Origin of the sequence: Rhodococcus zopfii NBRC 100606 = JCM 9919 (assembly GCF_001895025.1) — a bacterium.
Lineage (GTDB): Bacteria > Actinomycetota > Actinomycetes > Mycobacteriales > Mycobacteriaceae > Rhodococcus > Rhodococcus zopfii.
The window spans coordinates 115344-171616 of record NZ_BCXI01000003.1 but is presented as its reverse complement, the minus strand read 5'-3'; the positions used below and the strand labels follow the sequence as shown (position 1 = coordinate 171616).

The window sequence follows — 56273 nt, the reverse complement described above, 5'->3', positions numbered from 1 at the left end:
CGGGTCGTGGCGGCACGAGCACGTCTTCGAACAGGTCGGCCGCGACCGCACCCGCATCGTCGACCGGGTCGAGACTCCGATTCCGGAAAAGCTACTGGTGCAGACCTTTCGGTACCGGCACCGGCAGCTCGCCGACGACCTCGACGCTCACCGCTGGTCCCACGCGCAGGGTGTGCGGCCGGTGACGGTCGCGGTCAGCGGCGCCTCCGGGCTGATCGGCAGCGCACTGACCGCCTTCCTGACCACCGGCGGATATCGGGTGATCCGGCTCGTGCGCCGACCCGCCCGCGACCGTCACGAGCGGTACTGGGATCCCCGGATGCCGGCCGACGATCTGCTCGAAGGTGTCGACGCCGTCGTGCATCTGGCGGGTGCGTCGATCGCCGGCCGCTTCACCGACAGCCACAAGGCGGCGATCCGCGACAGCCGTATCGAACCGACCCGCCTGCTCGCCGAATGCGCCGCGAACACCCCGAACGGACCGGCCTCGTTCGTCTGTGCGTCCGCGATCGGCCTGTACGGCTATTCCCGCGGTGACGAGACGCTCGATGAGACCGCCTCCCGCGGTTCGGGTTTCCTCGCCGACGTGGTCGCCGACTGGGAGGCCTCGACGAAACCCGCGGACGCCGGCGGCCTGCGGGTGGTCCACGTTCGCACCGGAATCGTGCAGACCTCGCGCGGCGGCACCCTGCAACTGATGCGACCGCTGTTCGCCGCCGGGCTCGGCGGCCGGCTCGGCGACGGCCGGCAGTGGCTGTCGTGGATCGACCTCGAGGATCTGGTCGACGTCTATCACCGGGCACTCGCCGACCCGGCCCTGTCCGGGCCCGTGAATGCCGTCGCGCCCGAGCCGGTCCGCAACGACGAATACACGCGGGTCCTGGCGAGCGTGCTGCACCGACCGGCACTGCTGCCGGTGCCGTCGTTCGGTCCGAAACTGCTTCTCGGCGACCAGGGTGCCCGCGAGCTCGCCCTCGCCGACCAGCACGTGGTGCCGCGCCGGCTGGTCGACGCCGGGCACACCTTCCGCCGTCCCCACCTCGAGGCGAGCCTGCGGCATCAGCTCGGGCACATCCTCGAACCGACATGACGGCACCGTTGCGCATACTGGTCACCGGGGCGACCGGATACATCGGCGGTCGCCTCGCTCCTCGTCTCGTCGCCGCCGGTCACCGGGTGCGGGTGCTGGCCCGCAGCCCCGACAAGCTGCGCGACGTCCCGTGGGCGGGCGACGTGGAGGTGGTGCGGGGCGATCTCGACGACCCGGACTCGGTGGACGCCGCGTGCCGCGACATCGACGTCGTCTACTACCTCGTCCACTCGATGAGCGGGAAGGGCGAATTCGTCGAGGCCGAGCAGCGGTCGGCCGAACATGTCGCCGCCGCGGCACGCCGTGCGGGTGTCGGACGGATCGTGTATCTCGGTGGCCTGCATCCGAATTCCGAACGGCTGTCGCCGCACCTGAGGTCGCGGGAGCAGGTCGGCCGGATCCTGCTCGATTCCGGGGTGCCGACGCTGGTGCTGCAGGCGGGCGTCGTGATCGGGTCGGGTTCGGCGTCGTTCGAGATGATCCGCCACCTGGGCAACCGCCTCCCGGTGATGACCACACCCCGATGGGTGAACAACCGGATCCAGCCGATCGCGGTGCGCGACGTGCTGCACTATCTCGTCGCGGCCGCGGACGCACCGCTCCGCCGCAGCCGCACGTTCGACATCGGTGGTCCGGACGTGCTGCGTTACGGAGAGATGCTGCAGGACTACGCGGAGGTCGCCGGATTGCTGCGACGGCGCATCGTGGTGCTGCCGGTGCTCACCCCGCGACTGGCCGGATTGTGGATCGGCCTGGTCACCCCGATTCCCCCGTCGTTGGGGCGGGCATTGATCGAATCGTTGAGCACCGACGCGATCGTCACGGAGCACGACATCGATGCGGTGATCCCGCCCCCGCCGGGCGGCACCACCGGATACCGGGACGCGGTCGCGTTGGCGTTGCGTCGGATCGACCGCGGCGAAGTGGAGACCACCTGGGCGAACGCCTCACCGGTCGGTGCCCCCGCCGATCCGCTGCCGTCCGATCCGGACTGGGCCGGCGAGGTGGTGTTCACCGACGAACGCAGCCTGGACTGCGACTGTCCCGCCGGGGAGGTGTGGCCGATCGTCGAGAGCATCGGCGGCGAGAACCGCTGGTACTCCTTCCCGTTGGCGTGGACGATCCGCGGATGGCTGGATCGGTTCGCCGGCGGCGTGGGCCTGGCACGCGGCCGGCGCAACGCGACCACACTGCACACCGGCGACGCCCTGGACTTCTGGCGCGTCGAGCGGATCGACCGCTTCGAACTGCTGCGGCTGCGCGCCGAGATGCTCGCCCCCGGTGGCGCGTGGCTCGAATGGCGCCTCGAACCGCTCGGCCCGGACCGGACCCGGCTGCACCAGCGGGCGATCTTCTTTCCCAAGGGCCTTGCGGGCAGGCTGTATTGGTATGCGCTGCTGCCGTTCCACGGGATCATCTTCAAAGGGATGCTCGAGAACATCGCGGGGGTGGCGCGCCGTGCGGCGGCCGTGGGCGAATGAGGCCGGCACCGGGGTCGCGTCCGATGGTGCGATCCCGGTGCCGGCTTCATCGTCCGCTACACCGTGCAGAGCGGTCTGATCTCCTGCAGTCCTTCCGTGGTCGGGGACGTCAGCATCAGGCACGAGTTGTAACCGGCACCCTCGACGACCGTGCGGATCTGCTGCCACGCAGCGTCGTCCACCACCGGCGAACGCGAGAGCACGAACCCGGACACGCGGCTCGGGTCACCGACGAGCGCCCAGGAGTAATCGTCGGCGAGGTAGGTGACGATGTAGTTGCTCGGACCGTCGAGTGAATCCTGGAACGGCACACCCGGGAAGGACACGTGCAGCGATGCGGTGTCGTTGACCCGGGCGTTGCCGACGATCCCGCGCCGTTCACCGGTGATCGTCGTGCACGAATTTTCCACGCGCACATTGCGTTCGTCTAACAGTGTGTAGTTCGCGGTGGTGTCGCGAACACAGTCGATGTTGTACGGTGCCGGGTTGGCGGCGAGCTGGTACCAGTCGCCGACGTACCGGGTCACGTCGAGCTGGGGAACGGGAGTCAGCGGTGCGGCCTGGGCGGGCGCCGCGACGAGGGCCGAACCCGCCGCGGCGATTACCGTCGCGGCGAGTCCGAGCAACGCTCGTTTCACGAGATCTCCTTCCGTCGGTCCGGGCAGCGGGTCACTGCGGAGGCAGCAGCACACCGTCGATGAGGTAGACGGTGGCGTTCTCGGTCTCGATTCCACCGCAGATCAGGTTGGCGTCGTTGAACTTCCAGTTCTCACCCGATCCGGTGACCGTCACGGCAGCGCCCTGGACCGTGGTCTGGTCACCGGCGATGTCCGCGGGCGCGATCTGGCCCGGCACCACGTGGTAGGTCAGGATGTCGGTGAGCAGCGCCGAGTCGGTCTTCAGGGTCTCGATCGTCGCCGGATCGACCTTCGCGAACGCGTCGTCGACCGGCGCGAAGACGGTGAACTCGCCGCCGTTGAGCGTCTCCACGAGGTTCACGTCCGGGTTGAGCTGCCCGGACACCGCCGCGTTCAGCGTGGTCAGGACCGGAATGTCCCCGACGGCGGTTGCGACCGGCTGCTGCGCGATTGCTTCGAGTGAACCGGGTCCGGTCGGCACCTGCTCCGCGTAGGCGGCGCAACCCGGCCCCACCGGAGCGGACGCCGCGGTCTGCGCGGTGGTCATCGATTCCGTCGTCGTCATCGCGGACGCCGCCGACGTTGCGGGCGATTCCGCAGTCGTGTCGGAATCGTCCGACGAGCAGGCCGCCAGACCCATTACTGCTGCCGCGCCGATGCCGATCAGCGCCATGCTCTTTCGCGTTCGAATTGCCATCGTTCGTCTTCCTTCCGTGGCGAGGGCCCGAGGGCTCCGTCGATCGGGTGTGTCAACGGTCATTCGCCGCCGGTCCCGGGGAGGATGGGTCGGATCGAGAGAATTTTTTCGCGGTCACTTCCAGGGCAGATTTTACGGGGACCCATCCACCGTGTCTGCGGCTTCGAATGGCGGGCATGGAGATTCCTTCGACCCGGGGCCGCCCCCAGGTACTGGTGCTGCCCGGCGGCAAACCGGTGAGTACCGCAGCGGCCCGGTGGTGGCACCTCTCGCAGCTGCGTACGGCGCTGCTCACCGAGTCTCTGCGGCTGCGGCTGTCCGGCACCGGCATCACCGTCCGCCAGGTCCGGTACACGGTGCGGGGCTGGAACGGGGACGTCCGTAGCCCGGTGCAGGACGGTCTGCGTGCCCTCGACGAGATCCGCCGGCGCCGGCCCGACGCGCCCATCGGTCTCGTCGGGCATTCGATGGGTGGGCGTGCCGTCGCCCATCTCGCGGCGCAACCGCAGGTCGAGGCGGTGGTGGCGCTGGCACCGTGGTGGCCGGAGGGCGACGCGGCGCTGATTCCCCCGGGCCGTCGGCTCCTGGTCGCGCACGGCACCGCGGACCGGTGGACCGATCCGTCGGTCTCCGAGTCCCAAACCGAGGCCGCCCGCCGACGCGGCGTGGATGCGACGTGGCAGCCGTTCCCCGGCGCCGGCCACTTCCTGCTGACCCGGCCCGGTCGCTGGCACGAACTGACCGCCGACTTCCTGTCCGAGGCCCTGGCCCCTGCCACCCACTCCCCTGGAGGCTCCCGTGAACACTGATCGGTCCCGTTCCGTCGCCGTGATCGGCAGCGGCGTCGCCGGCCTCACCGCGGCCCACGTGCTCGCCCGCCGGCATCGCGTCATACTGTTCGAAGCGGACACACGTCTCGGCGGCCACGCCCACACCCACGACGTCGACCTCGGCAACGGTGTCCGGGTACCCGTCGACACCGGATTCATCGTGCACAACGACCGCACCTATCCGACGCTGCTGCGTCTGTTCGACGAATTGGGCGTCGCGACGCAGGAAACCGACATGTCGATGTCCATCCGGTCCGACGCGACCGGACTCGAATACGCGGGCGCGAAAGGTCTGCGCGGCCTGTTCCCGGAACCACGCTCGCTGGCCCGGCCGCGTTACCTGCGCATGCTCGGCGAAGTCGTCCGGTTCCACCGCACCGCTCGCGCCCTGCTCGCCGAATCGGGCGAACCCGGCGACATCACCCTCGCGGAGTTCCTCGCCCGGCACCGGTTCTCCCGCTACTTCGAGGAGCACTTCATGACCCCGCTGGTCGCGGCGGTCTGGTCGTGCGACCCGGTGCAGGCCACCCGCTATCCGGCCCGCTATCTGTTCACCTTCCTCGAACACCACGGCATGCTCACCGTCTTCGGATCGCCGACGTGGCGCACCGTGACGGGCGGCTCGGCCCGCTACGTCGAGAAGGTCGTGGACCGCCTCGACGAAGTACTCACCGGCACCCCCGTGCATCACGTCGAACGCACCGATGACGGTGTGCGCCTCGTCGCCGGAAACGGCCACGTCCGCACCTTCGACGCGGCGGTGATCGCAACCCATCCCCGGCAGGCCCTGGCGATGCTCGCCCGGCCCACCGCACTCGAACAACAGGTCCTCGGTGCGATGCCGTACTCGGTCAACCACGCCCAACTGCACACCGACGAGTCGCTGCTGCCCCGCACCGAAGGCGCCCGGGCATCGTGGAACTACCTGATTCCCCGCGACCGGGACGGCAGCGACTCGGTGGTGGTCACCTACGACATGAGCCGGCTCATGCGGATCTCCACCGTCACCGATCGGCGTTTCCTCGTCACGCTCGGGGGCGCGCACCGCGTCGACCCGCGGTCGGTGATCGCCGAGATGACCTACGAACACCCGCTGTACACACCGGAATCGGTGGCGGCGCAGCAGCGGCTCCCGGAACTCGGGAGCGACACACTGGTTTTCGCCGGCGCCTATCACGGCTGGGGTTTCCACGAGGACGGCGCACGCTCCGGCGTCGAGGCTGCACGGCGCCTGGACGTCGAATGGGACAGTGTCCCAGTCCGTTCCACCGAGACCGATGCCCCCGACCGCCTCGCGGGGATCGATACCGAGGTGTTCGCGCGATGACCACTCCTTCGCTCTACCGGACCCGGATCCGGCACACCCGCCGTACCCCGATCCGGCACGGTTTCGAATACCGCAGCTACAGCTGGTTCGTCGACCTCGACGACCTGCCGCGGCTCCCGCTCTGGTTGCGGCCCTTCGCCCGCTTCGACCCGGCCGACCATTTCGACGATCCGCAACCGCGGGCGACGCTGCGCGACGGACTCGACGCCTACCTTGCCGAGCACGGCATCGATCTGCGGGCCGGCCGGGTCACCGCCCTGCTCAACGCGCGCGTGCTCGGCTACGTGTTCAACCCGCTGAGCCTGTTCTGGTGCTACGACGACGCGGGTGCGCTCGTGTGCGTGGTCGCCGAGGTGCACAACACGTACGGCGGCCGGCACTGCTATCTGCTGCGGCCCGACACCGCGGGTCGCGCCGAGGTCGACAAGGCGTTCTACGTCTCCCCGTTCAACCCCGTCGACGGCCACTACAGCCTGTCCGTCCCGGAACCAGGGAAGGAACTGAACGTGGCGATCATCCTGCACCGGGACGGCTCGGTGCCGTTCGTCGCGACGATGCGGGGCCGCGCCCGACCGGCGACCGTCGCCACCGTCGCGGCCACGCAACTCACACAACCCCTTGCGCCGCTGATGGTCTCGGCCCGAATCCGCAGGCAGGGTATCGCCCTGTGGCTGCGCCGGCTTCCGCTCGTCCCCCGGCCCACCGGCCGCCGTCTCCAGGAGGCAACCTCATGACCGCACCTGAACTCGACGACACCGAGCTCGACGACACCGGGCTCGACGACACCGGGCTCGACGACACCGGACTCGCGGTGGACGCGCAGCGCTGGCCCGACATCGCCGACGTCCGCACCGACCGGCGCGCCCGGGTGGCCGGCGCGGTCGCCGACCGGCTGTTCCGCCGTGCCGCGGCCCGCCTTGACGTGCGGGTGGAGTACCCCGACGGCACCGTGATCGGCGCCGCACCCCGGGGCCGGATCCTGCCGCGCATGATCGTCCGCCGACCCGGGGAGTTCGCCCGGCGGCTCGGTACCGCCGGGCTCATCGGATTCGGCGAGGCCTACATGGCCGGCGACTGGACGACTCCCGACCCGGTCGCGGTGCTCACCCCCTTCGCCGCCGGCGTCGGCGAGCTGATCCCGCGGCCGCTGCAGCGACTACGCCGAGTGGTTGTCACGGGACAGCCTGCCTCGGAACGCAACTCGGAGAGCAATACCCGGTCGAACATCTCCCGCCACTACGATCTGTCCAACGACCTGTTCGAATCGTTCCTCGACGAGACCCTGACCTATTCGAGCGCCCTGTTCGACGAATTCCCGGCCCGCCCGGACGAACTGGCCCGCGCACAGCGGCGCAAGATCGATCGGCTGCTCGACGCCGCGCGTGTCGGTCCCGGCACACGGCTTCTCGAAATCGGCACGGGCTGGGGCGAACTGAGCCTGCGCGCGGCGCAGCGCGGCGCACAGGTCCGCTCGGTGACGCTGTCGAGCGAACAGCAGGAACTCGCGCGCCTCCGCATCGCCGCGGCCGGGCTCACGGATGCGGTGCAGATCGACCTGCTCGACTACCGTGCGATCGACGGCGAGTACGACGCGATCGTGTCGGTGGAGATGATCGAAGCCGTCGGATACGACTACTGGCCCACCTATTTCAGCGCCCTCGACCGGCTGCTCCGCCCCGGCGGACGCATCGCCTTGCAGGCGATCACCATGCCGCACGAACGGATGCTGGCGACACGCGACACCTACACCTGGATCCACAAATACGTCTTCCCCGGCGGCCTGCTGCCGTCCACCGACGCAATCGACTCGATCACCCGGGAACACACGTCGCTACGCACCGTCGACCGCCTCCGTTTCGGTGATCACTACGCCGAAACGCTCCGGTTGTGGCGGGAACGGTTCACCGCGAACAGCGACCGGGTCACGGCGCTCGGCTTCGACGCGACCTTCCGCCGCATGTGGGAGTTCTATCTCGCCTACTCGGAGGCCGGTTTCCGATCCGGCTACCTCGATGTCCAGCACATCGTCCTCGCGAAGGAGGCCCGGCCGTGAGCACCTGGGGCAGTTTCCTCACCGTCTCGCTGGTGAGCCTTGCCGGGCTCGCTGTCCTGCAGGCCGTCACGTTCGCCGTCGGGCACCGGATCGGGCGGTACAACGTCGTGGACGTGGCGTGGGGTGCCGGTTTCGTGTTCGTCGCCGCGGTCGCGGCGGCGCTCGGCAGCGGCGATCCGGTCCGTCGTGTACTGCTGCTCGTGCTCGTCGCTGTGTGGGGTCTGCGACTCACGTGGCACATGCACCTCGCGTCGGCGGGCAAGGGCGAGGATCCGCGGTACACGGATCTGCAGAACCGGTCCGGGGGCGCGTCCGTCGGCACCGTGGTGCGGAAGATCTTCGTCACCCAGGGAGCCGCACAGTGGTTCGTGTCCCTGCCGATCCAGGTGTCCGCGGTCGCCGGCCCCACCCGCGGCCTCGGCACGGTGGCATTGATCGCCGGGGTGATGCTGTGGGTCCTCGGCTTCGCGTTCGAAGCGGTCGGTGACCGTCAGCTGCGCAGGTTCAAGGCCGACCCCGCCAACAGGGGCCGGATCATGGATCGCGGGCTGTGGGCATGGACGCGGCACCCGAACTATTTCGGGGACGCCACGGTGTGGTGGGGCCTGTGGCTGATCGCGGCGAGTGCGTGGCCCGGTGCGCTCACCGTCGCCTCGCCCGCGATCATGACGTACTTCCTGGTGTACGCCACCGGTGCGCGGCTGCTGGAGCGATCGATGTCGCAGCGCCCCGGATATCCCGAGTATCAGCAGCGCACCTCGTACTTCCTTCCGCGGCCACCTCGCCGCGCGCACGACGGAGCTGATCATCATGTTCGCCCTCGCGCCACCGGCTGACCCCGCACGCGTCCGTCCCCGGAGCGAGTTGAGCTGCCCGATTCGCCCAGCTAGGCTGTCCCGCGATGAGCGGACACGGCCGATGACCGACGTCGGCGGCGGCACCGACACACTCGACGGACTCCTCGCGAAGGTCGCGAAGGAGGACAAGGCGGCGTTCACCGAGTTCTACGATCTGACGCGCGCCCGCGCCTACGGCATGGTGCTGCGGGTACTGCGCGATCCGGGGTACAGCGAGGAAACGCTGCAGGAGGTCTATCTGCAGGTGTGGCGTACCGCGTCCGGATTCGATCCCGCTCAGGGTTCGGCGCTGTCGTGGCTGATCACACTGGCCCACCGACGGGCGGTCGACCGGGTCCGTTCCGAACAGTCCGGTGCCGACCGCGAGGCCCGCTACGGCGCCGTGTCCACGGAGGCCGCCTTCGACGCGGTGAGCGAGGAAGTGGTCCGCCGCGAGGACACGCAGCAGGTCGCGGACTGTCTCGGCACGCTCACCGATCTGCAGCGGCAGTCGGTGGAGCTCGCGTATTACAACGGCCTGACCTACCGGGAGGTGTCGGAACGACTGTCCGCCACTCTCCCGACCGTCAAATCGAGAATCAGGGACGGATTGCTCCGTCTTCGGAATTGCCTCGGGGGTGAGCAGCGATGACGAACAGCACCCACGCCGAGTTCGGCGGTGACGTCCTTCTCGACTTCGCCGCGGTCTACGCCCTCGACGCGGTCTCGGATGCCGAACGCCGCGAGATCGACGCGCGCGTCGCCGCCGCGAGCCCCGAGGTGGCCGCCGAGTTCGAGCGCGAGGTCCGTGAGATCCGGGAAGCGATGGCGCAGGTTTCCCGCGTCGGCGCCGTGGAACCACCCGATCGGGTCCGGCAGAGTCTGCTCGAAACCATCGGCACCGCAGGCACTTCCGAATCGGATACGGCACCACCGGCGCCGATCTCGCTCGCACAGCACCGCAACCGGCGACGGAATTTCCTGCTGGCTGCCGCGGCTGCGGTGGTCGTGGTCGTCGGGGGCATCGGTATCGGCTCCCAGATCCGGCACGAGGTCGCGCCGCCGACTTCCACCCAGGTGTTCGCGGCCGACGACGTGCGCACCACGTCGGGTGCGATCGAGGGCGGCGGCACCGCGACGGTCGTCTACTCGAAGGAGGTCGACGCCGGGGTGCTGGTGATGAACAACGTGACCCCGCCGAGCGAGGGCACCGTCTACCAGATGTGGCTGATCGGGCCCGAGGGCGCGACCTCCGCGGGCACCATGACCCCCGCCGACGTCGCACCGTCGACGACGGCGGTGCTCGACGACATCTCCGGTGCGACCGCGCTGGGCTTCAGCGTCGAACCGACCGGCGGATCCACACAGCCGTCGAGCATCTTCGCCGAACTGCCGCTGAGCTGAACCGGAGCTATCCGCGCGGCCGGTAGACATCCGCGCGCGGCATGCACCGCGCGGCTGTCCGGGTCGTCGCCGGCTGCGGGAACGTTACGACGGGCGGGTGCCGGCGACGACGGTGGCGTCGTGCGCGTTCGAAACCCGAACCGTCGCTTCGAAACCGGCTTCGGCAAGGATCGCGAGGGCGGTGTCCACCTGGGATTCCCCGATTTCCATCAGCAGCCGCCCGCCCGGCGCGAGCCAGCCGGGTGCGGCGGCCGTCAACCGGCGGTGCACGTCGAGGCCGTCGCCGCCACCGTCCAGGGCGACCAGGGGCTCGTGCAGCCGCGCCTCGGGCGGCATGAACGCGACGGCGTGGGACGGCACATAGGGCGCGTTCGCCACGAGCACGTCGACGCGGCCCGCGATCGAGCCGGGCAGTGGCGCGTACAGGTCGCCGGCGAACACGCGACCGCCCAACGGCCCGATATTGCGGCGCGCGCACCGCACCGCGACCGGGTCGACGTCGGCGGCATACAGTTCGATCCCCGCGATCTCCTGTCCCAGCACCGTCCCGACCGCACCCGAACCACAGCACATGTCGACGACGACGGCACCCGGCACCAGCCCTTCGGCGGCGCAGCGGGCCAGGAACTCGGTCCGGCGACGCGGCACGAACACGCCCGGCTCGACGACGATGCGCAGGCCGCAGAATTCGGCCCACCCCAGGACGTGCTCGAGCGGCACGCCGTCGACGCGACGGCCGACCAGTTCCGACAGTTCCCGCTCACTGCAGGCCGCGGCCGCGAGCAGGGCGGCCTCTTCCTCGGCGAACACGCAACCCGCCGCGCGCAGCTCGGCGACCAGAGCGGTACGGGACCGACCAGGGGACGACGGTGAGGCGGCCACGCCACACCCTAACCCCGGCACGGGGGCAGCACCCGTCCGAATCCGGGTCTGCTCCGAATAACCGGCGGCCACGCGAGCGCGGCAGGATAGAACCACGGCGAAGGGCCACCGACCTCAGGAGGAAGCGCTTGACCACCACGACGACACCACCGAAACGTCCGACGCGGCGTTTGCGCTGGCTGCTGCCCGCTCTGCTGCTGCTCGTGTGGCTCGCGATCGCCGGGGGCGGCGGCCCGTTCGCCGGGAAACTCAGCGAGGTCGCGCAGAACGGCAACAGCGCGTTCCTGCCCGCCTCGGCCGAATCCACCCGCGCGGACCAGTTGTACGCGGAGTTCACCGACACGAACGCTGTGCCTGCCATCGTCGTCGCCGAACGTGAATCCGGGATCACCCCCGACGACCTGGCGTTCCTCGCCGCCGAATCGGTCGGTCCGCCGCCGATTCCGTCCCAGGACGGGCAGGCCGCCCAGCTGATCGTGCCGATCGACAGCAACAGCGAGGTCGGCGAGACGGTCGAGGAGCTGCGTGACCGGTTGGCGTCCCCGCCGGACGGGCTGACCGTGCACGTCACCGGCCCGGCCGGGCAGATCGCCGATCTGTCCGCCGCGTTCGCCGGAATCGACGGATTGCTGTTGCTCGTCGCGGGGGGCGTGGTCCTGCTGATCCTGTTCGCGGTGTACCGCAGCCCGATCCTGCCGTTCGTCGTGATCATCTCGGCGGTGTTCGCGCTGGCGCTTGCCAGCCTCGCGGTGTATCTGCTCGCCGACGCCGGCGCGATCGCCCTCAACGGGCAGAGCCAGGGCATCCTGTTCATCCTCGTGTTCGGTGCCGCCACCGACTACGCCCTGCTGCTCGTGGCGCGATACCGCGAGGAACTACGTGCGGTGGAGGACAAGTACGAGGCGATGCGCACCGCGTGGCGTTCGACGCTCGAGCCGATCGCCGCCTCCGCCGCGACGGTGATCGCGGGTGTGCTGTGCCTGCTGTTGTCGGACCTGAACTCGAACCGCGGTCTCGGACCGGTTGCCGCGATCGGCATCGCCGCCTCGTTCGTCGCGTCGATGACGTTCCTGCCGGCCGCGCTGGTGCTGCTCGGCCGTTCCGCGTTCTGGCCGACCCGCCCGCAGGCCGATCCCGATGCCGACCGCGGGGATCTCGCGTCGGCGCACCGGTTCTGGAGTTCGATCGCGCGGAAGGTCGGTGCCAATCCCCGTCCGATCTGGATGGTGTGCAGCATCGTCCTCGTCGGGTTCGCGCTGCTGCTGCCGCAGTTCAAGGCCGGCGGCGTCGCATCGTCGGATGTCTTCCTGCTCCAGACGGATTCGTCGTCCGGTCAGCAGATCCTCGGCAAGCACTTCGATGCCGGCACCGGTTCGCCCACGGTCGTCGTCGCCCGTGAGGGCGCACTCGCCGCGGTCACCTCGGCCGCTCGCGTCGAGGGTGTCACCACCGTCACGCCGGTGACCGGTCCCGACGGTGCCCCGACCGTCGTCGACGGCCGGATCGCGGTGCAGGCCACTCTCTCCGACCCCGCCGATTCGCTCGAGGCCGAACGCACCGTCGAACGCATCCGCGACTCCGTGCACGCGGTTCCGGAGGCCGAGGCCCTCGTCGGCGGTCCCACCGCGGTCGATCTGGACACGAAGAACACCGCGACCCGCGACCGCACCGTCATCATTCCGGTGGTCACCGCGGTGGTGCTGCTGATCCTGATCCTGCTGCTGCGGGCGATCGTCGCACCGGTCCTGCTGATGCTCACCGTGATCGTCTCGTACGCGGCAACCCTCGGGGTGGCGTCGCTGCTGTTCAACCACGTGTTCGGCTTCCCGGGCGCGGACCCGGTGGTGCCGCTGTTCGGGTTCGTGTTCCTGGTGGCACTCGGCATCGACTACAACATCTTCCTCATGACCCGCGTCCGCGAGGAGAGCGCGCGGGTCGGTACCCGGGAGGGCACCCTGCGCGCGCTGACGGTGACCGGCGGCGTCATCACGTCGGCGGGCGTCGTCCTGGCCGCCACGTTCTCGGCGCTCGCGGTCATTCCGCTGCTGTTCCTCGGGCAGCTCGCCTTCATCGTCGCGTTCGGTGTCCTCCTCGATGCGTTGCTCGTGCGATCGCTGCTGGTACCGGCGTTGACCATCGACATCGGCAAGCGGATCTGGTGGCCCAGCAAGCTCGCGTCGCGTGACGGAGCGGACTCCGGCGAAGCCGCACCCGATCACGAACCGGTCACCAAACCGTTAGATTCGTGAAGGTGAATACGCGTTCGCCGGGTCCGGAAGGGCCCGGCGACCGTCACGCGACGACCGCAGGAGGACATGTGCTCGACACCGAGGGTGGCTTCGACCGGTCCGAAGCAGCCGTGGTGTCCCTGCTCCTGATCGAGGACGATCCCGGCGACGCTCTCCTCGTCGAGGAGATGGCCTCGGACGCGGTGATCGACTTCGGAATCGTCTGGGCGCGTTCACTCGACGAGGCCCGCACCCGGCTCGGTGAAATCCGGCCCGATTGCATCGTGCTGGATCTGAACCTTCCCGACGCCCACGGCCTCGACGCACTCGGGGCCGTGCAGAGGTACGCGTCCGGTGTGCCGGTGATCGTGATGACGGGCCTGGCCGAGGAACAGGCCGGGCTCACCGCGGTGGCGGAGGGCGCCCAGGACTACCTGGTCAAGGGCGTGGTCGACGCGGAACTGCTCACCCGGTCGGTGCGCTATGCGATCGAACGCAAACGAGCCGAACACGCGGCCGCCGCGCTGCAGGCGAGCGAACAGCGCTCCCGCGAGAACGCCCGCCTCGAACGCGGTCTGCTTCCGGTTCCGTTGCTGCGCAGCGACAGCATCGATGTGGTGACCCGATACCGGACCGGCCGGGCCGGGGGTCTGCTGGGCGGCGACTTCTACGATGTCGTCGAATCCGGCGACGGCAGCGTCCACGTGCTGATCGGCGATGTCTGCGGGCACGGCGCCGACGAGGCGGCACTCGGCGTCGGATTGAGAATTGCCTGGCGCACCATGGTTCTCGGGGGCGTCGACGCGGAGACGGCGATGAGCACGCTGGAACAGCTGCTCGTCGCCGAACGTCCCCGGTCCCACATCTTCGCCACCGTGACCAGCGTGGTCCTGTCCGCCGACCACCGCTCGATCGAGGTCGTACGCGCCGGGCATCCGGGGATACTGCTCCGCACACCGAGCGACATCCGGTGGCTCGAGGTGCCCGGTGGTCCGGCGCTCGGCCTGCGCAAACAGAGCGGCACGTGGCAGAAGACCACCCTCGCGGTCGAGGAACGGACCGCACTCGTGCTGTTCACCGACGGTCTGTTCGAGGCACGGGTCGACGAACTGGACCGGCTGGGCGAGGACGGCCTGCTCGCATATGCCCGCTCCCTCGGCAGTGCCTGTAGCGGAGAGAAATTCGTCGATTCCCTCATCACCCATGTGGAGTCGCTCGCGGCACCGCACGGCGGGTTGAGCGACGATGTCGCGGTCCTGCACGTGCAGTGGGCCGACGAGAACGGCCGCTCGTGACGACCCCGGATCCCCGGATCCCCGCGGGCACCAGACTGACCGTCCAGGCGTGGTTCAACCTGATCCTGGCGATCATGACGCTGCTCGTCATCACCGGCGCCGCCGCGGGCGCCATGACGCTCGGCGCGAACTCTCGCGTCACCGACGACCTGACGGACCGTCTCATGCCGGCCCGCTCGGCTGCCCAGGAACTGCAGTCCGGGCTGGTCAACCAGGAAACCGCCGTGCTCGGATACGCGCTCACCGGGGAAGCGTCGTTCCTCGCCCCCTTCCGGGACGGTCTGCAGATCCAGCAGCGGTCCGAGGACCGGCTCCGGGAACTGCTCGCGGACCGGCCGGACCTGCTCGCCGACCTCGACGCCCTCGACCGGGCGGCGCAGGCCTGGCGCGTCGGCTTCGCGGACCCGTTGCTCGCCGGCCCGGCACCCGATCCGGCGTTCTACGACCGCGGCACGGACCTGTTCGACGGGGTCCGCGCGGGTTTCGATCAGCAGAACCTGCACCTGACCGAGGCGGTGGACGACGCACGGTCGCAGATCGATCACATGCGTTCGATCCGCAACGTCGTGTACACGGCCCTGGCTCTCGTACTGGTGATCGCGGCAGGCATCTTCGCTGTACTCGTGCGTTTTGCGGTCACCGAGCCGCTGGCACGGCTGGCCGCGTCCTCACGACGGGTTGCGCAGGGCGAATTCGCGCATCGGGTCGACGCCGGCCGCGGGCCCGCCGACATCCGTTCCCTCGCCACCGACATCGAGGGGATGCGCCGCCGCATCGTCGCCGAGCTGGACGTCGTCCGCGATCGGCAACGGCAGCTCGAGGACCGGACCGACCAACTCGATGCGACGGCGGAGGAGTTGCGGAGGTCCAACGCCGACCTCGAGCAGTTCGCCTACGTCGCGTCCCACGATCTGCAGGAGCCGCTGCGCAAGGTGGCCTCGTTCTGCCAGTTGCTCGAGAAACGCTACGGCGACGAACTCGACGATCGCGGCCGCCAGTACATCGATTTCGCCGTCGACGGCGCGCGCCGGATGCAGGCGCTGATCAGCGATCTGCTGGCCTTCTCCCGGGTCGGCCGGGTCGGTGACGGTTTCGAGAGATTGCCCCTGGACCGCCCGCTCGACAAGGCCCTGTCGAACCTCGCCGCCGTCGTCGAGGACACGGGCGCCCGGATCGATCGGCCCGAGCGGCTGCCGGAGGTCAACGGGGATCCGACGCTGCTGTCGATGCTCTGGCAGAACCTCGTTGGCAATGCGCTCAAGTTCAGCCGCCCCGACACCGAACCGCGGGTTGCCATCACCGCGGAACAGGACGACGGCATGTGGCGGATATGTGTGCAGGACAACGGGATCGGTGTTCCGGAGGAGTTCGCCGAGAAGATCTTCGTCATCTTCCAGCGACTTCACGCCCGCGAGGAGTACTCGGGTACCGGGATCGGACTCGCTCTGTGCAAGAAGATCGTCGAGTACCACGGCGGCGACATCCGGCTCGACCCGGACTCCCGCACCGGTGCCCGCTTCTGTTTCACCCTGCCGATCGCCGAGCCGGTCGCGGAGGACCCACCCGCCACCGATCCCCTGCAGCAGTCCACCCCCGCAGCCGATCTCCCCGGAGGAACGAACCCATGAGCCCTGTAGGCCACCCCATCGACGTCCTGCTCGTCGAGGACGATCCCGGAGACATCCTGATGACCCAGGAGGCCTTCGAATTCAACAAGGTCGGAAACACCCTGCATGTGGTGCGCGACGGGGAGCAGGCACTCGAGTTCCTGTACCGGAGAGGCGAATTCGCAGACGCTGTCCGGCCCGACCTGATCCTGCTGGACCTGAACCTGCCCAAGTACGACGGCAGGCAGGTCCTCGAGAAGATCAAGTCCGACCCGGACCTCGCGGACATCCCGGTCGTCATCCTCACCACTTCGGCTGCCGAGGAAGACATCGTGAGGAGTTATAAACTCCACGCCAATGCCTACGTCACGAAGCCGGTCGATCTGGACCAGTTCATCACGGCGGTGCGGCAGATCGACAACTTCTTCGTCCAGGTCGTGCGGCTGCCCGGACACTGACGGACAAGGCATCATGACCGAAATTCTTACCGACCCTGCCCGATTCGACACCTCCGTGGATCCCGCGAATCTTCGCGATCTCGGCGGAATCGACGTCCCCGGCGGCACCGTCCGCACCGGTGTGGCGCTGCGCAGCGACGATTTGTCCTCCATGAGCCCGGCCTTCGCCGAGAAGCTGCTCGGGCAAGGCTTGCGCTCGGTGATCGATCTGCGTTCGTATGCCGAAGTGTCACAGACGGGCCGAGGTCCCCTCTCTGCCTTCGATCTGACCTATCACCATGTACCGCTGCTCGACACGGCTGCGTCGCCGGCGCATCTGGCACGGCGGTTCGGTCCCATGACACCGGAGCAGGTCGGCGCCTGGTACGTCGAGGTGATCGAGAGCGCGGCGCCGCGGCTGGCCTTGTGCCTCAACATCATTGCAATGAGTGACGGAGCGACGGCGTTCCACTGCTCGGCCGGTAAGGACCGCACCGGAATCCTGGCGTCGCTCCTGCTGTCGACGGTCGGCGCGCCGGCGGCCGACATCATCCGCGACTACGCGGTGACCGAGTCGAATCTCGGCGCCGTGGGCGACCGGATGCGTCGTATCCTCGGCGGCGACGCGGCCGACGAGAGCGACCACGGCACCTCCGCCACCAACGCATTGATGGGCGCCGTGCCGGACAGCATGGCCACCATGCTGCAATTGCTGGACGCGCGTTACGACAGCCCGTTGGCGCCGCTGTACGCCGCCGGCCTCGACACCTCGACGGTGGCGCGGCTGCGTCGGCGTCTGCTCGGCACCGGTTAGCGCACCGCGCAGTCGGGCCCGGCGTTACAGGTCCAGACCGGACTGCGCGAAGTGGTTGATGCGTTCCTCCCGGGTCCGCGACAGGTGCGCGGTCACCTCGGTGCGGGCGAGCACGCTGTCGCGGACGGTGATCGCCTCGAGGATCCGCTCGTGCTCGGCCTTGGTGCACTCCAGGTCCTCGATCCCGCGGGTACCGCGATCGAACAGCCGCAGCTGTGCGGACAAGCGTTGCAGCAGTGTGGAAATGGTGTGGTTGTGCGCCGCCGCCCACAGTTCGCGATGGAAGCGCGTGTTCATCTCGAGGATCACCCGGGTCTCCGTCGAGGTGCACATCTGCTCGTGGATCTTGCGCAGCCGCGCGAGTTCGAGTTCGGTGCGACGTTCCGCGGCATCGGCAGCGGCGACGCCTTCGAGCGCGATCCGGGCCTCGTAGATCTCCAGGACATCCGCCGGCCCGCCGACGCGCACTTGGTAGCCGCGAGGCCCGCGCTCGACCAGGGCATCCTGGTCGAGCCGGGCAAGTGCCTCGCGGACCGGGGTGCGCGAAACCCCGTAGCGGGCGGTCAGCGCGGCTTCCGACAGCGCCGCGCCGGGCTCGAATCCCCCGTGGACCAGATCCGAACGCAGGCGTTCGTAGACGCTGCCGGCATCGTCCCGGAGTTCGGAGGGATCCGGCTCACTCTTGCTGGCGCGTACCACGTTCGTCCTCTCTCGTGCTGAATCGGCGGGCTTCGACCGTCACCCGTCCACGATCTCCAGCGGATTGCCGGGGTCGGCGTTCCACTCCGACAGCGAACCGTCGTATACCTCCACAGTGGTGATGCCCACCACAGACAGTGCCAGAGCCAGCCCGGCGGCATTGATCCCGCCCCCGCAGTACCCGATCACGGTGCGACCCGCGGCGCGCCCGGGCAATCGGTCGAGTTCGGCCACCGCCGCCCGGACGCGATGAGCGTCGATGTGGCCCGTGGGATCGAGCAGATCCGGGTACGGCACGTTCACGCTGCCCGGAATGTGCCCGGCGCGCCCGGCCACCGTGGCACGCCCCTCGAACACGTCGCGGCCCAGCGCACACACCAGACCGGCCGGACCGTCCCCGTTCATCGCCGCCCGGACCGCATCCGTGTCGGCGAAATACCCGTCCCGGACCGTGGCACGGAAGTCGCCTGCCCGCGGCGAGACGACCACACCGGTCTCCACCTCGCCGCCGGCGTCGACCCAGGCCCGCAGCCCGCCGTCGAGCACACCGACGTCGTCGTGCCCGAAGGACCGCAGCAGCCACCACACGCGTGCGGCCCAGGCTCCTCCGCGACGGTCGTAGACCACCACCGTCGAGTCCGCGCCTATTCCGAGCGCACGCGCCGCGGCCTCGAACGCGCCGGCGTCCGGCCGGGTGAAGGGGAACGGCGCCTGTGGATCCGAGAAGTCCGCAATCAGATCCGCGTGGCGGGATCCGGGAATGCGCCCGTCATCGACGAAACCGGCACGCCCGCTGACGTAGCGACCGTCCGTCGTTCTGTCGACCGTCGCATCCAGCACGACCAGTCGGCGCGCGCCGAGATGTGAACGGAGCCGAGCCGCGTCGACCAACGGTGATGCGGTCACGACGCGATGCGTGCACGACGACGCCACTCCCCGGCCTCCGGCCTCGGCACGCCCAGGTTCTCGCGCAGCGTCGATCCTTCGTACTCGGTGCGGAAGAGCCCGCGCCGCTGCAGTTCGGGGACGACCGCGCCGGTGAAGTCCTCGAAGGCCACCGGAGTGTGGGTGGGGCAGACCGTGAAACCATCCGCTGCACCGCGGGTGAACCACTCCTCCATGCGGTCTGCGATCTGGCCGACGGTACCGACCAGGTTGCCTTCGGTGCGGGCGCCGTACCACTTGCCGAGTTCCCGGACGGTGAAGCCTTCCCGTTCGGCGACCTCCACCACCTCCCGGTAGTGGCCGTCGACGCCCTGCACGTCCAGCGGCGGCAGCGGCTTGTCCAGGTCGTACTGCGACAGGTCGACGTCGAGGTGGTACGCGAGCCGGGACAGGCCGGCCTCGGCAGGCACCAGATCCTCGAATTCGAGGCGCCGGGCGTGCGCGTTGCCGGCGGTCGTGCCGATGATCGGGGTGACCGCGGGCAGAATTCTGATGTGGTTCGGGTCGCGGCCGGCTTCTTCCGCACGCCGGCGGACGTCCCGGCGGAACGCGATGGCGGACTCGAGCGATTCGTGGCTGCAGAAGATGACGTCCGCCCAGCGAGACGCGAAATCCCTTCCGGCGGGAGATGACCCCGCCTGGATGATCACCGGATAGCCCTGCGGACCGCGCGGCACCTGCAGCGGACCCTGGACCGCGAAGTACTCGCCGCGATGATCGATCGGCGCCACCGATTCGGGGCGGGCGAACTGGGCCGACTCCTTGTCGACGACCAGTGCGTCGTCGGCCCAGCTGTCCCACAGTTTCGCGGCCACCTGGAGGAACTCCTCGGCCTTGCCGTAGCGCGCGTCCCGCGGCGCCAGCCGCTCCTCACCGAAGTTGCGGGCCTCGGCGTCCTGGAAGCTGGTCACCACGTTCCATGCCGCACGCCCCTCGGTGAGATGGTCGAGACTCGCGAAGGTGCGGGCGGTGTTGAACGGCTGCTGGAATCCGGTCGACGCGGTGGCCGCCAGCCCGAGGTGCCGGGTCGCGGCCGCGATGACGCTGATCACCGGGATCGGGTCGAGCCGCGGCACACCGACGCCGTACCGGACGTTGTCGGCGATGCTGTCCCCCAGGCTTCGGGGGACCGACAGGCTGTCCGCGAAGAACATCAGGTCGAATCGGCCGGCTTCCAGCGTCCGTGCGATGTTCTGGTAGTAGGACATCGAGAACCAGCCGGGCTCGGCCCGCGGATGCCGCCATCCACCGACTCCACCCGGGCCGGCATTCATGAACGCAGCCAGGTGCATGTGGTCGCCGACGGAGGTTGCGGGGTTGTTCACGTCAAATCCTTTGTACAAGATCGGTATCGGTGCTCGGTGACGGTACGGAGGTCAGGTGGTCGAGAACGCTCCCAGAGCCCGGAGCAGCTCTCCGGTCAGTCCGGTTCCGGCGATCGTCTCGGCACTGCGCGGGCCGCGGCCGGGGACCGGGATGTCCTCGGCGATGGCGCCGTCGGCGAGCACCACCACCCGATCGGCCAGCCGCACAGCCTCGTCGACGTCGTGGGTGACCATGACGACGGTCCAGCCGTGGTCCTGCCACAGCCGGCCGACCAGATTCTGCATGTCGAGCCGGGTCAGTGCGTCGAGGGCGCCGAACGGCTCGTCGAGCAGCAGGATCTCCGGTCGGCGAACGAGCGCCCGGGCCAACGAGACTCGCTGTGCCTGACCACCGGACAGCGTCAACGGCCACACCTCGGCCTTGTCGGCGAGTCCGACCTCGGCCAGCGCCCGCTCGACGATATCCCTGCGGCCGGTGCGGGGCAGGCCGAACCCGACGTTGTCCCGCACCGACAACCACGGGAACAGTCGCGATTCCTGGAAGGCGACCGCGAGACGGTCGGTCGCGGTCACCTCACCGGTGGTCGCCGCGTCCAGGCCGGCAATGATCCGCAGCAGCGTGGACTTGCCCGAGCCGGACCGTCCCACCAGCGAGATGAACTGTCCCGAAGGAACATCCAGCGAGAGGGCGTCGAGCACCCGGTGCGTTCCGAAGTCCTTCGTCACCGAGTCCAGTCGTATGTCGCTCATGGGTACTACTCGGCCAGGTTCACGACGTAGTTGCCGATCTCGGGCGCCTCGTCGATGAATCCGAACTCCACGTACTGCTCGGCGAGCGCGTTGAGGTCCGCGACCGCGGCGGCGTCCAACGGCAGGATCTGCGGCGTCGAGAAGCCGGAGACGACCTCGACAACCTCGTCACCGGCACCGAACTCCGTGTACGCATCGGTGATGATCGACGGATCGGCTTGTGCCCGCTGGGATTCTCGGACCAGTCCGCGGTACACCGCGGCCAGCGCCTCCGGATGTTCCGTGGCGAACTCGCGACTCGCGATGTGGATCGACCAGTTGTAGGAACCGATCTGGTCACCGGTGACGAGCAGCTTCGCTCCCGGAGTGGCGACGGCGTTGGCCAGATTCTGGTCGAACGAGGCGAGGGCGTCGATCTGTCCGCTGCCGAATGCCGCGGCGAAGTCGCCCGGGGCCAGCGAGACCAGCTCCACCCGGGAGACGTCCAGGCCGGCGTTCGCGAAGGCCTGGTGGACCAGATAGTCGCCCGTGGCGCCCGGGTTGTCGATGCCGATCTTCTTGCCGTAGAGGTCTTCGAGCGAGTCGATACCGGTTCCGGGCGCGGCCACGATGCCCTGGCTGTCGCCGGTGTACTTCTCCAGGGCGAAGGCCACCCACTCACTGTCGTTGGCAGCAAGATTCACGAAATATCCGGTCCCGGTGGAGGAGGCATCCGCGTTGCCGGAGGTGACCGTGTTGTACGCCTCGATCGGATCGAGCGGCCCGATGTGCTCGGCCGTCGCGCCGACCTTTGCCAGCTCGTCCTCGAGAACGCCGGTGGTCCGGACGGTGGTCAGATAGTTCGCCGTCGGCAGGTATGCCGAACGGAACACCACCGTATCGTCGTCGGCGCCGGAATCGCTGCTGCAGCCGGTCAATCCGATGGCGACGGTCGCAAGCGCGACGATGGTGGTGAGGAGACGGGACTTGTTCTTCATGGGCTCTTTTCCGCTTTCGGGGAGGTTCAGGTTGGGGCGGCCGGCGCGAGCGCGGTTGCCCCCTTACGCTCAGTTGCCCTGGTAGGACCCGCGCCACCGCAGGAAGTGCCGCTCGAGGCAGCGCACGATCCAGTCGGTGAACAGGCCGAGGAAGGCGTAGATCGCGATGCACAGCACCACCTGGTCGGTGCGGACGAAGCGTTGCGCCTGGGTCAGAACGAATCCGATACCCGCACTGGCATTCACGGTTTCCGCGGTAACCAGGGCGATCCACGCAACCGCCAGCGAGAAGCGCAGGCCGGTGAACACCGACGGCAGGGCGCCGAGAAACAGGATCCGGGTCGCGATCAGGAATTTGGGGACGCGATAGACGGTGCCGACCTCGACCAGTTTGCGATCCACCCCGCGGACACCGGCAAAGGTGTTGAGATAGATCGGCACCAGGACGCCGACGCTGATCAGCAGTACCTTCATCGTCTCGCCGACGCCGAACGCGATGATGAACAGGGGCGTCAGGGCGTTGAACGGAATGGCGCGCAGCATCTGTACCGGCTTGTCGACCGCCGCCTCGCCCACCAGGAAGTAGCCGCTGAGCAGTCCGAGCACCACACCGACCAGCAGGCCGATGACGACGCCGGCGAGAACCCGGCCCAGGCTCACGAGCACGGCTTCGCCGAGAATGCCCTTCTCGGTCAGTTCCCACGCCGCTTCGACGACCTTGTCCGGGCCGGGCAGCGCCCGGGAATCGACCAGACCGGTCGCGGTCCCCAACCACCAGAACGCGAAGATCGCCACGGTGCTGAGCCACGACGCCCAGGCCGGGATGCGGGGTGGGCGTCGCACGCCCGACGTGCCGGTGGGCCTGCCGACGACCGGCACAGTGGCGGCAGTCGTCATGCGACGCCCAGCAAGGACAACTCGTCGACGAGCGCGACGGCGAAGGAACCGGTGCCGCGGGTCCGGGAGGCCGCGCGCTCGGCTGCGGTTGCGAGGACGGCGTGGGCGGCCGTCGCGGCCTGCAACCGGTCGGGCACGACCGCCGCGAAGGCCGCGACCAGACCACCCAGGCTGCAGCCGGCACCGGTCACCTGTGTCAGGTACGGGTGCCCGCCGGGCACCGCGACCAGTTCCACGCCGTCGGTCAGATAGTCGGTCGGTCCGCTGACGGCCACCACCCCACCGGTCCGCTGCGCCAACGACTTCGCGAAGGGAATCGCCGCCTCCGAGGAGACCGTGCTGTCCACGCCCTTGGTCGCGCCGTCGCCGCCGGCCAGGGCGACGACCTCGCTGGCGTTGCCACGAACCACGGCGGGCCCGAGGTCGATCAGTTGCGCGGCGAGCGCGTCGGTGGCCTCGATGCCTGCGCCGACGGTCACCGGGTCCAGCACCCACGGGGTGCTCGCGGCGTTGGCGGCCCGGGCGGTCTCCAGGAGCAATTCGGGTGTATCGCTGATCAGAGCGGCCAGGTTGATCCAGGCACCACCGGCGATGGTCGCGAAATGTGCAGCGCCGAGCGGTATTCCACCGATGGCCGGGGAGGCACCGACAGCCAGCAACATGTTCGCGCTCAGGGGTGCGGCGATGTAGTTGGTCAGCCCGTAGGTCAGCGGCTTGCCAGCGCGGACGCGCTCGAGCGCCTCGACGACACGCGGGTCGGGCCACCCGACTCGGCTTGCCGGCACATCAGACATCCCATCCTCCTCGGTAACTTCCACCGCCGCCCTCGACCACGGCGCAACGCGATCGGTCTCGGCATCGACTACAGGAAGGTATGCGGAATGTATGCGGGCGCCCATACTTAAAATCAGCTTGTACGGAAATGTATACAGCGGTACCGCGATGTACGGACGGGGCGAGACGCGGATCGGACATCCGGGCCGGTGAGGTGAACAGCTGCCGAGGCCAGGGTCCGGCAGAACCGGACCGGGCAGTCCCCTACTCGTCGATCAGCCGTGACCGCAACTCCGCCAGAGTCCTGGCCAGCAGTCGGGAGACGTGCACCTGGGAGACGCCGATCTCCCGCGCGATCTCCGATTGGCTCTTCTCCTCGAAGAATCGCAGCATCAGAATGTGCCGCTCCCGTTCCGGAACCCGCTCGAGCAACGGCCGCAGCAGCAGATACCGCTCGGACTTCGCGAGCTCACCGTCCTCCTCGCCGAGCGTATCCGCCAGCGTCGCACCCGCACCTTCACCGGCAAGATCGAGCGGAGTGTCCAGGGACGCAGGCTGATACGCGCTGCGGGCGGCGAGCGCCTCGATCACCTCGCCGGGCTCGGCACCGATCTCGGCCGCGATCTCCGCTGCCGTCGGGGAGCGACCCAGCCGTTGCGCGAGATCGTCGGTGACCCTGTTGACGGCCACGGTCAGGTCCTTGAGCCGCCGCGGCACACGCGTGGACCAGGCGTGGTCGCGGAAGTAGCGACGGATCTCGCCCATGACGGTGGGCACGGCGTACGCGACGAACCCGCGCCCCTTCTCGGCGTCGAACCGCTCGATCGCCTGGAGCAACCCCACGCACGCCACCTGATTGAGGTCGTCCATGTCCTCGCCACGGCCCGCGAAGCGCTGGGCGATGTTCTGCGCCAACGGCATCGCCGCCGTGACGATCTGCTCGTGAAGCGCGACGGCCTGGTCGGAACCGGCGGAGCATCCGCGGAATGCGTCGAACAACTCCGCAAGGTGCTCCTCGTCGATTCTGCGCGTGCTCGCCGGACCCCTTCCGACGGACTGCGAATCGATCTCGGCAACCGTCATGCCGGCATTCCGATGCTCAGCTCGACCTTCGATTTCGCCGCCTTCCCGGTCGCCTCAGGCTCTTCGTTCGCGGAGAGGGTGTCTGCCAGCAGTTCCAGGATTCGCCATTCGAGACTGTCGGGCGCCGGTCGCCAGCGTTCGATCGTGGTCGCGGTGACCTCGATGCGGAACACATCGTGGTCCTTGCGGAATCGGCAGGTGATCTCGGTGGCGGGTGCGGCCGCTTCGATGAGCAGCGTGCAGACCTGGTCGACCGCAAGCTTGAGGTCCGAGACCTGGTCGAGCGTGCACCCGCCGTGCATCGCCACCACCTCGGTGAGCATGCGGATGACGGGCAACTGAGCGTGCAGCGCAGGCACCGACAATGTCGTGGGAATCCCGCCACCACCCGGTATCGGATCGGGGACGTCCGGCATCGGATGGGATGCGATCTGTGTCAAGGTTTTACCTGCTGTTCTGGCTCGGGCAGGGAAGCGCGGTAGTTCCACTGCAGATGAATTCGGGTTCCTTCGTCGCCCGTCTCGACCCGGGCGCTGTCGCTGCAGGCATGCATGAGCCGCACACCCCGTCCACGGCGTGCGCGGCTGTTGTCAGCTTCCGGCTTCCACGACCCCCTGTCGACGATCGAGATGGTGAGAACGCCTTCGTCGGGACGACTGTCTGCGCGCAGATCGAACGTTCCTTGCACTCCCGGCGGGTAGGCGTGCTCGGCGACGTTGGCCAGCGCCTCGTAGGTCGCCAGAAGCATGTCGCCGGTCGTGTCCGCCGACAGCCCGATCTCGCGCGCGAACTGTGCCAGCCGGTGCCGGATCGGGGCGAGCGCCGTCAACTCTGCCCGAACGTCGTCGAGGCGGAGTGATCGGGCCTCGGAGAGGCCGGAATGTCCCGGCGCCGGTGGCACAGACTGCCGTCCCTGGTCGCTCATACGGTCGATAGAGCAGCTTCGACGGTCGGGAAGATCTCGAGTGTGTCGGCCAGGCCCACCAAAGTCATCGGCCGTGCGGTTGCCGGACCGTCGGCGACGATAAGGAAACGCGATCGGCCGTCGAGTTCATCCGCGGTGCGCATGAGCACCGCAAGCCCCGCCGACGAGAGGAATTGCACACCCAGCAGGTCCGCGACCAGTGTGGACGTCCCACACAACGCGGCCAGCTCGGTCAGCTTCCTCTCGAACACCGGGGCGGTGACGACGTCGATCTCGCCGCCGGCGTGCAACACCGCAACGCCCTCGATGAAGTCGACGTCCAGCCTCAGCGGCGAACCCGGTATCACCTCGGGCATGTCGCCCGGCCGTTCGACTCCCCCGGATGCCACCCGTTCGGGATCCGCTACACCCACGAGATCGTCCCTCCTGCTCGCTGTGTGCGCGTCCGAGCACCCACCTCCGGAACGTGGCCGCGGAAGTACGAGATCCCGTACAGCGCGTACATGCTCTTGACCACCGACATCCGAGCGGTCTTCCACGGCGCCTTCCCTTGCCTCGTCTGCATCGTTCGCCTCCCTTCGTGTGCCACAGGAATGCCCCCTGATACCCACTTCCCGGGCTTCTCATTCCTCCCCATTCGGAAATTCCGTCCCGGACACCCGGTCCCGGACGCCCGGTACGGGATGCCCGGGGGCGGTCGGGCCCGGCGCCGCGGAGCGAATCGGCACGGCTGCGACCGCAGAAGTTCGGGTGGGCCCGGAGACGGTGTCGTCCGGGCCCACCCGTCGGAGGCAAGACGGAAGAGGAACGCAGTGGCTACGACAGGGCATCACCTCGCTTTCGATCAGCGGCTCGGGGCCTGTGCTCCACTTCGCCGGCCGCGCAGCGCGGTCGACTGTGCGGATCAGGCGTCGATCGCCTGCCGCTCGTCGTCGTGGCGCGCGATCTCGATCTTGCGAGGTTTCGCCTTCTCGGCCACGGGGATCGTCAATCGCAGCACCCCGTCGCGATAGTCGGCACGGATCGCGTCGGTGTCGAGATTCTCCCCGAGGAACAACTGCCGGCTGAACACCCCGCGGGTGCGCTCCGCAGCGATCATGGATCGTCCCTGGTCCAGCTCGGGACGGGATGCCCGCACGGTGATGACGTTGCGTTCGACGTCGAGATCCAGCGAGTTCGCGTCGATGCCCGGGAGATCGAACTCCACGAGGAATTCGTCGCCGTCGCGCCATGCATCCATGGGCATGACCGCCGGGCGTGCCGGCGTACCGAACACCTGCTGAGTCAAACGATCCAGGTCGCGGAAAGGATCGGTGCGCATCAACATGGTCGCCACCTCCGGTTCACTCCATTCTCACTCGAAGGGAACTCAGATAACCTATGTCATCTGACATAGATATTATGTAGCACCTAGACCAGAGGAGCGCAAGTGGTTGAGTCAGGTAATCTGAGCGCCGACTCGGAGAGGAATGGCATGGACTCGGATCGACGCGACCACCTGCCCGGTTCGGCTCGGGCGGTGTACGCGATCTCGGTCGCGGCGGAGCTGGCCGGAGTGGGGATTCAGACCCTCCGCCTGTACGAACAGCACGGCCTGCTCACGCCCGCGCGCAGCGCCGGAGGCACGCGGCGCTACAGCGGGGACGACCTCGCGCGGCTGGAACGGATCATCAGCCTGTCCGGCCAGGGCATCAACCTCGCGGGAATCGCGCGCATCCTCGAGCTCGAAGACGCGAACACGGCACTCACAGCGGAGCGCGACCACCTCCGGCGACGTCAGGAACAGTCGTGAGCGGAGGCGACGGCGCGGTCGAGGCTGGGCTCGACGTCAGGGCAGCTGGGCTCGACGTCAGGGCAGCTGGGCTCGACGTCAGGGGCAGGCGGGTGTGACCAGATCGTAGATCCGCTCGGCCTGTTCGGGAGTCGGCTGCACATCGTTGTTGGCGGCCAGCGCCATGATTTTGTCGGTGACCTGCTGCTCGTCGACGCCGTTGGAGAGGTCGTTGCACGAAACGATGACGATGTTCTCGATGCTCGCGTCGTCCCGGTTCTCCGACAGGTCCGAATACCCGGTGCGGAACGCGACGACGAATGCGTCCAGCTTGCCTTGATCGATCATCCCCAGCTGCTCCGTCGACGTGACCGAAGTTTCCGCGGCTGTCGTCTCCTCGGCTGTCGAGGTGGGCTGCAGCTCGACGGAGTCGGTGGTGACCGAAGCGGAGTCGGAGTCGTCGTCTCCGCAGGCGACCAGTGACAGTACGGCTCCCGATGCAACCAACGCGGCAGCGATGATCTTCTTCATGGGTCCTCCTCGTCAGGGTACGAGAGCACATACCCCGAGACCGCATGTCTCAATCACCCGACCGTCAGGGGCGAGGGGTCATCGGCCGGTTTGCGGTTCCCGTTCGGGCAGTAGCGTTCGAGCCTGCCCGCAGTTCCATTGCAGCTGAATCCGTGTTCCCGCGTCACGCCGCTCCACGCGCACAGCGTCGCTGCAGGCGTTCATCAGACGAAGTCCCTGTCCGCGTCTCGTCACGCGGGTGTCGCTCTCCGGTTTCCAGGACCCCCGGTCGGCGACGGTGACGGTGAGCACTCCGTCGTCGCGGCTGTAGTCGACGACCAGATCGAACGTGCCCGGAACGCCCGGCGGATAGGCATGTTCCACGACGTTCGCCAGCGCCTCGTAGGTCGCAAGCAGAACATCACCGGTCGTATCGGGTGGCAAATCGATCTCCCCCGCGAACTCGGCGACCCGCCGGCGCACCTCCGCGAGCACGCGCAGGTCGGCCCGCACACCCTCGAGCACGAATTGCCTTCCCTCCTCGCTCATACCGTCGACAGTGCCGCTTCGACCGTCGGGAAGATCTCGAGAGCGTCGGCCATGCCCACCAGCGTCATCGGCCGCGCGGTCGCCGGACCGTCGGCGGCGATGAGGAACCGTGAGCGACCCTCGAGATCGTCGGCTGTACGCATCAGCACGGCCAGGCCCGCGGACGAGAGGAACTGAACGTCGAGCAAGTCGACCACCAGCACCGATGTACCGGACAGGGAGGCCAGTTCGGCAAGTTTCCGCTCGAATGCCGGCGCGGTGACGACGTCGATCTCTCCACTCACATGCAGCACGACCAGGCCTTCGGTGACGTCCACGTCGAGCCCGAGATGCGACCCGGGTGCGACTTCTGGGTTCTCCATTCGCTGAACGCTACAACCCGGCGGTGTCGGCGCCGAGTCCACTTCACCCACTCCGGCCGGCCTGTCCCGCATCGTTCGACGCTCCCTTCGGGGTAATTCACACACGATCACTCCTCTTACCCCGGTGACGTTCGCTGCATACATCGCGATTCGGCGCGGGACCCCCCTACCCCCTCTTTCCGCACTTCAAACCTGATTTCTTGTGGTTGACACGCTCGTGCCGAGTGCCATAGAAGTATTCACCTGTTCGAACCAGTGAAATGCGATCTCCCATCGAGCCGGAGGTGTGAAAATGGACCAGAACGCCAGGAATAGCAACCGAATCGGAAATTATCGAAATTCCCGTCTGCGACCGGTCGAAAGCGAATGGGAATGGCAGCTGCGCGCAGCCTGCCGCGGAACCGACTCGGCTGTGTTCTTCGCCCCGGCCGGCGAGTCCCGACGTGATCGGCGCAGACGCGAGATCGCAGCAAAAACCGTATGCATCAGCTGCCCGGTTCGGAAGGCCTGCCTGAAACACGCACTCGCCGTCCGGGAATCGCATGGAGTATGGGGCGGTCTGTCCGAAACCGAACGTCAGGCACTGCGGCCGGTATCCGCCTGAGTCCTAACGGATTCGGGCTCCCGATCTCGCCGGGTATGAGCCCGTGCCGAAACGGGCATCCGTTCGGCAAGACAGCAGGTACGCCCCCGATGGCGCGTACGAGCGCCGTGCAGGAGAGGACGACTATGCACGCCGATTTTGCCGAACGGCCGACTTGCTCACGCGGAAACTGTTTCGGAGCCCGCGAGAACCGTTCCCCCGTACGACTCACCGACCACCGGTTCGGTTTCGCCGGCTCGCTCGCTCTCGCCGGATTCGGAGTGACGGGAATCCCGTCCGCCGTCCTCACCCAGTCGGCGCCTCTCGGCGCGCTGGTCGCGCTCGCCACCGGCGGGTGCATTCTCACCGCATCTGTGATGATCGGCGGATGATCGCCACGGACCTCGCACTCGAAACACATTCCGAAGCAAGGTATATCGACGTTCTCGACGGGGAAATCCTCAGCACGACACCGACAAGGAAGCAAGGAGACTCGACACCATGTTGTCCATGAGCATCATCGCCTGGATCATCATCGGCGGCCTGGCCGGCTGGATCGGCTCGAAAGTGATGGGTACCGATGCACAGCAGGGCATCCTGCTCAACATCGTCGTCGGTATCGTCGGCGGCCTGATCGGCGGATGGCTCTTCAGCCTGTTCGGCGTCGACGTCGAGAGCGGCGGTTGGCTGTTCAGCTTCGTCACCTGCCTGGCCGGTGCGTGCCTCCTGCTGTTCTTCGTCAAGCTGGTGACGGGCCGCAGCAGGGTCTGACCGCAGACCGTCCGGTACTGCCGAGGGTGGACGTCGTGACGACGTCCACCCTCGGGTTGTGCGCCCGATTCCTGCGGTTCGACAGTCCGCTCCGGACTGACGCGGCTAACGTCGTGATCATGCCTGCGGATGTCACCGTCCCACCGGCCGTGCCCACCCGCCTCCCGGCCGAGACCGCAGGGAGGCGATTCGTCTCGGTCCCGCACGTGGCCGGAACGACATTGGGTGTCTTCGCCGTCCTGGTGGCCCTGTGGTCGATCTCGCCGACCCTGCGCTACTGGATCCACGCGCCGCGCGAGTACGTCGACACCTACTACTTCGATGCGCCGGACACCAGCCTTTCGTACGCGCTGGTCCTGGGCCTGCTCGCGGCGGCACTGGCCGGACGCAAACGCATCGCCTGGTGGATCCTGACCGTCTACCTCATCGCATTCACGATCGACAACGCGGTCGTCACGATCACCGAGCGCGACCTCGACGCGGCCGTCGCGCTCGCCGTGCATCTCGTCGTCGTCGCGATCCTCGTCGCCGCGTACCCGCAGTTCTACACCCGGGTCCGGCGCGGGGCGGTGTGGAAGGCCCTCGGCGTGCTGGTCGCCGGACTCGCGCTCGCGACCCTGATCGGCTGGGGTCTGGTCGAACTGTTCCCCGGTTCGCTGCCGGGCGACGAACGTCTGCTGTGGGCATTCAACCGGGTAACCGCACTGACAGCCCTCGACAACGACCAGTTCAGCGGTCGCCCACACGGTTTCGTCAACACCCTGCTGGGTCTGCTCGGCGCACTGGCACTGCTCGCCGCGGTCGTCGTCCTGTTTCGCTCACAACGCTCGGCGAACGCCCTGACCGGCAGCGACGAATCCGCGATCCGCGGGCTGCTCGATCGCGACGGCGACGACTCGCTCGGCTACTTCGCGACCCGCCGGGACAAGGCCGTGGTGTTCGCCCCCAGCGGGAAGGCCGCAGTCACCTATCGCGTCGAGGTCGGTGTGTGCCTGGCCAGCGGTGACCCCATCGGCAACCCGGAAGCGTGGCCGCACGCGATCGACGAGTGGCTCACCCTGGCCCGCGGCTACGGCTGGGCGCCGGCGGTGATGGGAGCGAGCGAAGCGGGCGCCACGGCGTACCGGCGAGCCGGGTTGTCGGTGCTCGAACTCGGCGACGAAGCGATCCTGCACACCGCGGAATTCACGCTCTCCGGCAGGGAGATGCGGCCCGTCCGTCAAGCCGTGAACCGCGCCCGGAAGCAGGGCGCGGCGGTGCAGATCCGGCGGCATCGCGACGTGGCGGACGACGAGATGGCCGAGGCGATCCGGCTGTCGGAGGAGTGGCGCGACACCGAAACCGAACGCGGTTTCTCGATGGCGCTCGGCCGGCTCGGCGATTCCCTCGACGGCGACTGCCTGCTCGTCGAGACGCGGGTGCACGGCGAGCTCGTCGCACTGCTGTCCCTGGTGCCGTGGGGTACCGACGGCGTCTCGCTGGATCTGATGCGACGCGATCCGTCCGCCCCGAACGGTGTCGTGGAGCTGATGGTGTCGGAACTGGCCACGCACGGCAGGGAGTTCGGTGTCGCCCGAATCTCGTTGAACTTCGCGGTGTTCCGGTCGGTATTCGAGGAAGGTTCGCGCATCGGGGCGGGTCCGGTTCTGCGCCTGTGGCGGTCGATCCTGTTGTTCTTCTCCCGCTGGTGGCAGCTCGAGGCCCTGTACCGCTCCAACCTGAAGTACCGCCCGCACTGGGCTCCCCGCTTCCTGTGTTTCCGTGAGAACCGCGAGCTTCCCCGTGTGGGCATCGCCTCCGCAATCGCCGAGGGCTTCCTGACCGTCCCGAGCTTCGGTCGACGAAAAGCGTCGCGGCACACCGGCACCCACGTCAACGCCCCCGAGTCGCTCGTCGATTCGGGAACACTGCACGACGACGGCAGCGCCCCCACCGGCACGAGCAGCGCCGCCGGGATCGCCGTCACCACCGGCGTCGCGGCCGCCGGCCCCCGTCGCCCCGAGCAGGTGCGGGTGCGCATGGCGAAACTCGCGCCGCTGGCCGACGAGGGCATCGATCCGTATCCGGTGGCTGTGCGTCCCACCCACACCGCGGTCGCCGCCCACGACGCACCCGCCGGGACCGCGGTCCGCGTCGCCGGCCGGTTGCTGCGCATCCGCGACTTCGGCGGCGTGCTGTTCGCGGTGCTGCGCGACTGGTCCGGCGATGTCCAGCTCCTCGTCGACCGTGGCGCTGTCGGCGGCCGCCGGTTCATGTTCGACCTCGGCGACCTCGTCGAGGTGAGCGGGACGATGGGACACAGCCGCAGCGGCGACGTCGCGCTGCTGGTCGACGAGTGGCGCCTCGACGGCAAGTGCCTGCATCCACTGCCCGACAAATGGCGCGGGCTCGTCGACCCCGAGGCGCGGGTGCGGCAACGCTACGTCGATCTCGCGATCAATCCCCATGCGCGTCGGCTGCTGACCGCGCGCAGCGCCGTCGTCCGATCCCTGCGCGACCAGCTCGGCGCTCGGGGCTACCTCGAGGTGGAGACCCCGATCCTGCAGTCGGTGCACGGCGGCGCCAACGCCGCCCCGTTCGTCACCCACATCAACGCCTACGACCTGGACCTGTATCTGCGGATCGCTCCGGAGCTGTACCTCAAACGACTGTGCGTCGCGGGTATGGAGAAGGTCTTCGAGATCGGCCGGGTGTTCCGCAACGAGGGCGCAGATTTCAAGCACAATCCCGAATTCACGATCCTCGAGGCGTACGAGGCACACAGCGACTACGAGCAGATGCGGGTGCTGGCACGCGAACTCATCCAGCATGCCGCGGTCGCCGCGCACGGTCGCGAGATCCTGGTCCGGCCCGGCCCGGACGGGACCCCGGTGGAGATCGACATCTCCGGGGAGTGGCCGGTCAAGACGTTCCACGGCGCGATCTCGGAGGCGCTCGGCGTCGACGTCGACGCGAGCACCCCGGTGGCGGAACTGCGACGGTTGTGCGAGGACCGCGAGATCCCCTACAACCCGGCGTGGGATGCCGGGGCGACCGCGCAGGAGATGTACGAGCATCTTGTGGAGTCCCGTACCGAATTTCCCACGTTCTACACCGATTTCCCGACGTCGGTCTCGCCGCTGACGCGGCCGCACCCGACGAAGCCGGGCGTGGCCGCGAAGTGGGATCTCGTCGCGTGGGGCATCGAGCTGGGCACCGCCTACAGCGAGCTGACCGACCCGATCGATCAGCGGGCACGGCTGACCGAGCAGTCGCTGCTCGCCGCCGGCGGTGACGAGGAGGCCATGGAGCTGGACGAGGACTTCCTGCAGGCTCTCGAGCACGCGATGCCCCCGACCGGCGGGTTGGGGATGGGCGTGGACCGCATCGTCATGCTCATCACCGGCGGAAGCATCCGTGAATCACTGGCCTTTCCGCTCGCCAAGCCTCGCGGACGGTGACCGGTCCGCGGTTTCACGTGAAACACCTCACCCTCACCGAACGAGCGCTCGGCACTCGTGGCACTGTGGATGTGTGCAGCTGCTCCTGATTCGCCATGCCCTCCCCGTACCGAGCCGGGTCAGCGAGGGCCGCGCCGACCCCGCCCTCGCCGACGAGGGACATGTTCAGGCCGCCCGCCTCCCGGACGCCCTCGCGCCGTATCGGATCCGCCGGATCTTCAGCAGCCCGCAGCGTCGGGCACTCGAAACGGCCGCTCCACTCGCGGTCAAGCGCGACCTTCCCGTCGAGCAGATCGACGACCTCGCGGAGTACGACTACGACCTCGACCACTACATCCCGTTCCACGAGGCCCGCGAGCTCGCACCCGCGGCCTTCGAGCGGATCCGCGCGGGTCTGCTTCCGGACTTCGTCGACGAGGCGGCATTCCGCACGCGCGTATGCCGCGGAATCGATCGGATCGTCGACGAGTGCGCGCACGAGGACACCGTCGCCGTGGTCGCTCACGGCGGTGTGGTCAACATTTTGTTACAGGACATTCTCGGCCTCGCGCGACCGCTCGAGTTTCCCGTCGAGTACACCTCGGTGACCCGGGTCCTTTTCTCCCGCAACGGAGCACGCCGCGTCGCGTCGATCAACGAGACCGGGCACGTTCAGGATCTGCTCCGGATCTGACCGACAGTGACGGGCGTCACTGCACCCAGAACGGGATTCCGCGAGGTCGTGTGACCCAACGTATAAATCGTATGTACAACAGGCATTGTCGTCCTGTATAACCAGCACCTGACATGCCGAAAGGGTGCGCCCATCCCGCCTGCCCGAGACGCATCCCCCGGGGAAGGATGACGCAATCAATATGGGGCAACGAAAGAGCCGCTTCCTCAACCTGATGAACTGGCGCTTGTCGTACAAGCTCGCCATCGTGCTCGCGATTCCTCTCCTCGCGGCCGTCGCGCTCGGGGCGCTGCGAGTGTCGACACAGCTCGACGAGGCACGCCGCTTCAGCTCGCTGTCGGACCAGATGGAAATCATCCCAGCGCTGTTCGGCTTCTCCAGTGCCGTCGTCAGCCCCGCCATCGCTGCCAGCCTCGGCCTGACGACTGACGACTACACCCCCGAGATGGTCAACGGGTCGATCGCCAGAGTCCGGAACCTCGCTGTAGCCGGCGACTTCGACCCGCGGATCACCGAGAATCTGACCTCGCTCCTCGAGGACGGGCAGGCACTCTACAGCACGATCCAGGGTGGCTCCACCCCGCGGGACGAACTCAAGAAGCGCACCGTCGACTTCGGCATCCGGTGTGAAGCGACCTTCCGCATGCTGCTCGACCTCACCGAGAACACCGACGTGCTCACCGACGGCACGAACATGCTCACGGCCTGGAACGCGCAGCAAACGATGCTCGACCAGATGACCTCGCTCGCGGTCTTCGCCACCAACCCCGAAGCGGCACGGCTCATGGCCCTCAATGCCCTGAACATCGAGGAATCGACCCTCGGGCTGCTGCTGGGCACCTCCCTCGACACCGGCCAGGTCGAGGGCATGCTCGCGAATGTCGCCCAGAAGCGCGCTCTGATCAAGGATTTCGTTCCCAGCTTCGAGGCCGGCGAGGAACTGCGCCAGGCGATGGTGGGCGCGTACGTGCCCTATCAGGAAACCAATGCCGCGGCCAGCGAGCGCATGACTGCGACACTGGACCGGCTCACGTCGGAGGCGCGCACCGCGGCGATCCGCGACAGCATCGTCGTTCTCGCGATCCTCGCGGTCGCGCTCGCGGTCGCCCTCCTCGTGGCCCGCGCCCTGTCGGTACCGATCCGGCGACTTCGCGACGGCGCCCTCGGCGCCGCGAACCACGACCTGCCCGCCGCGATCGCCGCGGTCAAGGACGGCGCGGACGTCACCACTGTGGAACTTGCCCCGATCGACGTGCACACCGACGAGGAGATCGGCGAACTCGCCCGCGCCGTCGACTCGATGAACTCCGAAGCGCTACGGCTGGCCGGCGAGCAGGCACACCTGCGGCAGCAGGTCTCGACGATGCTCGAAACCCTGGCCCGCCGCAACAAAACCCTCGTCGAACAGCAACTCTCGCTCATCGACTCCCTCGAATACGAAGAGAAGGACCCGGTCCGGCTGCAGAGCCTGTTCGCGCTCGACCATCTCGCCGCGCGCATGCGCCGCACCGGTGACTCGCTGCTCGTGCTCTCCGGTACCCGCCCCCGGACACGCAGTGCCCCGGCTCCGCTCGGCGACGTTCTGCGCGGCGCGGTCTCCCAGGTCGAGAACTATCAGCGGGTGCGGATCGGCAACGCTCCGCAGGGCTACCTCGTCGGCAGCGCCGTCGCCGACGTCGTGCACCTGCTGGCCGAACTCGTCGACAACGCGCTGCGGGCCTCACCGCCGAACAGCACCGTCACGTTCGAGTTCTCCCCGGCCGTCGGGGGCGGGCTGCTGCTCGAGATCGCCGACTGCGGTATCGGTGCCGCCCCGGAGATCCTGAACGAGATCAACTCGCGTCTGGCTGCCGGGGACAGCGCCGAGATCCACGCGCCCCGCCAGATGGGATTGTTCGTGGTGGGACGCCTCGCGGCCCGCAACGGCATCAGCGTGCGACTGCGTCCGACTTTCGATTCGGAGACGAACGCCGGCATCACCGCGTCGATCTACTTCCCCGCGTCTCTGCTCACCGACGTGCAGCAGAGCACCCCCGAAGCGATGACGGAACGGCCGCGGCGTCTGCGTTCGCCGGACCAGCCGGCACGGCACGCCGACCAGGCCGCCGCGCGGGCGCAGCAGACCACACAGCACCAGCAGGTTCCGCCGATGCCGCTGCAGGGGATGTCCCCGCAGGCACCGTCGATGCCGCAGCACCAGTCGCAGGCGATTCCCTTGCAGCAGGAACAGTTCCCGACCGGGCCGATGGGTCTCGGGTCACCGCCCCGATACGACGACAACCGGTGACGCGGGCGGGCCGACCCCGCTCCACGCCTCGGTGACATCAGCGCCGGCGGTCCGTCCGACTGCCGGCGCTGACGTGTTCGCTGCCAAGATCCGTCGACCACGGGAAGATGGACGCATGACATCGCGTACGTCTCAGATGCGCCGCTGGCGCACAGGAGCGGCCCTGCACCTGCGTATGCGCGATCTCACCGGGACACTCGTCGTGGTAACGGGCGGCGGCAGCGGAATCGGCCGCGCCGCCGCTCAGGCGTTCTCGTCGGCGGGTGCGATCGTCGTGATCGCGGACATCGACCTGGCGGCCGCACGTGAGACCGCCGAACTCGTGAATACCCCGGATCCGCGCGCCGGGGGCGCGGGGGCGGTGTTCGGCGGCGGCGCCCACGCCTATCGCGTCGACGTGACCGATGAGGATCAGGTCCGCCGATTCGCGAGTACGGTCCGTGAGCGGCACGGTGTGGCGGACGTCCTCGTCAACAACGCCGGACTGGGCATGATGGGATCGTTCGTCGACACTCCGCAGGAAGTGTTCGAACACATCATGAACGTCAACTTCTGGGGCGTCGTCTACGGGTGCCGCGCCTTCGCCGGGCAGATGATCGAACGCGGCACCGGGGGGCACATCGTGAACGTGTCGTCCGCGGCGGCGTTCATGCCGCAGAAGCGCATCGCGGCGTACGCCACGAGCAAGGCCGCGGTGCTGATGCTCTCCGACTGCCTGCGCGCGGAGCTGCTGGACAACGGCATCGGCGTGACCGCCGTGTGCCCGAGCCTCGTCTCGACCAACTTCAACCGCAACATCACATTCGTCGAAACCGATCCCGAGACCCGGAAGGCGCGGCGCTCACGGACATCCGCGATGTACCGCAAACTCGGTGTCCCGCCCGAGCGTGTCGCGAGCGCCATGGTCGCCGCGGTGAAGCACAATCAGCCGATCGTGACGGTCGCGCCGGAGGCGAAGGCGCGTAAGTGGCTCAGCCGCCTCGCCCCTCGCGTGATGCGGGTCGGCTCGCGATTCGAAATCGATTGATCCGGTGCGGCGGGACTGCCCGTCACGCCGACCCGGCGAGCCAATTCCGCAACCAGGTGGTCGCGGTGGTACCGCGGTTGTCGACGACATAGGTGCCGTAGTCCTGGTGCACCTGGGAGTCGAAGAACTGCCGGATCTCGACCTCACGCTCGTCGTTGGCCTGCGGGGTCATCTGCAACTGAAGTGTCGGTATCCCGCCCGCCAGCATGATCTCGTTGTACAGACCCTCGGCTTCGAGTCGGTAGTCGTCGAAGCGATCCGGGGCGCTGCCCGCGGCGACCGCGAGAAATCCGGCCAGGCGCGTGACGAAGTCGTCCTTGGGCGTCGAGCAGTACAGGTCGCCGACCGCGCAGATCGTCCGCACGTTTCCGCTCACGAATCCGAACCCGCCGATGCGAGCACCCCCGGCACCGTTCCCGGCCACCGGCGGGCCGACCAGGATGTCGGTTTCGGAACGTCGCGGGTCCGAGAGCAATCCGACCGCGGCCAGCCGGTGCGGCGGCACCACACCGAGGCCCGTTCCGATCTCCGCCGCGAGATCGCCTGCGGCATCGGCACCCTGGCTGTAGCCGACGAGCGCGAAGCGGGTGGATGCGCACTGCGCTGCGGTCGCAGCGATGAGGCCGCGCGCATTGTCGACGGCGCGCTGACGCGACGCGGCATACACGTCGCCTTCCCACGGGAATGCGGTCGCCGGGTACTGCACGTAGTCGACGCGGGTGCCCGTGGGCAGGCCTGTGGTGACGGCGGCGAGCATGCCGTTGCCGCGTCCCGGATCCGGGGTGCTGGAGGTCTCCCACGTGCCCGGCACCGCGACGACGTTCAGGGTCGGACACCATCCCGGATCTGCTTGCGCCGCAGGTACCGTCATCGTCGATGCCAGTACGGTGGCCGCCCCTGCCGTCAACATCGTCACGATTCGCTTCAGCCCCACCACTGCTCCCCCTGTCGACTCGCTCGCCTTGGATCCGGACCGATTGTCCAAGCCGTACGTGTCACGGCCGTGAACGCGACGTGACCCGGAAGGTCATTTCCGGATGACGGTGACCGGACCTCCTCCGATGTTCGTGACGAACACGTTCCCCGTCCCGTGGTCGAGGGTGTTCCCGACGACGCTGCGATCGACGACGCGGTCCCGGGCGCCCGCGCTGTGCACGACCGTGACGGCAGGTCCGAACAGGTTGGTCACGTAGATGTTGCCGGTGACCGGATCGGTCACGACAGTGCCGGGCGGCGCGGGGATCTCCGCGGGCAGCGGCCCCTCCGCGGCATTCCAGTCCGCAACCGTCACCGATCCGGCACCGATGTTCGTGACGAACACGCCTCCGCGGCCGGCATCGAGGATCAGTTCCGGGATGCCTTCGGGTGCGGGTTCGTGCACCGCAGCGGGACCCGGGGCGATCCAGCGGCGGTTCACCGTCACGGCACCCACGCCGACGTTGGTGACGGCGACGTTGCCGATGCCGCCGTCGACGCGCATCTCGACGGGCGCGGTGGACACGGTGGTCCGGCCGTCGACGCGGCCCGCAGGCCGCGTGACCGAAACGCTGCCGGGACCGAGGTTCGTGATGCACGCGTTGCCGCTGCCGCCGTCGAGTCCGATGAGGCGGAGGTCGTCGAAGCCGAAAACCGGTGCGACAGCGTCGCCGCCGTCCACGACGACGGGTCCGCCGAGATTGTGCACGCAGTCGCCGGAGGCGGGATCCGCGCTGTCCGCGGAGGCCGGTGCCGCGGCCACCACGGCCATGGCCGTCGCGCCGAGGAGAGTTGCCGTGCCCGTCAGTGATCGCTTCGTGATCCTGCGCCTCGCGGTCATGCGCTCGACAATAACGGCACCGCAACCGTACGGCAGGGAAAACCGGACAGGGCGCGCCCTCCGGGGGTTCCCGGGGGGCGCGCCCTGTCGGCGAGTTGCTACCTCAGCGCTGCGGCATCGCGCTGGTGGTGATCGGTGCGGGAAGCGCCGTTGCTCCCTCGAGGTACCGATCGACCGCCGCCGCGCAGGAGCGGCCCTCTGCGATGGCCCACACGATCAGGGACTGACCGCGGCCCATGTCGCCGGCGACGAAGACGCCGTCGACGTTGGTGGACCACTCGGTCGAGCGGGCGACGTTGCCGCGCTCGTTGTAGTCCACCCCGAGATCATTGAGCAGTCCCGGCTTCTCGGGGCCGACAAAGCCCATCGCGAGAAGAACCAGGTCGGCCTCGAGCTCGAAATCCGTGCCGTCGACCTTCTCGAAGCGCCCGGCGACCATCTGCACCTCGTGCGCCTTCAGCGCCTTGACCTTGCCGTCCACACCCACGAATTCCTCGGTGTTGACGGAGAACACGCGCTCGCCGCCCTCCTCGTGCGCGGACGACACCCGGTACATCAGCGGGTACGTCGGCCACGGGGTGGAGTCGGCGCGTTCCTCCGGCGGACGCGGCATGATCTCGAACTGGTGCACGCTGACCGCGCCCTGACGGTGCGAGGTGCCCAGGCAGTCGGCGCCGGTGTCGCCGCCGCCGATGATGACGACCTTCTTGCCCTTCGCGTTGATCGGCGGCAGGCCGTCCTCGCCGGTGATCGGGTCACCCAGCTGGACACGGTTGGCCAGCGGCAGGAACTCCATGGCCTGATGGATGCCGTCGAGTTCGCGCCCCGGGATCGGCAGGTCGCGGGCGACGGTGGAGCCACCGGCGAGGACCACGGCGTCGAACTGCTCGCGCAGCTCGTCGGCGGTGATGTCCACACCCACGTTCACGCCCGGCTTGAAGACGGTGCCCTCGGCCTCCATCTGCGCCAGGCGGCGGTCGATGACGTGCTTCTCCATCTTGAACTCGGGGATGCCGTAGCGGAGCAGGCCGCCGATGCGGTCCTCGCGCTCGAACACCGTCACGGTGTGTCCGGCACGGGTGAGCTGCTGCGCTGCAGCCAGACCCGCGGGGCCGGAACCGACGACCGCGACCTTCTTGCCGGTCAGCTTCGACGGCGGGATCGGGGTGACCCGGTCGTCCCCGAACGCCTTCTCGATCAGCTCGACCTCGACCTGCTTGATGGTCACCGGGTCCTGGTTGATACCCAGGACGCACGACGCCTCGCAGGGGGCCGGGCACAGTCGCCCGGTGAACTCCGGGAAGTTGTTGGTGGCGTGCAGACGCTCGATGCCGTCGTCCCACTTGCCCTTGTAGACCAGGTCGTTCCACTCGGGAATCAGATTCCCTAGGGGACAACCGTTGTGGCAGAACGGAATACCGCAGTCCATGCAGCGGCTGGCCTGGACCTGGAGGGTGTCACGAGAGAACGGCTCGTACACCTCCTTCCAGTCGAGGAGCCGCAGCGGGACCGGCCGGCGGACCGGCGTTTCCCGCGAACCGTGCTTGAGGAAGCCGCTTGGATCACCCACGAGCCGCCTCCATGATCGCCTCGTCAACGTTCGCACCACGAATGGTGGCGTCCTTGATTGCCATGAGTACCTTCTTGTAATCGCGAGGCATGACCTTCGCGAAATGGCTGACCTGCTGCGACCAGTCGGCCAGAATGCGGGCTGCGACCTCGGAGCCCGTCTCGTCACGGTGCCGTTCGACGACGGCCTTGAGCCAGGCGAAGTCCTCGCCCTCGAGATCCTCCAGATCGACCAGTTCGGTGTTGAGGTTGGCCTCGAAGTCGCTGTCCGGGTTGTAGACGAACGCGACACCACCGGACATGCCGGCACCGAAGTTGCGGCCGGTCTTGCCGAGGATGACGACCTTGCCGCCGGTCATGTACTCGCAGCCGTGGTCGCCGACACCCTCGACGACGGCCGTGGCACCCGAGTTGCGGACCGCGAACCGCTCGCCCGCGATACCGCGGATCAGCACCTCACCACCGGTGGCTCCGAACAGGATGACGTTGCCGGCGACGATGTTGTCCTCGGCGACGAACCCCGGTGCGGTGGTGTGCGGCGGACGCACCACGATGCGTCCACCGGACAGTCCCTTGCCGACGAAGTCGTTGGCGTCGCCGAGCAGTCGCAGCGTGACGCCCTTGGGCACGAACGCACCGAAGCTGTTACCCGCCGAACCGGTGAAGGTGATGTCGATCGTGTTGTCCGGCAGTCCTTCTCCGCCGTACACCTTGGTGACCTCGTGGCCGAGCATGGTGCCGACGGTGCGGTTGACGTTGGTCACCGGCGTCTCGATGACGACCTTCTCGCCGCTCTCGAGCGCGGGCTGTGCCTTGGCGATCAGCTCGTTGTCGAGGGCCCTGTCCAGCGCGTGCTCCTGCTCCTTGGTGCAGTACAGGTCCTGCTCCGGGAAGATCGGCGACGTGACCGCGGTCAGCAGCGGCGACAGGTCCAGCTTCGAGGCCCGGTAGTGCTCGACGGCCTTGGTGGTGTCGAGGAACCCGACCTGGCCGATCGCCTCGGCGAGCGTGCGGAAGCCCAGCTCGGCAAGCAGCTCGCGCACCTCCTCGGCGATGTAGAGCATGAAGTTCTCGACGAACTCCGGCTTGCCGGTGAACCGCTTGCGCAGCACCGGGTTCTGCGTCGCCACACCGACGGGGCAGGTGTCGAGGTGGCACACACGCATCATGATGCAGCCGGACACCACCAGCGGCGCGGTCGCGAAACCGAACTCCTCGCCACCGAGCAGCGCCGCGATCATCACGTCGCGGCCGGTCTTCATCTGGCCGTCGACCTGCACGACGATACGGTCGCGCAGACCGTTGAGCATCAGCGTCTGCTGGGTTTCGGCCAGGCCGATCTCCCAGGGCGCACCCGCGTGTTTGAGCGAGGTCAGCGGGGAGGCGCCGGTGCCGCCGTCGTGACCGGAGATGAGCACCACGTCGGCGTGGGCCTTGGACACACCCGCCGCGACGGTGCCGACACCGAGCTCGGACACCAGCTTCACGTGGATCCGGGCCTGCGGGTTGGCGTTCTTCAGATCGTGGATGAGCTGCGCGAGATCCTCGATCGAGTAGATGTCGTGGTGCGGCGGCGGCGAGATGAGGCCGACACCCGGCGTCGAACCACGCACTTCGGCGACCCACGGGTACACCTTGTGCGGCGGAAGCTGGCCGCCCTCACCGGGCTTGGCACCCTGCGCCATCTTGATCTGGATGTCGGTGCAGTTGGTCAGGTAGTGCGAGGTGACACCGAAGCGACCCGAGGCGACCTGCTTGATCGCCGAGCGCCGCCAGTCGCCGTTCTCGTCCGGCGTGAAACGCGACGGATGCTCGCCGCCCTCACCGGAATTGGAGCGGCCACCGAGGCGGTTCATGGCGATCGCGAGGGTCTCGTGGGCCTCGGCCGAGATGGAGCCGTAGCTCATCGCGCCGGTCGAGAACCGCTTGACGATCTCGCTCGCCGGCTCGACCTCGTCGAGCGGCACCGCCGGGCGCAGGCCCTTCCGGAACTCGAACAGGCCGCGCAGCGACGCGAGCTGCGTCGACTGGTCGTCGACGAGCTTGGTGTACTCCTTGAAGATCGAGTACTGGCCGGTGCGGGTGGCGTGCTGCAGCTTGAACACCGTGTCCGGATTGAACAGGTGGTATTCGCCCTCGCGGCGCCACTGGTATTCACCGCCGACCTCGAGCTCGCGGTGCGCGTGCTCGGACGGGCGATCCAGGAACGCGGACGCGTGCCGGACCGCGACGTCGTGCGCGATCTCGTCGAGGCCGATACCGCCGAGCTGCGACTGCAGTCCGGTGAAGTACTCGTCGACGAGTTCCTGCGACAGGCCGATCACCTGGAACAGCTGCGCGCCGGTGTAGGACGCGAGCGTGGAGATGCCCATCTTGGACATCACCTTCAGCACACCCTTCGAGGCGGCCTTGATGTAGTTCTTGATCGCCTTCTCGAGGGTGATGCCCTCGGGCAGGTCGCCGTTCTGCAGCAGCTCGTCGATCGTCTCGAAGGCCATGTACGGGTTGACCACGGCGGCACCGAAACCGCACAGCGCGGCGATGTGGTGCACCTCGCGGGCGTCACCGGCCTCGACGAGCAGGCCCGCCTGGGTGCGGGTCTTCTCGCGGACGAGGTGGTGGTGCACCGCGGACGTGAGCAGCAGCGACGGGATCGGAGCCATCGTCTCGTCGGACTCGCGGTCCGAGAGCACGATCAGGCGGGCGCCACCGGCGATCGCCTCCGACACCTGGGTGCGGATCGAGTCGAGCGCGGCCTTCAGGCCCTCGCCGCCGTCGGCGACCTTGTAGAGGCCACGGATGATGACGCTGTTGAAGCCCGGGAACTGTCCGTCGTCGTTGACGTGGATGAGCTTCTGCAGATCGTCGTTGTCGATGACGGGTGCGGACACCAGGATCTGCCGGCACGAATCGGCGGTCGGGTGCAGCAGGTCGCCCTCGGGTCCGAGCATGCCGCCCAGACTCGTGACGATCTCCTCGCGGATGGCGTCGAGCGGCGGGTTGGTGACCTGGGCGAACAGCTGCTGGAAGAAGTCGAACAGCATCCGCGAACGCGACGACAGCACCGCGATCGGGGTGTCGGTGCCCATCGAGCCGAGAGCTTCGGCGCCGCTGGCGGCCATCGGCTTGACGAGGAGGTTGACCTCTTCGTTGGTGTAGCCGAAGACCTGCTGACGCAGCACCACACGCTCGTGCGACATGTAGGTGTACTTGCTCGGCGGCAGATCCTCGAGCCGGCTGACGCCGTTGTCGATCCACTCCTGGTAGGGGTGCTCGGCCGCGAGCTCGTTCTTGATCTCGGTGTCGTCGATGATGCGGCCCTTCGCGGTGTCCACCAGGAACATGCGGCCGGGCTGCATGCGCATCTTGCGCACGATCTTCTCGGGAGCGATGTCGAGCACGCCGACCTCGGAGGCCATGACGACGAGACCGTCGTCGGTGACCCACACGCGCGAGGGACGCAGGCCGTTGCGGTCGAGCACGGCTCCGATGACGGTGCCGTCGGTGAAGCACACCGACGCCGGGCCGTCCCACGGCTCCATGAGCGCCGAGTGGTACTCGTAGAACGCCTTACGCGCCGGATCCATGCTCTCGTGCCGTTCCCACGCCTCGGGAATCATCATGAGCACGGCGTGCGGGAGGCTGCGGCCACCCAGGTGCAGCAACTCGAGCACCTCGTCGAAACGCGCGGTGTCGGACGCTCCTTCGGTGCAGATCGGGAAGATCTTGTCGAGCTTGTCGCGACCGCCGAAGACCTCGGAGTCGATGAGTGCCTCGCGGGCACGCATCCAGTTCGCGTTGCCGGTGACGGTGTTGATCTCACCGTTGTGCGCCACCCGACGGAAGGGGTGCGCCAGCGGCCATGACGGGAACGTGTTGGTGGAGAAGCGCGAGTGCACCAGGCCCAGGGCCGACTCGACGCGCTCGTCCTGCAGGTCGAGATAGAAGCCCTCGAGTTGCGGGGTGGTGAGCATGCCCTTGTAGACGAACGTCGACGGCGACAGGCTCGGGAAGTACACGGTCTCGCTGCCGGGGCCGTCCTCGCCGGAACCCTCGTTGCCGAGTTCGTGCTCGGTGCGCTTGCGCACCACGTAGGCGCGGCGCTCGAGCTCGAGGCCGGTCAGGGTGCGCGCGCCGGAGGCGATGAAGATCTGCCGGAACGTCGGCATGGCGTCCTTGGCCATCGAGCCGAGATCGGAGTCGTCGACGGGGACCTCACGCCAGCCGAGGACCTCGAGACCCTCCTCCTCGACGATCGCGTCGACCGCCGCCTGGGCGGTGTCGGCCGCTGCCGTATCCCGCGGCAGGAACGCGATACCGGTCGCGTACGCACCGGCCTCGGGGAGATCGAAGTCGACGACCTCGCGGAAGTACCGGTCCGGAACCTGGATGAGGATGCCGGCGCCGTCGCCGGTGTTCGTTTCGGCACCCGCGGCGCCGCGGTGCTCCAGGTTCACGAGCGCGGTGATTGCCTTCGCGACGATGTCCCGGCTCTTGCGTCCGTGCATGTCGACGACGAAAGCGACGCCGCAGGAGTCGTGCTCGTTCGCCGGGTGGTAGAGCCCTTGAGGCCCGGGAAGATGCTTCATACCTAGCCTTCGTTGCATGTGATAGCACCGACGACCAGCAGCGCTGATGGTCATCTACTTGCCGTGAGCAAGTACCGACACGAGGTGGATCGGCACCGACAACCGTCAGTATCCGCCCTTCCGCGACGATGCGGGTGCCTTTTTTCGGCAGCTCGGGCCCTGGAACTTCCGGCCGGTGGGGGACGTTGTGTGTCCACCGTCTTGAACAGACGATATGCCAACAATGCGGGTGTAACGCAAGGAAGGCTGCCCTATCTAAGCTCTGATCTGCGGTGATATGCCGTTAACATCGCCGTAGCGTGACAGTGACACCACCGCGAGGACACCGACGCGAGCAATGCATCCCGTGGGCGGAAAGCCGGCGGAACCGAGCGACGAGCTGGCGTCGCACCTCGCGAGCCGAATCACCACGGCGTACCGCGGCACCGGCATCCGCGATGCGATCCTCGCCCGCGCCGCGCGGTTCGCCTGAGCGACCGCCCTCGAAAATCCGGCGCCGCACGGAACCATTCGGTTCGTCGATGCGTCCAATCCCTCCGAGGAATCCAACTCCGAGGTCGAGAGGGATCGAATGGAGATGACGTCGAAGTCCGCACCGCGCCGGGCGCGGTCACCACGTCGGAAGATCGGGTACGCGACGCTCGCGGTGAGCGCGTTCGTGACGGTGTCCTGCGCGGGCACCGATTCCGGGGCCGCGGCACTGCCCGAGGCGACCGAGCGGTACCGGTCGCCCGAGCAGATCCAGGGCGCGACCGTCGTGTGGTCCGCCGAACCCGGCCTCTACCTGCAGGACGAACGCGGCACCCTTGTTCGCGCCGCCGAGGAGGCGTGGTTCGTCGCCCGCTACGTGGGCCTCGAGAACTCCTATCCCGGATTCGCGGCGGCTCTCGACCCCGCCTCCGCGCGCGTGATCACCCCGCTGTCGGACCGCCGGCCCGCCGGGACGTTGCGCGCACACGTCCTGTCCATCGCGTCGACCGGCACCGGTTTCGAGGCGGCGGTGTGCACGCGGCGATCCGAGCTTGCGGAGAGGTGGGCGGACGGGCGATACCACTTCACGAGCGAACCGGACATCGAGGCCTCCATCCGGTTCGCACGGACCGCACCACCGCCCGGTGTCGACGAACCGACGGCGGCCGGCGCACTCCGAGATACGAAACAGACGTCGAGCCAACGGCAGTGGCAGTCTCCCCCGACCGACCTGTTCACCGGAACCGGATGGACCATCAGCTTCGCCACCGATCCAGGCAACACCCGGCAACGGTGCGAGGCATGGGGTCGCAGCATCCGGACGGAAGTGACCGAGGTCGACACGAGCGACACGCCCCCGCGCGCATTGCCGGCCCACCCCGGGTGGTGACCGGACGAGCACGGCTCCGAGTCCTCCCGAATCGGCCGCGCCGCGCCGATCGCGCCCGTAGCCTTCCGGCATGGCCTCGGAAATCGAGGGGCACGGCGGCGAGCTCGCCGCGGCGGTGGCCCACGCCCACGGCGTCCGGACGATGTTCACCCTGTCCGGCGCGCACGTGTTCCCCCTGTACGACGCCGTCGTCAAAGGTGGGTCGCCGATGCGGCTGATGGACGTCCGGCACGAGCAGACCGCGGTGTTCGCCGCCGAGGCCACCGGGAAACTCGAACGCCATCCCGGGCTCGCGGTCCTCACCGCGGGCCCGGGTGTCACGAACGGGGTCAGCGCCGTCACCCAGGCGCACTTCTCCGGGTCCCCGCTGGTGGTGCTCGGCGGGCGCGCACCCAACGCCCGCTGGGGCACGGGCAGCCTGCAGGAACTCGACCAGCCGCCGCTGCTGCACACCGTCACGAAGCTGTCCGAGACCGCGCGCACTGTCGACCGGATCGCACCGGCCGTGGACACAGCGTTCACGGCAGCCGGTGCGTCGCATCGCGGACCGACATTCGTCGACATTCCCATGGACGAACTGTTCGGCCGCACCAGCGTTCCGAAACCGACACCGCCCCAACGTGTTCGAATCGAACCGGACCACGATGCCCTGGCCGAGATCGCGACGCTGCTGGCCGCCGCGTCGCGACCGCTCATGGTGTTCGGCACAGACGTGTGGTCGGACGGAGCCGAAGCGGCCGCGCTGCGGTTCGTCGACGAACTGCAGGTCCCGGCGATCACCAACGGTATGGGTCGCGGGGTCGTCCCCGGCGGGCACCCGTTGCTGGTGACCAAGGCGCGCGGAACCGCCGTCGGCACCTGCGACCTGGCGATCGTCGTCGGAACGCCCTTGGATTTCCGGCTCGGCTACGGCCGGTTCGGGGGTCGCGACGGCGCACCCGACGCGCAGGTCGTGCATATCGCGGACAGCCCGGGTCAGGTGTCGGCGCACGCGCGCCTCGCGGGTTCGGCGTCCGGCGACCTCACGTCGTGCCTCGACGGAATCCTCGCCGCACTGCCCGCCCGGCCGGACACCGGCGACTGGGTCGGTCGCCTGCGCGCCGAGGTCGCCGCGGCCACGGCGCGGGACGGGGAGTTGCTCGACGCGGATTCCGATCCGATCCATCCGGCTCGGATCTACGGGGAGCTACTGCCGCGGCTGGCCGACGACGCGGTCGTCATCGGCGACGGCGGCGACTTCGTCTCGTTCGCAGGCAAATTCGTCGAATCGAAGCGACCGGGCCAGTGGCTCGACCCGGGACCGTACGGGTGCCTCGGCGCCGGCCTGGGGGCAGCGATCGCCGCGCGCATCGCGCGCCCGTCGAGCCAGGTGGTGTTGCTGCTCGGCGACGGGGCCGCCGGGCTGTCCCTGATGGACGTCGACACGCTCGTCCGGCACAAGCTGCCGGTGGTGATCGTGGTCGGCAACAACTCGGCGTGGGGTCTCGAGAAGGGGCCGATGCAGCTGCTGTACGGCTACGATGTCGCTGCGGATCTGGCGCCGGGCACGCGGTACGACGAGGTGGCGACGGCGCTCGGGGCGGGCGGTGAACTGGTTCGTGATCCACGCGAGATCGGGCCGGCACTGGATCGGGGTTTCACGTCGGGCGTTCCGTATCTGATCAACGTGCTGACCGACGTCGAGGCCGCGTATCCCCGTTCGACGACCGGGATTTAACGAAAATACCCCTCAAATAACAACTGACCGCAGCGATTGAATCAGCTGCGGTCAGCGGTATCGATACGGTAACAGGCGCCCTTGGGGCGAAGGAAATAGTTTGCGCGTGAAGTGAGTCACACCTAAGGTTGCAAGCTCGCTCTCCGGGGTACGGCCTACCGGATCCCCTCCCACAGCACACGAACGTCGGCCCCCGGATCCTCCAGCTGCCCGGATTCCGGGCCGAAACACATCACCGTGCGGGACTCGCCGTACGGGCTCCAGCCGGGTCCGCCCGTGCTGACGAACGATACCCACGCCCGGTGCATGTCGTCGGCCAGCACCTGCGGCGGATGCGGTCCGGTCAGCAATTCGCCGCCCTCGGCCGCGAGATTGTCGAAGGTGAATCCCAGTTCCAGCGCATGAGTCGCCCCCAGTCGGCCTTCGAACAGGCTCGACGGCCACTCGAACCGATACACGTAGGTCGAGAGGAGTTGCACGGTCCGCGCCTCCGCGATGCGCAACGCCGGAATCAGGAACATCCAGTCGCCGAGGACCGCGGACAGCAACTCGCCCGGCACCGCATCGGGCCGCGACGCCCGGTAAGCGGCGAGGGCCGTCTCCACGTCGAGGCCGTACGCGCCGAGCATCATGCGCAGCACGTCCTCGTCGATGCCGATATCCACACCACCCGGCACGAGGAAGAGGCTGTACTCGTCGGCGTTCGTTCCGATCAGGAGGTCGATGTCGGATGCCGCGCCGGCCACGATCCGGTCGATGGGACGTCCGGGCAGCACCGTCCCGTCCACGCAGGGTTCGAACGCCATCGAGTCGGCGGCCACCTCACCCCACTCCTGCGGGTCCGGCTCGGCCAGGATCCGGCGGGACAGGGATTCCTGTGCGACCACCAGGTCGTCGGGGTCGATGTCGGCGAATCCGTCCCGGGTCGGTTCGATCCCCAGCGATTCCGCCAGCGCGGCGGCGATCCGCTTCGCGGTGCCGAGGGACATCGCCGCGTGGCCGGCACCGCTCTGTGCGATGGCACGCCGGAACAGGCCCTCGGCATCCGGCATCGCCAGCAGCGACGTCACGCTCATCGCCCCCGCCGACTCCCCGGCGATGGTCACCAGGTCCGGGTTGCCGCCGAACGCGGCGATGTTCTCGCGCACCCAGCGCAGCGCCGCGACCTGATCGAGCAGACCCCGGTTGGCCGGGGCCCCGTCGAGGTACAGGAAGCCCTCCGCACCGAGCCGGTAGTTGATCGACACGAACACGACACCGTCGCGCGCGAACGCGGAACCGTCGTAGACCGGAACCGCGCTGCTGCCGTTGACGAACGCACCGCCGTGGATCCACACCATGACCGGGAGTGCCGCCTCGAGGTCGGGTGTCCAGACATTCAGGTTGAGGATGCCCTCGCCCGGGATCGACGGATCCCGCAGGAGCCGGTCCAGCGGCGGCGTGTAGGGCGGCTTCGGTGCGGTCGGGCCGAATTCGAGAGCGTCGCGTACCCCGTCCCAGGGCTGTGCGGGCGCGGGTGCCGCGAAACGTAGTTCGCCGAACGGCGGAGCCGCATACGGGATTCCCTTGAAGACGGATATGCCACCACTGGCCGTTCCGCGCACCCGGCCCAGCGTTGTCTCGACGATGGGCTCCATCAGTGGCTCCTCGCGACCGTTCCGGATTGGCGACTCATCTTTGCACCTCCACGGGCAGGGAGTCGGGAAATCGTCGGAGCGGCGCACCGATTCGTTCGAAGCGCCGCAACAGCAGGACCCTGATACACGGAAGCACCACCAGGCTCGCAGAGATCGAGAAGCCCAGGATCCCCACCAGACTCAGGCGCAGCATCCGACCCCCGAAGATCTCACGAGCGCTCATGGTATCCGGGCCGCGGGACTTTCGCCTTCCGGCCGATCGCGTCACCGCCGCCGAAAACCGCCTGCTGCCAAGGGCTCAGAAGAAGTCGTCGGTTCCGAGTCCGGGATCGGCAGGATCGAATACCGGATCACACTCGGACGAATGGCCGGCGTCTTCGTAATCGGGTTCGGCGAGCTCGGCCGCCGAGCTGTCGTCCGCATCAGCGGCATCGGCGCCGGAGGGGTCCTCGACGAGTGTCGGCTCGATCGTGAGCTCGTCCTCGGGAACGACATCCTCGTCGGGGATCAGATCGACGCCGGCGTCCGGTGTGTCCGGGTCCGTGGCGATTTCGAGGATGCGTTCCCACAACTCCTCCAGCAGTACGGGGATCGTGTCGTTCCGGTCCAGACCGAGCAGCTCCCACAGCGAAGGATCCTTGCTGGTCATCGCTCCCCCTTCCGACGCCGGCACGGACCCTCGAGGTGCAGAGTCCGCGTGGACGTCCTGGTGCAGTCGTACGCGGTGAACGCGGTTGCATTCACGTCTCGAGTTCGATGCGCGAGCACCCCGGAATGTTCCCGACCGTTGCGAAACAATCCGCGCATCAAGGGGATGTGAGTGATCCGAGTCACACATTCGGTTGTGTCGACCGGCCTTCAACTGGGGCTTTCCCGACCCGCCGGCGGTGGCGGAGAAAAAGTCCGCGCGACACCGGAACCTTCCCGACGCCCGAGCCCTCATATCTGCAACACACAACGAGCGAAAGGCAGCACCGACATGGCAAACCGCGGATCCTTCTCCGAGAGCACCAGCTCGAGCAACGCGAACCGCGCGGACTCGCAGTCCACTACCGGCACCAGCTCGGACTCGTCCCACGGCAACAACTCGTCCTACGACACCGACTCCTCCTACGGCTCCTCGTCGGCCGCCCAGGACGGCTCGACCAGCTACGAGTCCTACGAGCGGTACGAGCGCTACGACTCCTCCGGATCGTCCAGCTCGGACTCGTCCTACGGGTCCTCGGCGAACTCCGGGTCGGACTCGTCCTACGGCAGCTCCTCGTCCGCGTCCGACACCTCCGACCGCGCGTCGTCGGCGAGTGCCTCGAACAGCAGCGCGGTCAGCACCGGATCCACCTCGACCGACAGCCTCGGCAGCGGTCAGAACACCCCGGGAATCTCGGCCGGGTCATCCTCGACCGGAAGCGCCGCACCGGCCGAGCCGACCCTGCTCGACGAATTCACCGACGCCGATGGAAGCCTCGTCCAGGAGTACGACACCGACGGCGACGGCGTCGCCGACATGGGGCTGGTCGATCTCGACGCCGACGGCACCGTCGATCTGATCGGCTCCGACACCGACGGTGACGGCATCGTCGACGTCAACGTCCTCGACACCGACGGTGACGGCGCCTTCGACGAGGCCGTCTTCGATCTCGATGCCGACGGGTCGGTGGACGCGACGGTGGATCTGCACAGCGGTGCGGTCGACTACGACGGTGACGGTGCCGCCGACGATTACGTCGACACCAGCGCGTTCGATTCCGGTGCGTCCACGGGCGGGGACTTCGCCGACCTGGCCTGAGGCCACCCGACCCATCCGTTCCCATTCGAGGAGATCCCCGTGGCCGCTTCAACCGATCCGTTCGGGATCGACCTGTCCGCACTCGACAACGTGTCCGGCGCCGGAAGCTCGCCCACTCCGGCAGTTTCCGTTCCAATCCCGGCAGAGCCGCTGTCCGCACCCGTCGCGTCCGAGCCCGGGCAGTCCTCATCGTCGCTGGGGTCCGCAGCCGACCAGCTGCACTCGGTGGAGCCCCCGTCTGCGACCGGCCACACCGCGGCACCGGACTCGCCCAACGCGCAGGACCAGATCCACACCGGCTATGGCACGGTCGACGCTCCGCGGGACGGCGCGCTCTCGTCGACCACGGTCACCGCGGACGGCGTCGACCTGACCGCGAACGACCTGAACGGTGACGGTGTCGTGGAATCTGTCGACGTCGAACTCGCCGACGGAAACCGGGTCGTCTACGCGGATACCGACCTCGACGGTTCGTTCGACACGGTCCGTTACGAGACAACAGATTTCAGAACATATCAGGTGGAGAGCGACACCGACGGCGACGGGCAGATCGACACCGTCATCACATTCGACGAGGACTACACCCCGACCGTCTCCATCGACACCGACGGTGACGGCCTTGCCGACGAGAGCTACACGTCCGAGAACGGCGTCGTCGATCCGGCCTGAGTCGATCCGACCCGAGTACAAGGGGGCACACCACAGTGACCGGTGAGAACATCGACGATCTGATCGCCGCGGCCGATGTGGCCGCCGACGAGCAGGAACGCGATGCCGTGATCGAACGCCTGGCGGCGCTCGGAGTCGAACGCTTCGATGCGCCGCCCGGCATCGCCTTCGATCCGACCCTGCATCGCGCGGTCTCGCTCGTTCCGGCCTCGGCACCGGACCACGAGAACACGATCGACGGGACCGTGCGGCCCGGGTGGCGCCTCGGGCCGGACATTCTGCGATATGTCGAAGTGGCCGTGAAGGTTCCGCCGTCCCACTGTCCACCGCGGCGATAACGGGGCGTCATCGCCGCGCAGACCGCAGACAGCCGCGCGCTGTCGGCCGCGCGCCGCTGTCTTCTCCGTCGGCGAATCCGATCGGGTCCGGGCACCGATCGCTGGCGGGTACCTGATCCGCAGAAGCCGTGCCAGGCGCTCACCGGTGACCGGTTGATCGCGAACCATCAACCGGCCGTCGCCGGCGGTGCTCAGAAGTACAGGTAGATCGGGCGGATCGGGTTCGGGATCAACCTGAGTTCGTGCGCGACGTTGTTCGGGTCGTACTGAACACACTCGTGAATCTGGACGTAGTGCCCGTCGCCACGGCACTCGATTTTCCGCGTAGCGCCGTACGGGCTCAGGATGATCGGCTTGTAGCTGTTTTCACCGAACAGTGCGCCGGGGTCGAGGGGTGCGACGAAGTCGTCGGTTCGGTCACGAACGGCGTTGAAGCCGTATGGGTCGTCGTCCGCCGGGGCGGCCGATGCGCCGGTCGCCGCCAACAGTGCGCTACCGACGATCAGCGCGGCGGCCGCAAGGGTCCGAGTGAGCATGACGCGTCCTCTTCCTTCGGTCGAACAGGGCGTCCCCATAGTATTCACAACCGCGAAGGTAGACCGCCCGTTTCGTTCCGGACGGTTCGATGCATCGAACCCTGTTCTCCGCCTGGATCCGACCTCCGGCTCGATCGACCGCTTGAGCGAAATCGGTTGTAGCGAAACGCTATCAGTCGCCGATGTCACGTTCCAGAAGCTGCTGAAGTACCAGTCGTGCTTTGGCAGCTTGTTCCGGCGTTCCGGTGATTTCGGCAGCGACCATGCAGCCCTCCGCCAGAAGGTAAGCGGCGGCGGATCGCCTCGACGTGGACATCCGCAAGCATCCCCTTCCGTACATTTTGACGCGAGAACGATCGTTCTCTACGATACCGCACAGCGGGAGAACGACCGTTCTCAGCAGAGTGGAAGGCCGAGCACCAGACGATGACCACCCGTAGTGCATTCCCGAGCAGCAAAGCCCCGGCGCGGCCGACGCTCGGAACCGTCGTTCTCGCAGTCGCCACCTCGTCGACGGCACTGTGCGCACTGGTGCTACTCGGCTCGGTCAGCGGTCACCTGCTTCTCATTCCGCCCATGGCGGCGAGCATGGCCCTCGTTGCGGGCGCACCGACACTTCCACTCTCCCAGCCTCGCAATGTCATTGGTGGACAATCGATCTCAGCACTCGTCGGTGTTGCCGTCGGGTGTGTCGGCAATTCGTTGTGGGCCGGCGCCGTGGCAGGCGGTGTCGCACTGGGAGCGATGCTGGCAACACGAACGTCGCATTCTCCGGCCGCAGCGACTGCGGTAATCGGGGCACTCACCGTCGATGGGCTTGTCTCGTTCACGGCCTGCGCCACACTCGCGGCTGTCATCCTGGTCGTTGCGGGCTGGATCAGCGCGAAGGCAACCCGTTCCGGCTATCCCGTCTACTGGTGGTGACCCGCCCGTATGGCCTCCTGCCCGAGCTGCGAACCCGTATCACGCGGAACCTGCAGCTCCCGACCGCCCGCGGTGATGTGACGGCACACCAGCATGTGGTGAGCGCCCCGTTGAAACCGGTACTCGACCTCGACGACCTCGCCGGCGATCTCGTGGTGCCGAAGATCGGTGAGCAGCTCGTCCAGGCGTGGGTAGCGAACCGAGGATCCCGAGGCCACGAGCGGGAAGATCCGCAGTTCATCGCGGGCGACACGCATCAGTTCAACGATCGCGTCGACGTGGAAGGTGTGATCGAGACGGTCGGAATAGCTGAACAGCAGGTGCGAGCTGAGCACGAGATCGAAACCGGCATCGGGGAACGGCAAGGACGGCAACCGCCCGGCGACGTAGCGGCGCGGGTGCCGGCGGAGATCGGCCGCGAATTCCTGGACCGCGTGCCGGCGCACGCGCTGATGCTCGTCGGGATCAGCGAAGAACGACCAGTCGAACTGCTCTGTGTGGGCACGGATGTACTGGTTCCCACGATCGGTTTCAGCTTCCGCAACAGCGGCCAGCTGCTCGGCTTCGCCGGCGACATAGGCCATATCGCACGCCGTCACGTCACCGCCGAGACGGTTCATTGCGGCGGTGAATCCGGCTGCGCCGCCGGGACAATCCAGGATTCTCCGGGACAGATCCTCGTCGGTGAGATCGAACATCGACCGGTACTCGTCCAGCGAACGGGAACTGATCAGCATCTCGCCGATACCAGCGGTCGGAGCGGGATCGCTGTCGTGGGACATCGGGGGGGTTCCTCTCGAATCGAGGCCACCTCACCACACCAACCCGGATCACTGCCGTCGGGGAAGTGAGCGTCATCGGCCGCGGGAGGCGGCCGGAAACACAGTCGACAAGGCCGCTAGGAGTACGGCCACCAGTGCTGCGTCAGGGTCATCACCGTTCTATTACAGCACGTCCGAAAACCGAGCGGGTGCGTCGCCGTATCGTTCTGCCCTGCCGCACGGTTCACCTCACCCGACGAATTTCGAGACTCGACTCACCGAGCGGTTACCGCACCGACGACCGGTCCGTGATCGAGCTGTAGCTGCCGCGGGACTGCCACGTGCGTGCCTGCGGCATCGGCTTCTCGTCGATCTGTCTTTGCGGCGCAGCACAATTCGTCCGGCGCGCCTGCGCACGGCTTCGCTGCGGGTTCGGCCGGCCTGGACCGAATGCGAGTCGCGGGCTTCCCCGACGGGCCCGAGAGGGTCAGCTCCGGGGCATGCGGCCCATCGTGTAGAACTCGACGTTGGGCATCATGCCCGTCACGCTCGCCATGCGGTTACTCAACCCGAAGAACGCGGTGATCGCGGTGATGTCCCATGC

57 protein-coding genes (2 of these 57 cut by a window edge) are annotated in these 56273 nt (G+C 68.0%); 29 read left to right on the top strand and 28 right to left on the bottom strand.

The window, feature by feature from the left end:
- Both RZ1_RS02970 and RZ1_RS02965 read left to right on the top strand, forming a co-directional pair.
- Nucleotides 1-1090, top strand: partial view of a TIGR01777 family oxidoreductase gene (locus tag RZ1_RS02970; RefSeq protein ID WP_072809066.1) — the 3' portion only. 275 nt of this gene lie to the left of the window's left edge; only the last 1090 of its 1365 coding nucleotides appear in the window; its start codon lies beyond the left edge, outside the window; its stop codon occupies nt 1088-1090.
- Nucleotides 1087-2571 (top strand): SDR family oxidoreductase, encoded by a 1485-nt coding sequence (locus RZ1_RS02965; RefSeq protein WP_072809064.1) that lies wholly within the window; start codon nt 1087-1089, stop codon nt 2569-2571. Before RZ1_RS02970 ends, RZ1_RS02965 begins: the two co-directional genes overlap by 4 nt.
- Before the next feature lie 56 nt (nt 2572-2627).
- Here the strand turns inward: RZ1_RS02965 and RZ1_RS02960 are convergent, their stop codons facing one another.
- Together RZ1_RS02960 and RZ1_RS02955 are read right to left on the bottom strand one after the other, a co-directional pair.
- Nucleotides 2628-3209 (bottom strand): lipocalin family protein, encoded by a 582-nt coding sequence (locus RZ1_RS02960; RefSeq protein WP_072809062.1) that lies wholly within the window; start codon nt 3207-3209, stop codon nt 2628-2630.
- A 31-nt stretch (nt 3210-3240) separates the two neighbouring features.
- Nucleotides 3241-3906, bottom strand: a complete 666-nt coding sequence (locus RZ1_RS02955) for a fasciclin domain-containing protein (RefSeq protein WP_072809060.1) — start codon at nt 3904-3906, stop codon at nt 3241-3243.
- A gap of 176 nt (nt 3907-4082) precedes the next feature.
- On the opposite strand from RZ1_RS02955, the gene RZ1_RS02950 reads away from it, so the two are divergent.
- The 7 genes from RZ1_RS02950 (at nt 4083) to RZ1_RS02920 (ending at nt 10356) form a co-directional block, all read left to right on the top strand.
- A complete protein-coding gene (locus RZ1_RS02950) occupies nt 4083-4715 on the top strand; it encodes an alpha/beta hydrolase (RefSeq protein ID WP_072809058.1) in 633 nt (210 codons plus the stop codon).
- A complete protein-coding gene (locus RZ1_RS02945; RefSeq protein ID WP_072809056.1) occupies nt 4705-6063 on the top strand; it encodes an NAD(P)/FAD-dependent oxidoreductase in 1359 nt (452 codons plus the stop codon). The genes RZ1_RS02950 and RZ1_RS02945 overlap by 11 nt, the downstream gene beginning before the upstream one ends.
- Entirely contained in the window at nt 6060-6797 is a 738-nt protein-coding gene (locus tag RZ1_RS02940; RefSeq protein WP_072809055.1) for a DUF1365 domain-containing protein, read from the top strand. Before RZ1_RS02945 ends, RZ1_RS02940 begins: the two co-directional genes overlap by 4 nt.
- Entirely contained in the window at nt 6794-8116 is a 1323-nt protein-coding gene (locus RZ1_RS02935; protein WP_072809053.1) for a class I SAM-dependent methyltransferase, read from the top strand. Before RZ1_RS02940 ends, RZ1_RS02935 begins: the two co-directional genes overlap by 4 nt.
- Nucleotides 8113-8952 (top strand): DUF1295 domain-containing protein, encoded by an 840-nt coding sequence (locus tag RZ1_RS02930; RefSeq protein ID WP_072809052.1) that lies wholly within the window; start codon nt 8113-8115, stop codon nt 8950-8952. The genes RZ1_RS02935 and RZ1_RS02930 overlap by 4 nt, the downstream gene beginning before the upstream one ends.
- Before the next feature lie 82 nt (nt 8953-9034).
- Complete coding sequence (locus RZ1_RS02925) at nt 9035-9604, top strand: sigma-70 family RNA polymerase sigma factor (protein WP_072809050.1); 570 nt, start codon at nt 9035-9037, stop codon at nt 9602-9604.
- Nucleotides 9601-10356 (top strand): anti-sigma factor, encoded by a 756-nt coding sequence (locus RZ1_RS02920; RefSeq protein ID WP_072809048.1) that lies wholly within the window; start codon nt 9601-9603, stop codon nt 10354-10356. Before RZ1_RS02925 ends, RZ1_RS02920 begins: the two co-directional genes overlap by 4 nt.
- Before the next feature lie 84 nt (nt 10357-10440).
- Here the strand turns inward: RZ1_RS02920 and RZ1_RS02915 are convergent, their stop codons facing one another.
- A complete protein-coding gene (locus RZ1_RS02915) occupies nt 10441-11238 on the bottom strand; it encodes a putative protein N(5)-glutamine methyltransferase (protein WP_072809046.1) in 798 nt (265 codons plus the stop codon).
- A 194-nt stretch (nt 11239-11432) separates the two neighbouring features.
- Between RZ1_RS02915 and RZ1_RS02910 the strand changes: the two genes are divergently transcribed.
- The 5 genes from RZ1_RS02910 (at nt 11433) to RZ1_RS02890 (ending at nt 17619) form a co-directional block, all read left to right on the top strand.
- Nucleotides 11433-13487: an MMPL family transporter gene (locus RZ1_RS02910; RefSeq protein WP_083583498.1), complete on the top strand. Its 2055-nt coding sequence runs from the start codon at nt 11433-11435 to the stop codon at nt 13485-13487.
- A gap of 68 nt (nt 13488-13555) precedes the next feature.
- Entirely contained in the window at nt 13556-14761 is a 1206-nt protein-coding gene (locus RZ1_RS02905; RefSeq protein ID WP_072809042.1) for a PP2C family protein-serine/threonine phosphatase, read from the top strand.
- Between the two features lie 74 nt (nt 14762-14835).
- Nucleotides 14836-16389, top strand: a complete 1554-nt coding sequence (locus tag RZ1_RS02900; protein ID WP_083583497.1) for a sensor histidine kinase — start codon at nt 14836-14838, stop codon at nt 16387-16389.
- The gene (locus RZ1_RS02895; RefSeq protein WP_072809041.1) at nt 16386-16826 is read left to right on the top strand and encodes a response regulator; all 441 of its coding nucleotides are present in this window, start codon (nt 16386-16388) and stop codon (nt 16824-16826) included. Before RZ1_RS02900 ends, RZ1_RS02895 begins: the two co-directional genes overlap by 4 nt.
- Nucleotides 16827-16839: 13 nt before the next feature.
- Nucleotides 16840-17619: a tyrosine-protein phosphatase gene (locus RZ1_RS02890; protein WP_072809039.1), complete on the top strand. Its 780-nt coding sequence runs from the start codon at nt 16840-16842 to the stop codon at nt 17617-17619.
- Nucleotides 17620-17643: 24 nt separating this feature from the next.
- On the opposite strand, the gene RZ1_RS02885 is transcribed toward RZ1_RS02890, so the two are convergent.
- From RZ1_RS02885 to RZ1_RS02830, 13 genes are all read right to left on the bottom strand, one after another.
- The gene (locus tag RZ1_RS02885) at nt 17644-18318 is read right to left on the bottom strand and encodes a GntR family transcriptional regulator (protein ID WP_083583484.1); all 675 of its coding nucleotides are present in this window, start codon (nt 18316-18318) and stop codon (nt 17644-17646) included.
- Between the two features lie 39 nt (nt 18319-18357).
- On the bottom strand, nt 18358-19224 hold the full coding sequence (locus tag RZ1_RS02880; RefSeq protein WP_072809169.1) for a sulfurtransferase: 867 nt from the start codon (nt 19222-19224) through the stop codon (nt 18358-18360).
- Nucleotides 19221-20555, bottom strand: a complete 1335-nt coding sequence (locus RZ1_RS02875; RefSeq protein WP_072809168.1) for an LLM class flavin-dependent oxidoreductase — start codon at nt 20553-20555, stop codon at nt 19221-19223. The genes RZ1_RS02880 and RZ1_RS02875 overlap by 4 nt, the downstream gene beginning before the upstream one ends.
- Nucleotides 20556-20639: 84 nt before the next feature.
- Nucleotides 20640-21338, bottom strand: coding sequence for an ABC transporter ATP-binding protein (locus RZ1_RS02870; RefSeq protein ID WP_072809037.1), 699 nt, complete (start codon nt 21336-21338; stop codon nt 20640-20642).
- A gap of 5 nt (nt 21339-21343) precedes the next feature.
- On the bottom strand, nt 21344-22315 hold the full coding sequence (locus RZ1_RS02865; RefSeq protein WP_072809035.1) for an ABC transporter substrate-binding protein: 972 nt from the start codon (nt 22313-22315) through the stop codon (nt 21344-21346).
- Between the two features lie 69 nt (nt 22316-22384).
- Nucleotides 22385-23212 (bottom strand): ABC transporter permease, encoded by an 828-nt coding sequence (locus RZ1_RS02860; RefSeq protein ID WP_083583483.1) that lies wholly within the window; start codon nt 23210-23212, stop codon nt 22385-22387.
- Complete coding sequence (gene thiM / locus RZ1_RS02855) at nt 23209-24006, bottom strand: hydroxyethylthiazole kinase (RefSeq protein WP_072809034.1); 798 nt, start codon at nt 24004-24006, stop codon at nt 23209-23211. The genes RZ1_RS02860 and thiM overlap by 4 nt, the downstream gene beginning before the upstream one ends.
- Nucleotides 24007-24250: 244 nt before the next feature.
- Entirely contained in the window at nt 24251-25069 is an 819-nt protein-coding gene (locus tag RZ1_RS02850; protein WP_072809032.1) for a SigB/SigF/SigG family RNA polymerase sigma factor, read from the bottom strand.
- Complete coding sequence (locus RZ1_RS02845; protein ID WP_238071619.1) at nt 25066-25509, bottom strand: ATP-binding protein; 444 nt, start codon at nt 25507-25509, stop codon at nt 25066-25068. The genes RZ1_RS02850 and RZ1_RS02845 overlap by 4 nt, the downstream gene beginning before the upstream one ends.
- A complete protein-coding gene (locus RZ1_RS02840; RefSeq protein ID WP_169917847.1) occupies nt 25506-25898 on the bottom strand; it encodes an ATP-binding protein in 393 nt (130 codons plus the stop codon). The genes RZ1_RS02845 and RZ1_RS02840 overlap by 4 nt, the downstream gene beginning before the upstream one ends.
- A 92-nt stretch (nt 25899-25990) precedes the next feature.
- Nucleotides 25991-26407: an anti-sigma factor antagonist gene (locus RZ1_RS02835; RefSeq protein ID WP_238071618.1), complete on the bottom strand. Its 417-nt coding sequence runs from the start codon at nt 26405-26407 to the stop codon at nt 25991-25993.
- Nucleotides 26398-26559: a hypothetical protein gene (locus RZ1_RS30395; RefSeq protein WP_169917845.1), complete on the bottom strand. Its 162-nt coding sequence runs from the start codon at nt 26557-26559 to the stop codon at nt 26398-26400. The genes RZ1_RS02835 and RZ1_RS30395 overlap by 10 nt, the downstream gene beginning before the upstream one ends.
- Before the next feature lie 339 nt (nt 26560-26898).
- Nucleotides 26899-27321: an Hsp20/alpha crystallin family protein gene (locus tag RZ1_RS02830; RefSeq protein WP_072809160.1), complete on the bottom strand. Its 423-nt coding sequence runs from the start codon at nt 27319-27321 to the stop codon at nt 26899-26901.
- Nucleotides 27322-27468: 147 nt separating this feature from the next.
- Between RZ1_RS02830 and RZ1_RS02825 the strand changes: the two genes are divergently transcribed.
- Nucleotides 27469-27786, top strand: a complete 318-nt coding sequence (locus RZ1_RS02825; protein WP_072809029.1) for a MerR family transcriptional regulator — start codon at nt 27469-27471, stop codon at nt 27784-27786.
- A 78-nt stretch (nt 27787-27864) separates the two neighbouring features.
- On the opposite strand, the gene RZ1_RS02820 is transcribed toward RZ1_RS02825, so the two are convergent.
- The 3 genes from RZ1_RS02820 to RZ1_RS02810 form a co-directional block, all read right to left on the bottom strand.
- A complete protein-coding gene (locus RZ1_RS02820) occupies nt 27865-28296 on the bottom strand; it encodes a hypothetical protein (RefSeq protein WP_072809027.1) in 432 nt (143 codons plus the stop codon).
- A 78-nt stretch (nt 28297-28374) separates the two neighbouring features.
- The gene (locus tag RZ1_RS02815) at nt 28375-28824 is read right to left on the bottom strand and encodes an ATP-binding protein (protein ID WP_072809025.1); all 450 of its coding nucleotides are present in this window, start codon (nt 28822-28824) and stop codon (nt 28375-28377) included.
- Nucleotides 28821-29186 carry an anti-sigma factor antagonist gene (locus tag RZ1_RS02810; RefSeq protein ID WP_083583482.1) on the bottom strand — a complete coding sequence of 122 codons (366 nt, stop codon included), beginning with the start codon at nt 29184-29186 and terminating at the stop codon, nt 28821-28823. Before RZ1_RS02810 ends, RZ1_RS02815 begins: the two co-directional genes overlap by 4 nt.
- Before the next feature lie 292 nt (nt 29187-29478).
- Here RZ1_RS02810 and RZ1_RS02805 point away from each other — a divergent pair, with 292 nt between their 5' ends.
- From RZ1_RS02805 to RZ1_RS02775, 7 genes are all read left to right on the top strand, one after another.
- Complete coding sequence (locus RZ1_RS02805; RefSeq protein ID WP_139281753.1) at nt 29479-29790, top strand: WhiB family transcriptional regulator; 312 nt, start codon at nt 29479-29481, stop codon at nt 29788-29790.
- Between the two features lie 125 nt (nt 29791-29915).
- A complete protein-coding gene (locus RZ1_RS02800; RefSeq protein ID WP_072809023.1) occupies nt 29916-30161 on the top strand; it encodes a hypothetical protein in 246 nt (81 codons plus the stop codon).
- 109 nt (nt 30162-30270) lie between these two features.
- A complete protein-coding gene (locus RZ1_RS02795; protein ID WP_072809022.1) occupies nt 30271-30540 on the top strand; it encodes a GlsB/YeaQ/YmgE family stress response membrane protein in 270 nt (89 codons plus the stop codon).
- A 119-nt stretch (nt 30541-30659) separates the two neighbouring features.
- Nucleotides 30660-33980: a bifunctional lysylphosphatidylglycerol synthetase/lysine--tRNA ligase LysX gene (lysX, locus tag RZ1_RS02790; protein ID WP_083583496.1), complete on the top strand. Its 3321-nt coding sequence runs from the start codon at nt 30660-30662 to the stop codon at nt 33978-33980.
- A 73-nt stretch (nt 33981-34053) separates the two neighbouring features.
- Nucleotides 34054-34653 carry a histidine phosphatase family protein gene (locus RZ1_RS02785; RefSeq protein ID WP_072809020.1) on the top strand — a complete coding sequence of 200 codons (600 nt, stop codon included), beginning with the start codon at nt 34054-34056 and terminating at the stop codon, nt 34651-34653.
- Nucleotides 34654-34834: 181 nt separating this feature from the next.
- Nucleotides 34835-36940: a sensor histidine kinase gene (locus RZ1_RS02780; protein ID WP_139281752.1), complete on the top strand. Its 2106-nt coding sequence runs from the start codon at nt 34835-34837 to the stop codon at nt 36938-36940.
- A gap of 115 nt (nt 36941-37055) precedes the next feature.
- Nucleotides 37056-37967: an SDR family NAD(P)-dependent oxidoreductase gene (locus RZ1_RS02775; RefSeq protein WP_072809017.1), complete on the top strand. Its 912-nt coding sequence runs from the start codon at nt 37056-37058 to the stop codon at nt 37965-37967.
- A gap of 22 nt (nt 37968-37989) precedes the next feature.
- On the opposite strand, the gene RZ1_RS02770 is transcribed toward RZ1_RS02775, so the two are convergent.
- From RZ1_RS02770 to gltB, 4 genes are all read right to left on the bottom strand, one after another.
- On the bottom strand, nt 37990-38838 hold the full coding sequence (locus RZ1_RS02770; RefSeq protein ID WP_083583495.1) for a cutinase family protein: 849 nt from the start codon (nt 38836-38838) through the stop codon (nt 37990-37992).
- Between the two features lie 156 nt (nt 38839-38994).
- Complete coding sequence (locus RZ1_RS02765) at nt 38995-39783, bottom strand: YncE family protein (RefSeq protein WP_072809014.1); 789 nt, start codon at nt 39781-39783, stop codon at nt 38995-38997.
- A gap of 103 nt (nt 39784-39886) precedes the next feature.
- Entirely contained in the window at nt 39887-41353 is a 1467-nt protein-coding gene (locus RZ1_RS02760; protein WP_072809013.1) for a glutamate synthase subunit beta, read from the bottom strand.
- Entirely contained in the window at nt 41346-45941 is a 4596-nt protein-coding gene (gltB, locus tag RZ1_RS02755; RefSeq protein ID WP_072809011.1) for a glutamate synthase large subunit, read from the bottom strand. Before gltB ends, RZ1_RS02760 begins: the two co-directional genes overlap by 8 nt.
- A gap of 346 nt (nt 45942-46287) precedes the next feature.
- Here gltB and RZ1_RS31605 point away from each other — a divergent pair, with 346 nt between their 5' ends.
- From RZ1_RS31605 to RZ1_RS02745, 3 genes are all read left to right on the top strand, one after another.
- Nucleotides 46288-46413, top strand: a complete 126-nt coding sequence (locus RZ1_RS31605) for a hypothetical protein (RefSeq protein ID WP_280522810.1) — start codon at nt 46288-46290, stop codon at nt 46411-46413.
- A gap of 105 nt (nt 46414-46518) precedes the next feature.
- Nucleotides 46519-47301: a hypothetical protein gene (locus tag RZ1_RS02750; RefSeq protein WP_139281751.1), complete on the top strand. Its 783-nt coding sequence runs from the start codon at nt 46519-46521 to the stop codon at nt 47299-47301.
- 70 nt (nt 47302-47371) lie between these two features.
- Nucleotides 47372-49018 (top strand): acetolactate synthase, encoded by a 1647-nt coding sequence (locus tag RZ1_RS02745; protein ID WP_072809009.1) that lies wholly within the window; start codon nt 47372-47374, stop codon nt 49016-49018.
- A 155-nt stretch (nt 49019-49173) separates the two neighbouring features.
- Here RZ1_RS02745 and RZ1_RS02740 read toward each other — a convergent pair whose 3' ends face one another.
- Nucleotides 49174-50655, bottom strand: a complete 1482-nt coding sequence (locus tag RZ1_RS02740) for a carboxylesterase/lipase family protein (RefSeq protein ID WP_072809008.1) — start codon at nt 50653-50655, stop codon at nt 49174-49176.
- A 298-nt stretch (nt 50656-50953) separates the two neighbouring features.
- Nucleotides 50954-51304 (bottom strand): hypothetical protein, encoded by a 351-nt coding sequence (locus RZ1_RS02730; RefSeq protein ID WP_072809004.1) that lies wholly within the window; start codon nt 51302-51304, stop codon nt 50954-50956.
- 330 nt (nt 51305-51634) lie between these two features.
- On the opposite strand from RZ1_RS02730, the gene RZ1_RS02725 reads away from it, so the two are divergent.
- From RZ1_RS02725 to RZ1_RS02715, 3 genes are read left to right on the top strand one after another with little or no spacing between them, the layout of a single operon-like run.
- Entirely contained in the window at nt 51635-52441 is an 807-nt protein-coding gene (locus RZ1_RS02725) for a hypothetical protein (RefSeq protein WP_072809002.1), read from the top strand.
- Nucleotides 52442-52480: 39 nt separating this feature from the next.
- Entirely contained in the window at nt 52481-53110 is a 630-nt protein-coding gene (locus RZ1_RS02720) for a hypothetical protein (RefSeq protein ID WP_072809001.1), read from the top strand.
- A gap of 35 nt (nt 53111-53145) precedes the next feature.
- A complete protein-coding gene (locus RZ1_RS02715) occupies nt 53146-53448 on the top strand; it encodes a nucleotide exchange factor GrpE (RefSeq protein ID WP_072808999.1) in 303 nt (100 codons plus the stop codon).
- Nucleotides 53449-53639: 191 nt separating this feature from the next.
- On the opposite strand, the gene RZ1_RS02710 is transcribed toward RZ1_RS02715, so the two are convergent.
- Nucleotides 53640-53984: a hypothetical protein gene (locus tag RZ1_RS02710; protein WP_072808997.1), complete on the bottom strand. Its 345-nt coding sequence runs from the start codon at nt 53982-53984 to the stop codon at nt 53640-53642.
- Between the two features lie 426 nt (nt 53985-54410).
- On the opposite strand from RZ1_RS02710, the gene RZ1_RS02705 reads away from it, so the two are divergent.
- Nucleotides 54411-54908, top strand: a complete 498-nt coding sequence (locus tag RZ1_RS02705) for an HPP family protein (protein WP_072808996.1) — start codon at nt 54411-54413, stop codon at nt 54906-54908.
- Here the strand turns inward: RZ1_RS02705 and RZ1_RS02700 are convergent.
- Both RZ1_RS02700 and RZ1_RS02695 read right to left on the bottom strand, forming a co-directional pair.
- Nucleotides 54896-55690 carry a class I SAM-dependent methyltransferase gene (locus RZ1_RS02700; protein WP_238071617.1) on the bottom strand — a complete coding sequence of 265 codons (795 nt, stop codon included), beginning with the start codon at nt 55688-55690 and terminating at the stop codon, nt 54896-54898. The two genes, RZ1_RS02705 and RZ1_RS02700, sit on opposite strands and share 13 nt — an antisense overlap.
- Before the next feature lie 466 nt (nt 55691-56156).
- A protein-coding gene (locus RZ1_RS02695; RefSeq protein ID WP_072808994.1) for a peroxidase-related enzyme crosses the window boundary here: on the bottom strand, nt 56157-56273 show its 3' end. 456 nt of this gene lie beyond the right edge of the window; 117 of the gene's 573 nt are visible here — the last part of the coding sequence; the start codon falls outside the window, past its right edge; the stop codon is at nt 56157-56159.

Excerpts from the sequence above, each read along its gene's own strand:
- RZ1_RS02865 (WP_072809035.1), bottom strand. The coding sequence starts at position 22,315 with ATGAAGAACAAGTCCCGTCTCCTCACCACCATCGTCGCGCTTGCGACC.
- RZ1_RS02780 (WP_139281752.1), top strand. The coding sequence starts at position 34,835 with ATGGGGCAACGAAAGAGCCGCTTCCTCAACCTGATGAACTGGCGCTTG.
- RZ1_RS02765 (WP_072809014.1), bottom strand. The coding sequence starts at position 39,783 with ATGACCGCGAGGCGCAGGATCACGAAGCGATCACTGACGGGCACGGCA.
- RZ1_RS02800 (WP_072809023.1), top strand. The coding sequence starts at position 29,916 with ATGCACGCCGATTTTGCCGAACGGCCGACTTGCTCACGCGGAAACTGT.
- RZ1_RS02700 (WP_238071617.1), bottom strand. The coding sequence starts at position 55,690 with ATGTCCCACGACAGCGATCCCGCTCCGACCGCTGGTATCGGCGAGATG.
- RZ1_RS02940 (WP_072809055.1), top strand. The coding sequence starts at position 6,060 with ATGACCACTCCTTCGCTCTACCGGACCCGGATCCGGCACACCCGCCGT.
- RZ1_RS02820 (WP_072809027.1), bottom strand. The coding sequence starts at position 28,296 with ATGAAGAAGATCATCGCTGCCGCGTTGGTTGCATCGGGAGCCGTACTG.
- RZ1_RS02750 (WP_139281751.1), top strand. The coding sequence starts at position 46,519 with ATGACGTCGAAGTCCGCACCGCGCCGGGCGCGGTCACCACGTCGGAAG.
- RZ1_RS02860 (WP_083583483.1), bottom strand. The coding sequence starts at position 23,212 with ATGACGACTGCCGCCACTGTGCCGGTCGTCGGCAGGCCCACCGGCACG.
- RZ1_RS02745 (WP_072809009.1), top strand. The coding sequence starts at position 47,372 with ATGGCCTCGGAAATCGAGGGGCACGGCGGCGAGCTCGCCGCGGCGGTG.
- lysX (WP_083583496.1), top strand. The coding sequence starts at position 30,660 with ATGCCTGCGGATGTCACCGTCCCACCGGCCGTGCCCACCCGCCTCCCG.
- RZ1_RS02775 (WP_072809017.1), top strand. The coding sequence starts at position 37,056 with ATGACATCGCGTACGTCTCAGATGCGCCGCTGGCGCACAGGAGCGGCC.
- RZ1_RS02955 (WP_072809060.1), bottom strand. The coding sequence starts at position 3,906 with ATGGCAATTCGAACGCGAAAGAGCATGGCGCTGATCGGCATCGGCGCG.
- RZ1_RS02740 (WP_072809008.1), bottom strand. The coding sequence starts at position 50,655 with ATGGAGCCCATCGTCGAGACAACGCTGGGCCGGGTGCGCGGAACGGCC.
- RZ1_RS02725 (WP_072809002.1), top strand. The coding sequence starts at position 51,635 with ATGGCAAACCGCGGATCCTTCTCCGAGAGCACCAGCTCGAGCAACGCG.
- RZ1_RS02815 (WP_072809025.1), bottom strand. The coding sequence starts at position 28,824 with ATGAGCGAGGAGGGAAGGCAATTCGTGCTCGAGGGTGTGCGGGCCGAC.
- RZ1_RS02730 (WP_072809004.1), bottom strand. The coding sequence starts at position 51,304 with ATGACCAGCAAGGATCCTTCGCTGTGGGAGCTGCTCGGTCTGGACCGG.
- RZ1_RS02850 (WP_072809032.1), bottom strand. The coding sequence starts at position 25,069 with ATGACGGTTGCCGAGATCGATTCGCAGTCCGTCGGAAGGGGTCCGGCG.
- RZ1_RS02900 (WP_083583497.1), top strand. The coding sequence starts at position 14,836 with ATGACGCTGCTCGTCATCACCGGCGCCGCCGCGGGCGCCATGACGCTC.
- RZ1_RS02805 (WP_139281753.1), top strand. The coding sequence starts at position 29,479 with ATGGACCAGAACGCCAGGAATAGCAACCGAATCGGAAATTATCGAAAT.
- RZ1_RS02770 (WP_083583495.1), bottom strand. The coding sequence starts at position 38,838 with ATGACGGTACCTGCGGCGCAAGCAGATCCGGGATGGTGTCCGACCCTG.
- RZ1_RS02925 (WP_072809050.1), top strand. The coding sequence starts at position 9,035 with ATGACCGACGTCGGCGGCGGCACCGACACACTCGACGGACTCCTCGCG.
- RZ1_RS02875 (WP_072809168.1), bottom strand. The coding sequence starts at position 20,555 with ATGCACCTGGCTGCGTTCATGAATGCCGGCCCGGGTGGAGTCGGTGGA.
- RZ1_RS02705 (WP_072808996.1), top strand. The coding sequence starts at position 54,411 with ATGACCACCCGTAGTGCATTCCCGAGCAGCAAAGCCCCGGCGCGGCCG.
- RZ1_RS02710 (WP_072808997.1), bottom strand. The coding sequence starts at position 53,984 with ATGCTCACTCGGACCCTTGCGGCCGCCGCGCTGATCGTCGGTAGCGCA.
- RZ1_RS30395 (WP_169917845.1), bottom strand. The coding sequence starts at position 26,559 with ATGCAGACGAGGCAAGGGAAGGCGCCGTGGAAGACCGCTCGGATGTCG.
- gltB (WP_072809011.1), bottom strand. The coding sequence starts at position 45,941 with ATGAAGCATCTTCCCGGGCCTCAAGGGCTCTACCACCCGGCGAACGAG.
- RZ1_RS02810 (WP_083583482.1), bottom strand. The coding sequence starts at position 29,186 with ATGGAGAACCCAGAAGTCGCACCCGGGTCGCATCTCGGGCTCGACGTG.
- RZ1_RS02825 (WP_072809029.1), top strand. The coding sequence starts at position 27,469 with ATGGACTCGGATCGACGCGACCACCTGCCCGGTTCGGCTCGGGCGGTG.
- RZ1_RS02795 (WP_072809022.1), top strand. The coding sequence starts at position 30,271 with ATGTTGTCCATGAGCATCATCGCCTGGATCATCATCGGCGGCCTGGCC.
- RZ1_RS02895 (WP_072809041.1), top strand. The coding sequence starts at position 16,386 with ATGAGCCCTGTAGGCCACCCCATCGACGTCCTGCTCGTCGAGGACGAT.
- RZ1_RS02965 (WP_072809064.1), top strand. The coding sequence starts at position 1,087 with ATGACGGCACCGTTGCGCATACTGGTCACCGGGGCGACCGGATACATC.
- RZ1_RS02920 (WP_072809048.1), top strand. The coding sequence starts at position 9,601 with ATGACGAACAGCACCCACGCCGAGTTCGGCGGTGACGTCCTTCTCGAC.
- RZ1_RS02950 (WP_072809058.1), top strand. The coding sequence starts at position 4,083 with ATGGAGATTCCTTCGACCCGGGGCCGCCCCCAGGTACTGGTGCTGCCC.
- RZ1_RS02830 (WP_072809160.1), bottom strand. The coding sequence starts at position 27,321 with ATGTTGATGCGCACCGATCCTTTCCGCGACCTGGATCGTTTGACTCAG.
- RZ1_RS02870 (WP_072809037.1), bottom strand. The coding sequence starts at position 21,338 with ATGAGCGACATACGACTGGACTCGGTGACGAAGGACTTCGGAACGCAC.
- thiM (WP_072809034.1), bottom strand. The coding sequence starts at position 24,006 with ATGTCTGATGTGCCGGCAAGCCGAGTCGGGTGGCCCGACCCGCGTGTC.
- RZ1_RS02890 (WP_072809039.1), top strand. The coding sequence starts at position 16,840 with ATGACCGAAATTCTTACCGACCCTGCCCGATTCGACACCTCCGTGGAT.
- RZ1_RS02935 (WP_072809053.1), top strand. The coding sequence starts at position 6,794 with ATGACCGCACCTGAACTCGACGACACCGAGCTCGACGACACCGGGCTC.